Genomic DNA, 57,368 nt, shown 5'->3' with positions numbered 1-57,368 from the left:
GGCGCCGAGAGGTTGATCGCGCATCGCGGATGAGAGCGCTACGCGCACGTGAGTGGAAACTCGTAGCAGGCACCGTGTTCAGTCTGGGGACATATGAGACACGAGATGTCCACGGACATGTGACACACGGGCTGTGATGATGCTGCGGGGCACTGTGACCGGCTATGGAGTAATCCATGGCCAGATCGGATGCCCGGATGCATCCGGGCATCCGATCTGGCCATGGATTACTCCATAGCCGGTCACAGTGCCCCGCAGCATCATCACAGCCCGTGTGTCACATGTCCGTGGACATCTCGTGTCTCATATGTCCCCAGACTGAACACGGGCTCTGCTACGCATTTCCACTCAGTGATACTGGAGTCGTTCGTCGAGGTGGAAGGTATGACTCGTTTCCGCTCTGACGCCGATGGCTGTCTTTCATGTGATGTGTCGGCCTTCGCCTCGACGGACATCGTTCACACGCGACCGGTGGGCGGAGTGACTTGATAGGAGCCTGACCAAAGAGTCCCGTCACTGTGTTGTCCGCCGTCCCGGCCGGTGCGTGGTCACCTGTCGAAGGGATAACCAGTGTCCAGCATGACCGAAAACCCACCCGATGTCAGCCTCACCGTCATTGCAGGCATCGATACTCACAAAGACACCCACCACGCGGCGATCATCGACCACCTCGGCCGCAAAATCTGCGACCGAGAGTTCCCGGCAACCGGCGCCGGCTACCGCGCACTGCTGGCATGGTTGATCGGGACCGGCATCGTCGTCCGAGTCGGAATCGAAGGCACCGGAAGCTACGGCTCCGCGCTGACCACGGTCCTGCTCGCAGCGGGCCTCGAGGTCGTCGATGTCGACCGCACCGACCGCCGCTCGCGGCGCTTTCACGGCAAATCCGATCCGCTCGATGCCTACAGTGCTGCTCGCATCGCTGCGGCCGGGCTCGCTCGCACGATCCCGAAGACCCACGACGGGGACGTCGAGGCAATTCGGTTCCTGCACAACGCTCGTCGCTCCGCGGTGAAAGCTCGCGCCGAGGCGATCACAGGTCTCAAATCTGCCGTCGTCAACGCACCCGAACCGATTCGAGAACAGCTCCGGGGTCTGACAACAGTCGCATTGATCGACGCATGCGCAGCACTGCGCCCGACCGCCGTCACTCCAGGTGCACTGACCGCGGCGATCAAGACTGCACTGCGGTCGGTGGCGCGACGGATCCAGCTCCTCGACACCGACATCAAGGCACTGGACAAGAACCTCGCAGTGCTCATCGACGATGCCGCCGGAGACCTCGTCGGCCGGTTCGGGGTGGGCTACGAAACTGCAGCACAGTTGCTGATCACCGTCGGTGACAACCCCCACCGCGTCAGCTCCGAAGCAGCATTCGCCAGCCTCTGCGGCGTCGCACCCATACCCGCATCGTCGGGCAAAACCACCCGCCACCGACTCAACCGCGGCGGCAACCGGCAGGCCAACCGAGCGTTACACGTCATCGTCATGGCCCGCCTCAAATACGACACCCGCACCCAGCAATACCGCGACCGACGACTCGCTGAAGGCAAGAGCAAACGCGACATCATCCGCTGCCTCAAGCGAGCCGTCGCCCGCGAAATGTTCCAACATCTCACCCAGAAAACTGCCACTTGACACTCATAGGAGCATCACATGGGGTCAGCGCAGCGAGGCAGGAACCTGGAAGCGCTCGCCGTACTTCTTGGCCAATTCGTCCGCGCGAGCGACGAATCCGGCCTGACCACCCGGGTAGCCGACGACGTACTGGTGCACGCCACCCGTCCATGCCGGGAAGCCGATACCGAAGATCGAACCGATGTTGGCGTCGGCGGTGGTGTTCAGGACACCCTCGTCGAAGCACTTCTGCGTCTCGATGGCCTCGATGAACAGCATGCGTTCCTTGAGGTCCTCGAACGGGATGTCCGCCGAACCCGACTTGAACGCATCACGCAGTCCAGGCCACAGGCCGGCGCGCTTACCGTCTTCGTACTCGTAGAAGCCCGCACCCTTGGCCTTCGACGGACGCTCGAACTCGTCGACCATCTTGTCGATGACCTCGCCGGCCGGATCCTCGGGAGGTGTTCCACCGGCAGCCTTGATGGCGTCGTAGGTTTCCTTGCGGATCTTCTGCATCAGGTTGAGCGTGAGCTCGTCCGAAAGCTGCAGCGGCGCAGCCGGGTAACCGGCCTGCAGACCGGCCTGCTCGATGGTCGACGGCTCGACGCCCTCGCCCAACATCGCGATGGCCTCGTTGATGAACGTACCGATCACGCGAGAGGTGAAGAATCCACGACTGTCGTTGACGACGATCGGGGTCTTCTTGATGAGCTGCACGAGGTCGAAGGCCTTGGCCAAGGCCGCATCCGACGTCTTCTCGCCGCGAATGATCTCCACCAGCGGCATCTTGTCGACGGGTGAGAAGAAGTGGATGCCGATGAAGTCTTCCTGACGCTTGATGCCCTGAGCGAGGCTCGTGATGGGCAGCGTCGAGGTGTTGGAACCGAGCAGCGCCGTCGGATCGACGAGGTCCTCGATCTCCTGGAAGACCTTCTGCTTCAACTCTTCCGACTCGAAGACGGCCTCGATGACGAGGTCGGCACCTTCGACGTCCTTGGCATCGGCGGTCGGGTGGATGCGTGCGAGCAGAGCGTCCGACTTCTCCTGGGTGGTCTTGCCACGCGAGAGTGCCTTGGCCTCGATGGCCTCGGAGTACGCCTTGCCCTTCTGCGCCGACTCGAGGGCAACGTCCTTGAGCACCACGTCGATTCCGGCCTTGGCACACACGTACGCGATGCCCGCGCCCATCATGCCTGCGCCGAGAACCGCGACCTTGGTGAAGGTGGTCTTCTCGATGCCGTCGGGACGAGACTTGCCGGCGTTGATCGCCTGCAGGTCGAAGAAGAACGCCTGAATCATGTTCTTGGACACCAGACCGGTGACCAACTCGGTGAAGTACCGCGACTCGATGGTGCACGCATTGTCGAAGTCGACCTGTGCACCCTCCACTGCCGCAGCGAGAATCGCGCGCGGAGCCGGCATCGGTGCGCCCTTGATCTGCTTGCGCAGGTTGGACGGGAAAGCAGGCAGGATCTGTGCGAGCTTCGGATTCGACGGCGTGCCGCCGGGGATCTTGTATCCCTTGACGTCCCACGGTGCGACGCCACCCTCGGGGTTGGCCTTGATCCATGCCTTGGCGGTGGGCACCAATTCGTCGATACTGCCGACCAATTCGTGCACCAGACCGATTTCGAGAGCCTTGGCCGGACGGAACCGAGTGCCCTGCGCGAGGACCGTCATGAAGCCGGTCTGGATGCCGAGCAGCCGGGTGATGCGGGCAACGCCGCCGCCGCCGGGCAGGAGACCGAGCGAGACCTCGGGCAGACCGATCTGCACGCCGGGAACGTCGGCCGCGATGCGGTGATGCGTCGCGAGCGCGATCTCGAGTCCGCCGCCGAGTGCCGCGCCGTTGATGGCGGACACGACCGGCTTACCGAGCTTCTCGAGCCGACGCAGCTGTCCCTTGACTTCCTGGACCTCGTCGAACACCCGTTGGGCGTCCTCGGGCTTGGCTTCGATGAGGGTGTGCAGATCGCCGCCGGCGAAGAACGTCTTCTTGGCGGAGGTCAGCACGACTCCGGTGATGCTGTCCTTCTCGGCCTCGAGGCGGTCGACCGTCGCGCCCATCGAGTCCTTGTACAGCTGGTTCATCGTGTTTGCACCCTGGTTGGGGTCGTCCATCGTCAGAACGACGATGCCGTCGGCGTCCTGGTCCCACTGAATCATGTTGTCAGACATCGTTCTACCTCAGACTCGCTCGATGATGGTGGCAACGCCCATGCCGCCGCCGATGCACAGGGTGATCAAGGCGTACCGGCCGCCGCGGCGCTCGAGCTCGTCGAGCACGGTGCCGGTGATCATGGCTCCGGTGGCACCGAGCGGGTGGCCCATGGCGATGGCGCCGCCGTTGACGTTCAGCTTCTCGTTCGGGATCTTCAGATCCTTCTGGAAACGCAGCACGACGGAAGCGAACGCCTCGTTGAGCTCGAACAGATCGATGTCGTCGACGGTCAGTCCCGCGGTGGCGAGAACCTTCTTCGACGCCGGGGTCGGTCCGGTGAGCATGATGGTCGTGTCGGCACCACTGGTGGCCGTCGCGACGATGCGGGCGCGCGGGACCATGTTCAGGTCCCTGCCCGCCTGCTCGCTGCCGACGAGGACGAGGGCTGCGCCGTCGACGATGCCGGAGCTGTTTCCGCCGGTGTGGACGTGATCGATCTTCTCGATCCAGTGGTACTTCTGCAGCGCCACGTCGTCGAACCCGCCCATGGCCGCGATACCGGTGAATGCCGGGTTCAGCTTGCCGAGCGACTCGACGGTGCTGCCCGGACGCATGTGCTCGTCCTGATCGAGGATCAGCAGACCGTTCTGGTCGGTGACCGGAACGACGGACTTGGCGAAGTAGCCACCGGACCACGCCGCAGCGGCGCGCTCCTGGGACTGGACGGCATACGCGTCGACGTCCTCGCGGGTGAATCCTTCGATGGTGGCGATCAGGTCGGCACCGATGCCCTGCGGGGCGAAGTAGGTGTCGTAGTTGGTGGCCGGGTCCATGGCCCATGCGCCGCCGTCACTGCCCATCGGCACGCGAGACATCGACTCCACGCCGCCGGCGACAACCAGTTCGTCCCAGCCCGAGCGCACCTTCTGCGCGGCCAGGTTGACGGCCTCGAGGCCCGACGCGCAGAAGCGGTTGAGCTGGAAGCCGCCGACGGTGTCGGGCATCTTGGCTGCGAGCACGGCCGTGCGGGCGATGTCGGCACCCTGATCTCCGACGGGCGAGACCACGCCCAGGATGAGGTCGGAGATTCGGTTCTCGTCCATGTCGGGGAAACGTCGACGAAGCTCGTCGATCAGCCCGGTCACCAAGGAAATCGGCTTCACCGAATGCAGGGAGCCGTTCTTTCCTTTACCTCGGGGAGTCCTGATGGCCTCGTAAATGAATGCCTCTGTAGTCACAGCGCGCAGTTCCTTCCACATACTCGATCTTGTCGCGATCGCCGTGCCGGCCGATCGCGTCGGTGCGAGGCCATGACAGACCTCAGCTCATGCCACAGTAAGTTGGCATACCGATCCGACATAAGGACCGAAACGAGCGTTTCGCATGACCCACGATGCGGTTCAGGTTTGAACGACCCCGTCATGGGAAATTACGATGCGTCAGATCGACCGAAGGCGAAAGAAGACCGACCATGGAAACCGACAACGAACCGACCGTGGGCGCTCGCGTCAAGGTACGCACTCGCAACGACGACAAGTCCGAAGCCGACAGTTCTGGATCCGACGCCTACGAGACCGGCGCAATCGTCGACGACTTCGGAGTCCAAGCGACCGACAGCACCTCGCGGAACTGGGCTGTCGCCAAGCGTTGGGCCGTCGCTCTCGACAGCGGCCGATTGGTATTCGTCGACACCGACGATCTCACGCTCGCCTGAGCCTCAGATCTCCTTGAGCGGTACCGCTCCGAGTTCGCTCACCAGCAGCTCCATGGCGACCGTTTCCGGGTCCCGACGAACCGACGGGTCCGCGGGTTCGGCCGCGGCCTTGAGCAGTTCTTCCTCGTCCTCCGGTGTCTCCGGAGGCGGCGGACCTACCGGCTCGGGATCATCGGGATAGTCCGGGGCCTCGGGCATCGGAATATCTGCGTCCGATCCATCGCCCGCTGAACCGAAACCGTCCGACGTCGGACGGGGAGCCCCTGCCTGGCTCGGCCTCGAGAACTTCGGCAGCGACGCGGGTTTCGCTGCCGGTTCATCTTTTTTTGCTGATGACGGTTCCGGTGTTGCCGCAGCACCCACCAGACAGACCACCGACCATTCGACGCCGAACACGTCACGCAACGCGTCCCGAATGACATCGGCGTTGCGGGGTTCTTCGAGACGCTTCGCCAGCGGTGCCGAATCGTGGCCGAGAGTGATGGTGCCGTTCTCGACGGTCCGTACCGACGCACCGGACAACATCACCTCGACGGTCCTGCTTCGCTCTCGTACCTTGGTTCGCACCTCGGACCACACCGCGCGGACGGCCGCCGCATCCGGCTCGTTGGAGGCCACCGCGGGTGCCGCGACAGGCTCGGGTTCGGATTCGTACACCGGCTCGGGCTCCGGGCCGTACTCGTCCTCGGGCTCCGGCGGAAAATCCTCATGGGACAGCGAAGGTTCCGAATGCTGTTGCGCTGCAGCGGGAGTCGTGACCGGTGCCGATTCGGGGGTCGGTTCCGACGCGGGTGCCGGTTCGGGCGTGGGTGCCGGTTCGGGCGTGGGAGCCGGTTCGGGTGTCGGGACCGGTTCGGGTGTCGGGACCGGTTCGGGTGTCGGAGCCGGTTCGGGTGTCGGAGCCGGCTCGGGTGCGGGAGCCGGTTCGGGGGCTGCAGGCTCGGGTTTGGGAGCTGCAGGCTCGGGCACCGGAGACGGTTCCGGGACCGCCATGGGTTCGGGTGCCGCGACAGGCGCAGGCGCTGGTGTCGGAGCGGGGGCTGGTGGTGCAGCGGGTGCGGACTCGGCGGCCGGCTGTCGCTGGGACGGCCGCTGGAACTTGTTCACCGGGGGCGGGCCGGAGGGCGCAGGCTCGTCGGTCGCGGGCAGCTGTGGTCGTGTCGGGTCTGCGGCTGCCTGTGCCACTGCCGCTTGCTCACCGGCAGGGAGCGTGACGTCCAGGCGACGTTCGACGCGTTCGAGCCTTTGCAGTACGGCCGATTCCGCATCGGAGGCCGAGGGCAGCAGCATCCGTGCGCACATCACTTCGAGCAGCAGACGCGGCGCGGTGGCCCCTCGCATTTCGCCGAGGCCCGAGTGGACGATCTCGGCGTAGCGAGTCAGCGTCGCCGAGCCGAGCAGGTCCGCCTCGTCGCGGAGTCGTTCGAGGACGTCGCCCGGCACGTCGACCAGGCCACGTTCACCGGCGTCGGGTACGGCCTTCATGAGGATCAGGTCTCGCATGCGGTCGAGAAGGTCGATGGCGAAGCGACGTGGGTCGTGGCCCGCGTCCATCACCTTGTCGACGGTGCCGAACAGTGCGCCGCCGTCTCCCGCGGCCAGGGCGTCGACGGCCTCGTCGATGAGCGCGACGTCGGTGACGCCGAGCAGCGACAGAGCTCGCGGATAGGTGACGCCTTCCGGTCCGGCTCCGGCCAGCAACTGGTCCATGACCGACAGCGAGTCACGCGGCGAGCCGCCACCCGCGCGGATGACGAGTGGATAGACCGCGTCCTCGACCGGGACCTGTTCCTGACCACAGATCTTTTCGAGCAGGCCCCGCATCGTCGACGGCGCGAGCAGTCGGAACGGGTAGTGGTGGGTTCGCGAGCGGATGGTGGGGAGCACCTTCTCGGGCTCGGTGGTCGCGAAGATGAAGACCAGGTGCTCCGGCGGTTCCTCGACGACCTTGAGCAGCGCGTTGAATCCGGCCGGGGTGACCATGTGCGCCTCGTCGATGATGAAGATGACGTAGCGCGACTCGGCCGGGGCGTACACGGCTTTGTCTCGAAGGTCGCGGGCATCGTCGACGCCACCGTGGCTGGCTGCGTCCATCTCGACGACGTCGAAGTTGCCGGGCCCGCCCGGTGCCAGTGCGACGCAGGAGTTGCACACACCGCAGGGGGTGGAGGTCGGTCCTTCGGCACAGTTCAGCGATCGGGCGAGGATGCGCGCCGAGGACGTCTTTCCGCAGCCACGAGGGCCTGAGAAGAGATAGGCGTGGTTGATTCTGTTGGAATCGAGCGCCACGCTGATCGGTTCGGTGACGTGCTCCTGACCGACGACTTCGGCGAACGTCGCAGGACGGTACTTCCGGTAGAGGGCCACGCCCGAAAGGGTACCGGCGACCGACGACACAGTTGCATCGTGCATCAGTGCGGACCGGCGGACACCGCTCTGATGTTCATGATCGCGAAGCTTTCCCGAGTGCCGGTGGACGTCGACAGCGCGAGTAGCCAGTTGCCGTCCTGCAGCGCGTCCGAGATCGCGTGCCGCACGATTGCGCCTTTGGAGTTCTGATAGTCGATCGAGACGGGCGCGCCGCGCGCTGCGGCGTCGGTCAGCGCGTCGAGCTCCCGTGGCAGCAGTCTGCTGTGCCTGCTGAGTGCGGAGCGCACCCGCGCGTCGTCGACGGTGTCGGGGTCGCCTGTCTGCAGCAGCTGTGCCAGCTCGCGTGATTCGCGTCGAGCCGGTGCTGCGGGTGCGCTCGGGTGCGGGGTGCGGGTGGTGTTGGCGCGGACCTTGGTCGCGCTGTCCAGCTCGAGCCGGCCGGTGTCGGAATGTCGCACCGGGGAGTATCCGTGCCTGCGCAGCACCGCGAGAGTGTCGATGGGTGTGGCAGAACTGATCAGGACTGTCGGCGCGAGCCGCTGAAACTTCAGCACCGCCAATGCCTCGTCCGTCTCGATGTTCGTCAGCAGTACGACGTCCTCGGAGACGATGGCGCACGGGATCTTGCGCACGGCCAGTGCGCCGTAGGTGCGCCAACAGTCTCGGATCGTGTAGGCCAGGGCTTGGGGAACGTCGGTGTCGGCCATCTCGGCGAGGGCGTCGATCAACTCCTCCCCTGTACCACCGGTGTCGAAGAAGCTGCGGATCGTCGCCGGGGTGAACCGCCAGACCGACGCCACTTCCCGCGACTCGGGTTGCGCGGCCGCACCGAGTATCGACGCCACCTCGGTGCTCGGCGGCCCGGTGACCACTGCGGTCGAATCGGGCAGCAGGCGCACCGAGAACGGCACCCAGTCGGCCAGATCCTGTAGCTGCGTTGCCAGCGCGGAGGCGATCTGACGCGGATCGCCGTCTCGGCCCACTCGGAAGTCCGTCAGGGTGGCGCACAGATCGGTCGGTGCGCCGTCGACCAGAACTCCGAGGCGGGTGGCCTCGGCCCAGAGTGCGCGCACGTGGCCGGGCCCGGCGCTCGTCGAGACGACCGGGATATGCCACTCGAGGTAGCGGGCGAATTCGTCGGGATCGGACAACACCGGCGTCGGGCTGTCGGATCCACCGAGGCGCAGAAGAGCCGTCAAGGCAGTCGAACGCACGTCTGCGGCTGCGGGATCGTCGAGCATCTTCTTGAGCACCGGCGCGGTCTTCTGGGAGGATCGTGGCACCCGATGGGTCGGAGTGAAGGGCGAGCACCACCACGCGGCCAGCAATGCTGCCGCCTGCTCGGATCGCGAGCTCGTCGACCATGTTTCGTAGGTCGAGGTCAATGCGATACCGGTCTTTCCCCGGTCGGCGAGCAAACCGGCTTCGCGCGCCAGCATCAGCATCAGCGCGGTGTGATGCTCGTCGGCGAATCCCAGACGAGCAGTCAGCGCACGGAGCTCTTTGGCGCTGAGGCCACCGGTCTTCATCATTGCCAGGCCATCGGTGTCGATTGCCGTCAACAACGCCTGCGTGTGCTCACAGAACTGCAGCAAGGCGATGGAGCGGGCGCGCTGCGAGTCATCCTGCGAGAGAGCATGAGTGCCAAATTCTGGAAGCCTGAGCTCGATGGGCAATCGCCACCCGTCTCCTCGCAGCGCGATGCTCACTTCCAACGGCACCCCGACGCTATGCCCGTCCAATCGATACAGCAGCCCGCGCTCGAAGGCGGCCGTACCTGCGGTCGGCGGCACATCGAAGATCAATGACGCCGGTTGTCCATCGACGAAGCGAGACAACATCTCTCGCATCTCGGGCGGGCCGTCGTCGTACAAAGCTCGGATACGTTCGGGGGTCATCGCGGCCGCGACGGCGTCGGCGCGTTCGGCTCGATCGAGCGAGGAGTCGACTCCGAGGCGGGTCAGCAAAGCAAGTCGGTCCTGCTCGACGGCGCAGTGCAAGAACAACTTTCGCTGCCTGCGAGCAAGCCCAAATGGGTGCGAGAACACGCCGGACAGATCGACGGGGCGGTACTCGACCGCGTCCGAGCCCCCTGCCGTGTGCGGCCAGATCAGGCCGTAGGCCATCAGCGTGTTCAGGGCCGTATCGATATGCGCCGTCTCGTTCGAGATTCCCTCGCCCGTCCAGTGGCCGATCTCGGCGCGGCTGAGATCTTCCATGAGCGCGAACAACTCGAGCAGGTCGAGCGCACCTCTGTCGAGTTTCCGCGGTAAGGCCGCCACCCGCCAGGGCGAGCCGAGGAGTTGCGCGAGCAACCCGAACGAGCGGGGTGGCGGGTCGGTTGCCACGTCCGGTCGACGTCGCAACAGATCCGTCAGTGCGTCCTCGTCGAGCGAGGCCAGCCACCCCTCGTACGTCCCGATCTTCTCGGTCATCTCGTCCCCCCCGGCGCAAGTTCTGCCACAACGTACCGACGGGCACCGACAGACTTATTTGTTCTTGGCTGCCGCTTTCGCTGCCTTCTTGAATTCGCGTACCTCGAGCAGGGACTTCTCGTCGACGACATCGGCGATGGATCGACGTGCACCCTCGTCGCCGTACGCTCCGGCGGCCTTTCGCCACCCGTCGGGCGTCACGCCCATCTGTTTGCCGAGCAGCGCGAGGAAGATGCGCGCCTTCTGATCGCCGTAGCCGGGAAGTGCTTTGAGACGCTTCAGAACCTCGGCGCCGTCGGGGTCGTCGCGGGTCCAGATCTCCTGCGGCTTACCGTCGTAGTTCTCGACCAGAAATGCGGCGAGTCCCTGGATGCGCTTGGCCATCGAGCCGGGAAAACGATGCACGGCCGGGGTCTGCGCGCACAATGCGGCGAAGTCGTCCGGATCGGCGTCGGCGACGGTATCCACCTTCAGATCACCGAGACGGTCGACGAGCTTCTTCGGCCCGGCGAAGGCGGATTCCATCGGCACCTGCTGATCGAGAAGCATGCCGATCAAGAGCGCGAACGGATCCTCGGCGAGCAATGCATCGGCCTCCGGATCGCCGACGAGGTTCAGAGTGCGAGACATGGCCTCGATCCTGCCACGCGCCATCTACAGCGGATGACGATTGCTCCCACAAGCCGGTTCAGTGGCGCGCGAGGCGGCAGTGACAAGCCCGCGGATTCTCTCGAGAACCCGCCCGATCAAACCAATACAGTTCGCCGTGCAGGCCGGCGGACACGTCAGGAGCTCACGACCGCGCACGGCCGGCGCGTCGCCCGAGAGCAGACAGTCTTACTACGACGACAGCCAGTGCGACCACCGCACAGGTCAAGGCTGGGTACACGATCATCGTTGTTACCCAGCCAGTGTGCTCGACGATCACGGTGCCGGTATCGGAGTCGCGGCCGACGCATTCTCGACCGAGAGGCCACCACGTCTGCCGGTCCTCGACGGGAAACGGCTCCACCTCGTAATCCGGCGGCCGGTACCCGAAATACTCGGGAAAGGCTTCGCGACAACCTGATTGGTTTGCCCACCGATAGCTGAACGCACAAATGGTCAGGAAAGCAATGCCGAGGGGGAGCCACACCAGCGTGACGGCGGCCATGCACAAGCCGTCACGTGAACGAACAGCCGCAATCGATACCACCACCACGATCATGAATCCGGCAATGAAGATCACGATTCTCAGTCGACCGAACCGGCTACCACCAACGCGATAGCCTGCAGAAGCGGCCGGTCCACGTCGGTTTCCGATGCCGCGATCTGCACGTCCACTCGGGTGCCCGACGGTTTGACCAACGTGACGTCCTCGATCGGATCACCGTCGAGAGTCATTGCACTCGCGCCGGGGTTGTCGTCGCGAAATTCCGAACCGTCCGGCAATGTCACCGCACCCCATGGATTCTCGGCGGGCACGTAGTCCGCGTCGATCACCCTGATCATCAGGGTGCCGTCGTCGGCCAGCACGGCTCCGCACGCGCCGGCCGATCCAGAAGGGGCAGTTCGCATCGAGCCCAGCGGTCTGTCGAGTTCCACTGGCATCTCGGCCGCTCGCCAGAACTCGTCCAGGGAGGCATTGAGGCGATCGACGGCCTCCGGCGAGAACTGCCCTGCACCCTTGGAATTGGTGTCGCACGAAATTGGAAGTGGGAGAGTTCCCTCCGGAACCGGTGCAGACCAGAGCAACTCCGGCCGCAGCGCTATCGTGCGCAACTCCTCGATCGACAGTGGCACGGAACCGGTGGACACGTAATTAGCGTTCCGGTCCGATGATGACGCAACGACGACGGAATTATCGGGTGCGTACACGCGCACGATATTCGAATGGGTGCGATCCCCGTCGAATTCATCCCAGGTGTCCCTGGTGTCGACGACGGTTCCGTCGGAGAGAATCTCGCGAGCGTCCAGCCACCCGGCCTGGCATGGCTTGGGACCGTCGTCGACGCGGGTCACATTGACCATCAGCGAACCTTCGACACCGTCGCGAGACACTATGCCGTCCGCGGAGGTGCCGGGGTCATACGCTCCGTCCGCGCTGGCAACCGGCTGAAAAATCAGCGGATCACCGCCGGACCAGAACGTCGAACCAGCAACGACGTCGACCTGAGAGGGAAGGGCTTTGCGCACTGCGATCGACATCGAGTTCGCCTTTTTCGACGTCAACCACGGGTAGGAGGGGTCGTCGTAGTCACGGCCCACGATCACTTCGTAGAACTGATCTTCCTCGGGCGGCTCTACCGATGCGCACCCTGGGATGTCCACGGGGTATTCGACAGGCTCACTGCCATAACCCATTTCCGACTGCCCCATCGGCTGGTGAGTAAGCCCTGCGAACACGACACCGACGACAACCACAGCGCCGACGACGATCACATCGGGCCACACACCACCACGCCGCAACGACATTCGCACGGGCCGCAGCCTAACGCGCCTCGCCGCGACAGGGTCAGGTGATCGACACCAATTGGGTGATGTCGTCGAAGGGCAGCGGCCCATCCACGACGGCTCCGACGACGGCGCTGTTGAGGATGATCGATCCGCCGTGATTGTCGAGGAATGCGGTGTCGGCTGCGTCGCGTCCGGTTGCGATGCGCACCAGGGTCGATCGCGGCGCGAGGCAGGTGGCGTCGACCACTCGCCATTGTCCTTCGACGAAGGCTTCGGCGACAGCGTGGAAGTCCATCGGATCGCAGCCCGGCGCGTACACGGCCACGAGTCGAGCGGGCACGTTCACTGCGCGGAGCAGTGCGACGACGAGGTGGGTGTAGTCGCGGCACACCCCGGCACCGGCGAGGAGGGTGTCGACGGCGCCGTCGATGGGGTCGCTGCTTCCGGGAACGTAGCTCAGCCGGGCTCCGACCCAGGACGACACCTCGGCGAGCAGCTTCTCCGACGGCGGGTACGAGCCGAATTCCGTTGCCGCGAAACCGAAGAACTTGTCTGCCTCGGCGTAGCGGCTCGGCCGCAGATACAGCGACAGGTCGTAATCGGACACCGGTGCCGGGTCGGTGTTGCCGTAGATCGTCGCCGAGTACGACGCTTCGAGCTTGCCGACGTCGGCGTGCAGCTTGTGGATGCGAGTGCCGTGTGCGCCGCTGATCTCCTGCGCTTCGACGGGCTGGCCGTCGAGTGTGAACGAGAGTGCCTCCCACACTTCGGTTCCTGGGTGCGGCGCGATCGCGATCTGGAACTCGAGGGTGCTGGCCTCGGTCACATCGACATCGAGGTACGCGGAGACGTCACGTTTCATCGTGCCGATCCTGCCATCTCCGAGCGGTTCTCGCAGACTAAGACTCGTCGGTGGGGCGCGCTCCGGTCACCAGGAAGATGACCCGTTTCGCGACCTCGACGGTGTGGTCGGAATAACGCTCGTAGAAGCGGCCGAGCAACGTGATGTCGACGGCGGCCGGTACACCGTGCGGCCAGTCGGGCGCGGAGGTCAACATGAACAGGCTGCGGTGAAGAGCGTCCATCTCCTCGTCCTGCGTTCGCAGACTCGCGGCGAGTTCGGCGTCCCGCGTCTCGAGCACCCGTTGGGTCGCCTCCGCTTGAGCGATGGCTACCCGACCCATCTCGGTGAACACGCCCTCGACCTCGGGCGGCAGCACATGCGCGGGGTGACGGCGGCGGGCCAGCTCGGCGATGTGCACCGCGAGTCCACCCATGCGCTGGAGGTCGGCCACGATGTTGATCCCGGATACGACACGGCGCAGATCGTGAGCAACCGGCGACTGTCGAGCGAGGAAAGCGAAGGCCTCGTGTTCCCATTCGACGGCGAGAGTGTCGATCTCTTCGCGGTACTCGATCGTCTGCTCGGCGAGCACGATGTCGGCGGTGAGCAGCGCGCGCGTGGCGTCAGCCATCGCTCGTTCCGCGATTCTCGACATTTCGGACAGCTCCGACGCCAACGTGTCGAGCGCCTCCGTGTAACTGTCCCGCATGTTCACTCACCCCAACCGCTCGACAGCCCAACCTCAGGGCATTGCAGGGCAGTACCCTGCTGCGCATCCTTCTACACCCTCACACCGCTGTGGGCTCGTTGGAGAACTCGACGGTGTGACGTCGGTCATTCCTGCTGACACGAATCGATGGTCGACATGGGAGGGAACGCCGAACGGCCCGCGCTCGGTGAGCGCGGGCCGTTCGATCATCGGTTGCCGATCAGCAATTCGACGGGGCGGGCACTCCGTAGAAGCGATCCTTGATCCAGCTCTGAGCTTCGCCGAGACCGAGGATGTCCGGGATCAGATGCCCGGCACCGGAACCCGGCACGATAGCCGGGACCTGCGCGGAACTGAGCTGCACTGTTGCACCCTTGCCGCACCAGTCGCCGGCCAGTTCGACGGCCTGACCGTGGGGCACGATGTCGTCGGAGGTACCGGACTGGATCAGTACCGGGGCATTCGGCGTACGCTCACCGATCTTGTTCTTGGCCAGGATTTCCTGCGCGACGGGCAACCTGTCCAGCACGACCGACAACGGCTCGCCGGTCTTGGTGTACTCGTTGGTGCGGTGCAGCCCGACGTTCAGAATCGTCTCTCCGACACACTGATTCGCGACCAGGTTCAGCATGGCCTTTCCTGCGTCGTTGATGTTCTCGTCGACGATCGGCTGCAGACCGGGGTCGGAATTGAGCAGGCCGTTGAGGGTGTAGCCGATCACGCCCGTGAGGATGGTGCCGTCGACCTGTTCGAGGGTCGCCTTCAGATCCGCGGGAGGTGCTCCTGCGTAGGTGCCGACCAGGTCGAGTTCCGGGGCGTATTCATCGGCGATCTCGGCCGCCGCTGCGGCAGCTCCGCCACCCTGCGAGTAGCCGTAGGCCGCGACCGGGCCGTCGCCGGAGATCTTGGTGCCCTGCAACTGCCGAGCTGCGCGGGCCGCGTCGAGCACGGCATGGGCCTCGGACGCGCGGTTCACATAGGTGTGCGCGCCCGGCGTGCCGAGACCCTCGTAATCGGTGATCACGACGCCATAGCCTTGGGAGAGAAGCGAATACGCGGCCAGTACCTCGTACTCGACCATGAATCCGAGCGGCGGGGTGTAGGTGATGACGTTGTTGAGCATCTTCGACGGCGCGCACTGATCGCCCTGCCCCTGCGTTCCCGGTGCCAACACCACGAGCGGGCGCGGCCCCGGACCGGTCCACGGCGCGGCCGGGTCGATGTAGGTACCCGTGACGGCGTTGGCGTCGTCGTTGGAATCGGTGCTGCGGTACATGATTCGGGTTGCCTCACCCGGCAGGGTGCCGCCGATGCCCGGCACCGACAGCGCGAGATGCGAAGGCTCGGAACGAATCACGTCGCCCGGCGCGCCGGCGGGCAGCGGGCTCGGCGGAATGTAGAAGTCGGATTCGACGGTCGAACCCGTCGACGGTGCTGCCGACACGGCCGGCGCAGTCACCCCCATGAACACTGCCATCACTGCCACGGCCGAACCGAAGACACGCGTCGAACGCAAATCGAACCCCCAACGTCTGAACACCTGCTGCCAGGTGTGCGCTACCCCGCGTAGCACTTACCGTGACGCACCTTACGTGACGGCGCACACAACGTACAGACCGAAGTTGGACGAATCACCAGTCAGCGGCGGCGACCGTGCATGGCCGCCTTCGCCGTATCCACTTCGTCGTCGGTGAAGGGACGTCCGGGGAGCTCCGATCGGGGTACCGAATCACCGCGCAGGCCGTCGAGCAGCACCGTGAAGTACCGACGCCAGTTCGCGGGATCGACATGACTGGAGAATTCGACGGTCGAGCCGATCATCCCCAGCACCGGATAGAAGTCGGTGACGGCCACATCGGGACGCAGCTGACCGGATTCGAGGGCGCGATCGACGATTTTCGCGAAGAACGGATCGATCCGTCGGCGCATCTCCGCGATGCCGCGGCACCCCTCGTCCGACCCGAGGACCACATCACCGAGCCCGCGGTCGGAGGCCATTTCCTCGCATACGTCCGAGAGAAAGCCCACCAACCCACTCCAGGGATCTTCCGCTTCGAGGGCGCGTTCGGCACTGGCGAGCATTCCCTCGAGGCGCTGCTCGAAGACGCCGTCGATGAGCTCTTCCTTGCACGAGAAGCGGCGATAGACGGTGCCGACGCCCACCTTGGCGTGTGCGGCGACGTCGTCGAGCGTGATGTCGATACCGCGGGAAGCGAACAACTCGCGAGCCGCGTCCACGATGCGGCGTCGGTTGCGTTCGGCATCCGCCCGTAGGGGCTTCGATGCCGCTGTGTCCGCTCTCACACTCATTCGATGTCCGTTTCACCCGATAAGCGGAGGACATTCCTCCACTTAGCTGCTACCTTTGCCCTACAACCGGAGGATACACCTCCGCATAGTCGAACCGAGGACACCATGACCACCCTTTCATCGGAGAACGTGGACGGCGCAACGTCGACCACGACGCCGGCGGACGAGCGTGCGCACCGGAATCGCTGGTTGATTCTCGCCACTCTCGGACTGGCCCAGCTCATGGTCGTGCTCGACGCGACCATCGTGAACATCGCACTCCCCGCCGCCCAGCTCGATCTGGGCTTCGACAACGCCGACCGCTCCTGGGTCGTCACCGCCTACGCACTCGCGTTCGGCAGCCTGTTGCTCCTCGGTGGACGCTTGAGCGACCTCTTCGGTCGACGTAACACCTTCCTCATCGGCCTCGTCGGCTTCGCGTTGATGTCGGCAGTGGGCGGCGCGGCCGTCAACTTCGGCATGCTCGTCGCTGCCCGCGCCGGTCAGGGCGTCTTCGGTGCGCTGCTGGCACCCGCGGCCCTGTCACTGCTGGCCACCACCTTCACCGACACCAAAGAACGCGCCAAGGCCTTCGGCATCTTCGGTGCCATCGCCGGCGGCGGAGGCGCACTGGGTCTACTGCTCGGCGGCATGCTCACCGAGTGGGCCAACTGGCGCTGGAGCCTGTACGTCAACCTGATCTTCGCTGCGCTCGCCTTCGTCGGAGCCTTCCTGTTCTTGGCCAAGCACAAGGTCGACGTCCGACCCAAGCTCGACATCCCCGGAACGATCGCCGTCTCCGCTGCGCTGTTCTCGATCGTCTACGGCTTCGCCCACGCCGAGTCCGACGGCTGGAGCAACCCCGTCACCCTCGGCTTCCTTGCGGCAGGTGTCGTTCTTCTCGCCGTCTTCGTAACCATCCAGAATCGCGTCGAACACCCTCTGCTGCCGCTGCGCATCGTTCTGGATCGCACCCGGGCCGGATCATTCCTCGCGGTGTTCGTCACCGGCGCAGGCATGTTCGCGGTGTTCCTGTTCTTGACCTACTACCTGCAGAGCACGCTGAAGTACACCCCGATCACCACCGGGTTCGCGTTCATGCCGATGATCGCGTCGCTGATCCTCACCGCGACACTGTCGACGGCACTGATCCTCCCCCGGTTCGGACCGCGCATCCTCATGACGACCGGCCTGGTCGTCGCGTCGATCGGTATGGGACTGCTCACCCAGATCGATCTGGACAGCAGCTACGTCACGCACATCCTGCCCGGCCTGATCATCATGGGTCTCGGACTCGGTGCCACCATGGCACCGGCCATGCAGGGCGCAATCTCGGGCGTCGCCCCGGACGACTCCGGCGTCGCGTCGGCAACGGTGAACACCATGCAGCAGGTGGGCGGCTCGATCGGCACCGCACTCCTGAGCACCGTGGCAGCCAACGCCGCTACCAGCTACGTCAGCTCCAACATGGCGACGGCAACCGATGCGGCTCTGCTGCAGGCCAACGCCGAAATTGCCAGCTACACGACCACCTTCTGGTGGGCGTCGGGCATCTTCCTACTGGGCGCGGTGCTCTCGGCCACGCTCCTGAAGAAGGGGCCGCTGCCCTCCGCTCCCGAGGGTGCGGTCGTCGTCGGGCACTGAGAGCGGCTTCGCCGCATGTGAGTGGAAACGCGTAGCCTGCTACGAGTTTCCACTCACATGCGTTCAGCCTTCGAGCAGTTTCTCCGTCGCGGCCAGCAGAACGCAGGTTGCGACGCCGTCCATCGACTTCTCCAGCTCACCGAGCGACGGGAAGCTCGGGGCGAGGCGAATGTTCTTGTCTTCCGGATCTTTTCCGTACGGGAAGGCCGAGCCGGCGGCCGTCAGAGCAATTCCGGCGTCCTTGGCCAGCGCGATCGACCGAGCTGCCGTGCCCTCGAGCACGTCGAGGCTGATGAAGTAACCACCCTTGGGCTCGGTCCACGACGCGATCTTCGACGCACCGAGCCGGTCCTCGAGGATCTGCTGCACCAGCGCGAACTTGGGCTTGAGAATCTCGCGATGCTTGGCCATGTGAGCCCGCACCCCCTCCGCGTCACCGAAGAAACGCAGGTGCCGCAGCTGGTTGAGCTTGTCCGGGCCGATGCTCTTCTTACCGAGGTGCTTCTGATACCAGGCGAGGTTCTCCTCGGAACTGCCGAAGAAGCTGACGCCCGCACCGGCGAACGTGACCTTCGACGTCGAGGCGAACACGAACGCGCGATTGGGGAAACCGGCCTCCGCCGCCATCCCGATGACGTCGTAGGACGGCGCGAACTCCTCGGTCAGCGGATGCACCGCGTAGGCGTTGTCCCAGAACAGACGGAAATCAGGCGCAGCAGCCGGCATCGTGGCCAGTGCGCGAACGACTTCCTTCGAGTAGACGGCTCCGGTGGGGTTTGCGTAGTTCGGCACCACCCACATGCCCTTGATCTGCGGATCCGACGCCACCAAGTTGGCGATCTCGTGCACATCGGGTCCGTCGGGACCCATCGGCACCGTAATCATCTCGATGCCGAAGCTCTCGGTGATCGCGAAGTGACGGTCGTAGCCGGGGGCCGGGCACAGGAAGCGAACGTTCGGCTCCGCCGACCACGGGCGCGGCGAATCCGACAGCCCGTGCAGCAGAGCCCAGACCATCAGGTCCTGCATGATCTCAAGGCTGGCGTTGTTACCGGCCACCAGGTTCTTCACCGGGATGCCGAGCAGTTCACCGAAGATGGCACGCAATTCCGGCAGACCCGCAAGGCCACCGTAGTTGCGGCAATCGGTGCCGTTGCCGTCCTTGTAGTCCGCGCCGGGGAGCGTCAGCAGCTCGGCAGCGAGATCGAGCTGCTCGGGCGACGGCTTGCCGCGGGTGAGATCCAGCTTCAGATTCTCGGCTTTGAGCTGCGTGTACTTCGCGCTCTGCCGCTCGTGCTCGGAGGCGAGCTCCTCATGGTTCATCAGACCCAACTGGGTTTGCGCTGGCATGCGGAGCGGCCTCTCGGTGACTGGGTTCCCCGGACAGTGTCTATGTCACTGAAATAAAGGGGACCCCGCGCACCCGGCAGAGCCCATTGACCCTTGCTGCCTTCCGGCCCTGGGGGAGTTCACAGGATGCGCGCCGCGCGGGATCCGTTAGGAAGTGTAGCCGCCTCCCGTCGAGCAACGCATCACCACCCTTCGCGCCTCCCGATTTGGGAGATGGTGGGGGTAACCGGGTAAGCTCCCCCACGGAGGATTCGCCTAGTGGCCTATGGCGCTCGCCTGGAACGCGGGTTGGGTTAACGCCCTCAGGGGTTCAAATCCCCTATCCTCCGCCAGAGAAGCCCCCGTGACACGTCACGGGGGCTTCTTGCTGTTCGGGGAGGGGTGCTCCGGCTCGCGCCCACCCGTCTCCCGATCAGCCCACCCGTCTCCGGATCAATGGGCGTTCGAGTCCGTCTGAGTGCAACAAAGCCGCATTCATCCGGTGGGGTGCGGCGACCCGATCCGGATGAATGCGACTTTGTTGTGCACTGGACCCCGTGGGTTGGACCGGTTAATGGAAATCCTAGGCTGCGAGGGCCTGGGCTCGGTATTGCACCGGGCTCAGGCCGTCGAGTCGTAGCGAGATGCGGTCGTTGTTGAACCAGTCGATGACACCATCCTCGAACAACGCTACCGCCGCGACCCGCTGATCCTCGGTAAGTGAACTTCGTGCACGCATACAAAACTCCCCGGTAGTCGGAACTGAATTACTCAGTCCAACTTCCGGGGAGCTGTGCATTGCAATCTGAGCGACTGAAACCCACATTGATCCCAAAGTGGGGGCGCAGCAGACCGGCGTCACCAATCTAACGAGCCGACCAACCACCGTCCATGATGTACGACGCCCCGGTGACCATTCCTGCGTTCTTGGACGTCAGCCATCCCACCAGTGAAGCGACTTCGTCCGGTTCGACAAGTCTCTTGATGGCGGCTTCGGTCAGCAGCACCTTCTCCAGCACCTCGTTCTCGGGAATCCCGTGCGCCTTGGCCTGATCGGCGATCTGTTTTTCCACCAGCGGTGTGCGGACGTATCCCGGGTTGACGCAGTTGCTCGTCACGCCATGCGCTGCACCTTCGAGGGCTGTCACTTTCGACAGTCCTTCGAGTGCGTGTTTGGCGGTGACGTAGGCGACCTTGAATTCCGACGCCCGCAGTCCGTGCACCGACGACAGATTGATGACTCGGCCGAACCGGCGGGCATACATCCCAGGCAACGCCGCACGAATCAGCAGGAACGGTGCCTCGACCATCAGCGTCTGTATTCGACGGAATGCGCCGGGGTCGAAATCGACGATCGGTGCGACGGTTTGGATACCCGCATTGTTGACGAGGATGTCGACGTCCAACCGAAGGTCGTCCAGCGCGGTGGTGTCGAGCAGATCGACCGACCACACCTCGCCGTCGAGCTCGGCCGCCAATTCCTTTGCTGCGACGTCGTTCACGTCGGCGATGGTGACGCGGGCACCGCGGCCGGCGAGCTCACGCGCGCACGCGGCCCCGATGCCGGACGCTCCCCCGGTGACGAGGGCGGAGCGTCCGGTCAGGTCGGTCACCGCTTTACACTCGGATCGAGCAGACCGGCCTTCGCCAGCTCGGCTTCGGTGGCCAGGTTCTTGGCGTCGGCAATGTCGATGCTTTCGAGCGCCAATCCCTTTGTCTCCCTGGCTACGACGACGGCAACCACGGTGATCGCGCAGGCCACGGCCAGGTACACCGCGATGGGCACGGACGAGCCGTAGATGTCGAGCAGCTTCACGGCGATGATCGGGGCCAGCGAGCCGGCGACGATCGAGGTGACCTGATAGCCGAGGGACACACCGGAATACCGCATCCGCGTCGGGAACATCTCGGCCATGATGGCCGGCTGCGTGGCGTACATGAAGGCGTGGAACATCAGGCCGATGATGATGGCCAGCAGGATGACGACGCTGTGGCCGCTGTTCATCATCGGGAAGGCGAAGAAGCCCCACGTTGCCGCGGTGAGGGCACCGGCGAAGTACACCGGACGGCGGCCGATGCGGTCGGCGAGCCTGCCCACCAACGGAATCGTGCAGAAGTGGATCGCGTGGGCGATGAGCATCCACCACAGGATCGTGCTGGTGTCGGTGCCGACCTCCACCTTGAGGTAGGTGATGGAGAAGGTGACGACGAGGTAGTACATGACGTTCTCACCGAAGCGCAGACCCATCGCGGTGAATACGCCACGCGGGTAACGCTTCACGACCTCGAAGACGCCGTACGACGCGGCCTTGATGACCTCGGCCTGCTTGTGTGCCTCGAGGAAGATCGGGGCGTCGGAGACCTTGGTACGGATGTAGTAGCCGACGAAAACGATGACGGCAGAGAGCCAGAACGCGACGCGCCAGCCCCAGCTGAGGAAGGCTTCGTCGGACAGGGTTGTCGTCAGGACGAGCAGTGCGACGGTGGCGAGGAGGTTACCGGCGGGGACGCCTGCCTGCGGCCAGCTGGCCCAGAATCCGCGGCTCTTGTTCGGGCTGTGTTCTGCGACAAGGAGAACCGCGCCACCCCATTCGCCGCCGACGGCGAAGCCCTGAATGAATCGCAGGGTCACCAGCAGTGCCGGGGCCCAGTAGCCGATGGCCTCGAATGTCGGTAGGCAACCCATGAGGAACGTGGCTCCGCCGACGAGGACGAGGCTGAACTGCAGCAGCTTCTTTCGGCCGTACTTGTCTCCGTAGTGTCCGAAGACGATGCCGCCCAGGGGTCGTGCGACGAAGCCGACGGCGTAGGTGACGAAGGCCGCGAGGATGGCGTCGAGTTCACTGGTTCCGGCCGCGAAGAAGATCTTGCTGAACACCAGTGTGGCGGCGGTTCCGTAGAGAAAGAACTCGTACCATTCGACGATGGTGCCGGCCATCGATGCTCCGACGACCTTCTTCAGGCCGGTGGGGGTGGCATCGGGGTCCGGCTCGGACCTTTCTGCCAGCGGTTGGTCGACGCTCATAGCTTCTCCTGTGTTGCTCGGCACTGCGTGCTCGTGTTTGTGACAGACCACACATGTAGCGGGGTTGGTCTGAGTATTGGTGCAGATCTTTTTCTGCGCAAGAGGCATGGACGCAGGTTCGATCTGCAAAACTGCACACATGACACGCGGTGACGGGAAGGTTCCCAGTGCCGACGATCTGCTGGTCCTGCTCGCCGTCAGTCGAACCGGACGCTACAGCTCCGCTGCCGACGACCTCGGCATCAACCACACGACCATCTCCCGACGCATCGCCGCACTCGAGGACACCCTCGGCGGACGAGTGCTCACCCGTGCCGGCGGAGGTTGGGAACTGACTCAACTGGGGCACGGCGCACTGGCCGCTGCCGAGGCCGTCGAAAACGCGCTGCAGACGCTGGTCTCGAGCGACGCGGGTGCGCTGAAGGGCGTCGTACGCATCTCGGCCACGGACGGTTTCAGTGCTTACATCGCAGCCCCTGCGGCTGCTCGCGTGCAACGCACTCATCCGCTGGTGTCGGTGGAGATCGTCGCGACCACCAGACGTGCGTCGAGGCAACGGTCCGGACTGGACATCGAGATCGTCGTCGGACAACCGCAGGTGCATCGCGCGGAGGCCATCAGGCTCGGCGACTACGTGCTGGGTCTGTACGCGTCGCAGACCTACGTGGACGAGCACGGCACACCGCAGGTGCCGGCCGACCTCGCCGCCCATCCGTTCATCTACTTCATCGACTCGATGCTGCACGTCGACGATCTGGATCTGGCCCCCAACTTTACTCCGACGATGCGCGAATCGGTGACGTCGACCAACGTCTTCGTCCATGTCGAGGCCACACGAGCCTCGGCAGGCATCGGATTGTTGCCGTGTTTCATGGCCGACCGACACCCCGACCTGCAACGAATCCTGCCCGACGCCATCGCGGTGACCCTGACCTACTGGCTCGTCACCCGCACCGAAACCCTCAGACGACCCGAAGTGTCCGCAGTGATCGACGCGATTCGTGCGGTGGTCACCGAACAACACTCGGCTCTACTGGGTGAGAAATGAACGCACGGAACCTACGCCCCACAAGGAGAGTCCCCTGATGTCCGATATCGATTTCTATTTCGATCCGGTATGCCCGTTCGCGTGGGTGACCAGCAAATGGGTTCGCAAGGTTCAGGCCCAACGCGACTACACCGTCGACTGGCGGTTCATCTCGCTTCGCCTGCTCAACTCCCACATCGACTACGACGCCCATTTCCCACCCGAGTACGAGGCCGGCCACACCGCGGGTCTGCGATTACTGCGGGCCGCTGCCTCTGTTCGTCGTGAGCATGGGTCGGACGCTGTCGGGCCGCTGTATCAGGCCCTCGGAACGCACATCTTCGATACCGAGATCGTGCCCGACGACGCAGCGAGCCACGGACATCGCGGCACCGCGGCATTCCTCGGGCCGATCCTCGAGGAAGTCGGGCTGCCCACCCATCACACTGCAGCACTCGATGATTCGACGATCGACGACGAGATCCGGGCCGAAACCGATCATGCGCTGTCGCTGACCGGCAAGGACGTCGGAACTCCCATCATCGCCTTCGAGCCGCCGGACGGTGTGGCGTTCTTCGGTCCGGTGATCAGCCGACTACCCAGCGACGAAGAAGCAGTACCGCTGTGGGACAACGTGATCGGACTCGCACGATTCCCTGGATTTGCCGAGATGAAGCGCAGCATGCGTGAACTCCCCCAGTTGAAGGCACTGGGGGTGACGGAGGACGAGGTTGGCGTGCAACAGGATTGGCACGGCGGGAGCCGACGGCAGAAGAAGTGAATTGCCCTCCGATCTAGTCGGTCAGTACGTCGTCCATGTTGCCGACGTCCGGGGTCCCGGTGTCGAGGCCGTACCGCAGGTAGACGGTGCCCTTGCCGTCGACGGCCGGTGGCTCGAGCAGCGTCAGATTGCTGGGCACGGTGCCGTCGGCGAACACCTTCTTTCCCACTCCGAGAAGGATGGGATGCACCCACAGATCGAGTCGATCGAAGAGCTTCTCGCGCAACAGGGTCTGCACCAGATCGAGACTTCCGACCACCTTGATATTGTCGTGTCGATCTCGGATCTCACGCACGGCTCCGGCCAGGTCCGGTCCGAGCTGGGTCGAACCGTTCCACAGCAGATCGGGTGTGCCGCGGGAGGCCACGTATTTCGGGATCGTGTTGAACAACGTTGCGAACGAATCGTGTTGGTGCGGCCAGTACGCGGCGAAGATGTCGTAGGTGCGCCGCCCGAGCAGGAGCGCATCCGTGCCCTCGTAAGCGGCGGCGACCTGCGCCCCCGAAACCTGGTCGAGCAGAGGAGCCTGCCAGCCGCCGAAGGGAAAGTTCTCGGGGTCTTCCTCTGGGCTTCCGGGTGATTGCGCGACGAGGTCGAGGGTGGCGAACAGCTCCAACGTGATGAGGCCCATGATTGCTCCTGGTTCTGTAAGACGAAAGCTTCTTCAGCTCAATACTTTCCGAAGTGTTTCGGCAAATTCGGTCGGCTTTCCCATCTGACCGAATTCACCGCCGAGGAAGCCCGAGTGGCCACCGGGAAAGACGATCGGCTCCGATCCGAGGGTCGATGCAGTGGAATATGCTGCGCGAGCGGCGATGTGACCGTCCTCGGGACCGCCGGATTCTTCGCCGACTCCGATCACGACCGTGGTGGGAGCAGCACGCACCGCGTCGACGTCGGGCGCGAAATCGACTCCGCCGCCTCGCATGTTGGACATCAGGGCGTCGTCGCGGGTTCCGTCGTCCTTGGCCGAGAGGCCGAACTGCGCCGGGTCCAGTGCCGGGCGATCGAAGAACGTGTTGTCGATGGGGCCTGCGTGCATGAGCAACGCCATGAACTGGGCCATGGCCGGACCGCGGCCGTGAGCGTCGTATGCGGCCACCATGTTTGCGCACACGGTCGCGATGTTCTCGCGGTCCGGCAAGGTGCCTCCGGCGGGTGGTTCGTGGGCCACCAACGTCCGCACATCGGACGGGTATCTGCTGACGAGTACCAGCGCATTGACCGCACCCCCGCTCGAGGCGAACACATCCACAGGCCCATGGCCGACGGCGGTGAGCACTGCATGCAGGTCGTCGGCATGTTGGCCGAAGGTGACCGCGGCCGTCGTGTCGTCTCGTCGACTGCGTCCCACATTTCTCGGGTCGTACGTGACGACCACGCGGCCACGGAAATGCGATGCCAACGTCCCGAACCCGCTCGCATCCATCGGTGAGCCGATGAGCACCAAGGGAGTAACCCCGGGCTCGAGTTCGCCGACCACGTCGTACGTCAGGGTCGCACCGGGCACGGAAACTGTGTGTGTCGTCATGCTGGTGTGGACCTCGGTACGAGCGAAAACTCACCGGCTAGTCGTAGAGAATCGCAGTTCCCGTCTGTCGCAACTTCTCCAAACCTTCACGAAACCGGCTCAGGTATTCGGGCGAATGCCCGACCCACTCGGACGTCTCCTCGACGATGCGTACCGGTTCCGCGCTGCGGTAGGAATGAGTCGGATTGCCGGGGAACTTCTTGTCGGTGACGTTCGGATCGTCCTCGACGCTGCCGGTCGGCTGCACGATGTAGACCCGAGGACGCCCCTCGCCGACGGCCATCTCGGCCGCGAGCACGGCACCGTCCAGCACCTTGGTCATGTAGATGTAGTTCGAGATGTGCTCGGGACGGTAATTCGAGCGATAGCCGGGAGACAAGTAATCGCCGGCCTTCAGATCGGCCTTCGTGCCATGAAAATAACTTTGGTCGCTCCGCAGGCTGCGCTCCTGGGAGGCACCGGACTCGTGCACGCGAAATCGCTCCAGTGTGTCGGCCATGTCTGCCATAGAAATTCCTCCGTGTCGGTAGCCGGAAGAGTGTGCACCACCGACTGGGTCTTGCCGCAAGCCCCCAACTCAGCGATAAACTGAAGGCAACGCAGGCGAGCACCGCTCAGGATTTCCGCTCCCCGGGGCGGGCACCGACAGTCCCGACGCGAATCTGGATATGGCCTCCGCGGACAGCGCGGGCCGAAAGATCCTGCAGCAGTGGCGTCATCGCCGTCCACGGATGCGCGTCGATATCCGACCCTCCGAGTCGACACGCAAGCTTGGCAAGCGGGGCCCAAGCAGCAGCTCGTCCGACGGGCCGCTGCATGTCGACGACGGCCACCACTCCGCCCTCGCCAGTGTTCGCGATCATCGATTCGAGCGCCGCCTGCCATGGCGTCATCAACGACAGCGCGTAGGTGCTCAACGCCGCATCGAACGGGACCTGCTCCCCCAGATCGGCGGACGTCAGGGCGGTGGCGTCGGCGGGGATCAATGTGACATTCATCCACCCCGCGCGGGCAGCTCGAAGTCGCGCCTGTTCGAGCATCTGTGGGCTGGCGTCGATTCCGGTGATCGAGCCGGTCGGGCCGATCATCCGCTGCAACCCGGCGAAGTTCAGCCCCGTCCCGCAGCCGAGGTCCAGAACATGGCTCCCCACAGGCAGATTCATCAGCTCGAACGCCGCGTCCCGCCCGGCTCGATACACCGGCCATTCGGCGGAGATCACGTCATACAGGCGCGCCGAGAAGGTGTACTTGGTCGGTCGTCTCATCTCGGGTCTCTCCAAAGCGCGGGCATAGTGGGAGGTATGGGAATTCGTCGTTCGTCTTCGAGTGTGCCCGAGAGCCGCGCCGACGTGGTCGTGGTGGGCGGCGGTACCGCCGGCATCGTGGCGGCGAAGACCGCGGCCGGCTTCGGCGTTCGCGTCGTGTTGATCGAACGGGACCGCACCGGCGGCGACTGCCTCTGGACCGGATGCGTGCCGTCGAAGGCCCTGCTCGCGGCGGCCTCGGTGGCTGAGACGGTTCGATCCGCGTCCCGGTTCGGCATCAACACCGAGCCACCGCGCGTGGATTTTGCACGCGTGATGCAGCACGTGCACGGGTCGATCGCCGAGATCGCGCCGATCGATTCACCGGAGGCACTCACTGCGGCCGGGGTCGACGTCATCAGCGGTGACGCCGTGTTCACCGGTCCGAACACGGTGAATGTCGGCACGCGGATGCTGCATTTCGGTCAGGCGATCGTGACCACCGGCGCGCATCCCACAGTGCCGGCGATCGACGGCATCGAGCACGTGGACTACCTGACCAGCGACACCCTGTGGGAACTGACGGACTTACCGCAGCGACTGCTGATCGTCGGTGCCGGATCGGTGGGTTGCGAAATGGCGCAAGCATTCTCGCGTCTCGGATCCGACGTTACCCTTGTCGGACGGTCAGCGACTATCCTTCCCCGCGAGCACCCTGAGGCCTCGTCGATACTGACGCAAGCACTGGCGGACGAGGGCGTACGCGTGCTGACCTCTACCGCAGTCGTGCGCATCGGCGACGGTTCCGCAGTTACCGACTCGGGCGTAGACATCGCTTTCGACCGGGTCCTGATCGCCACCGGGCGGACTCCGCGCACCGCGTCCCTCGGCTTGGACACGGCCGGTGTGGAAGTGGACGACAACGGATTCGTTCAGGTCGACGAGCATCTGCGGACCACCAATCCCCGCATCTGGGCGGCGGGAGATCTCACCGGCCATCCGCAGTTCACGCACACTGCCGGTGTGCACGGCAGTCTGGCCGCGAGCAATGCTGCACTCGGCCTGAACCGAAAGGTGAGTACGACCGGAACTCCACGGGTGACGTTCACCGATCCCGAGATCGCCTCGGCCGGAATCGATGTGCGAACTGCAAGGGAGCGTGGTTTGCGGCTGCAGATCCTCGACCACCACCACGTCGATCGCGCCGTCACCGAAAGAGCAACGAACGGGTCGACGACGCTGATGCTCGACGCCAAGCGTCGCATCGTCGGGGCCTGCGTTGTGGGACCGCGGGCGGGCGAGACGATCGGGGAGCTGATCATCGCCATCGAGCAGGGTTTGCGTACTCGCGATCTCGCCGGAGCCACGCACCCGTATCCGACCTACAACGACGGACCGTGGAACGCGGCGATAGCGGACGTAAAGGCGCAGTTAGCTTCTCCGGTGATTTCTCGAGCAACGGCCGCACTGGCGAAGGTGCGCGGCGCGTGGATCAGGAAAGCGCGCGATACCCGGCAATGATCCGCTGGGTGGAGCTCACCGCGACCACCGCCGCCCACACCACGGCGATCTGCCAGGAGATACCCGGCAGCAGCAACCAGAGACTGTGCACCGCAATGGTTTCAGCACCCTCGGCCAATCCCCCGAGGAACGACAGCGAGCGGCCGTCGTCGATGGTGCGACCGGTGCGTTCGGCAATCGAGGAGAACGCAAGAAATGCGGTGCCGTTGATGTAGTACGCCAACAGCACCAGCAGGAACGGCCACCAGGGGGCGTCGTACGCGGCCGAGGCACCGACCGCAACGCCCACCACGGTCGTTCCGTAGACCACGAAATCGGCGGTGATGTCGAAGAATCCGCCGGCACCGCCCGTAGTGGAACGCCTACGCGCGAGAGGCCCGTCCAGCCCGTCGGCGATTCGGGAGACGATCCACAATGCCAACGCGAGCAGCCAGAATTGCAGGCCCGCGGCCAGTGCACTACCGAGGCCCAGTACGAGTCCGGCAGCGGTGATCCGATCCGGGGTGATCGAGGAACGGTCGAGCGCGCAGGCACAGCGATCCAGCGGGCGTTCGAGGTGGCGGCGCAGAAAGCTGTCTATCATTCGGTGGCTCCGGTCAATCCGAGACGTCGGGCCAACAGAGCCGAGCCGGCCGCGATCGCCAGCACGGCAAGCAATGCGATGGCAAACGGCCATGACAGCGGCGACGTCCCGTAGGCACCGAGCGCGGTGTAGGCGACGGTCGCGGGCACGATCCCGATCATGGTGCCCACCACGTAGTCACGTTGCCCTACGGCACTGACTCCGGCCGCGTAGTTGACCAGGGAGAACGGCAGCGGCACCAGGCGCACGAGCAGTACCGACAGCAATCCTCGTCGTCCGAGCATGGCGTCGAGCCGGCGGAGCCTGTCCCATTCGGTGCGGGCCACCTGTCCACGGCCGAGCGCCCGCGCTCCCCAGTACCCGAGATATGCCCCCGCGGTGGCAGCGAACACCACGACGGTCGCGCCCACCGCCAACCCGAACAGCAGTCCCGACGCGATGGTCAACGTGCTGGCGGGGAACGGGGTAGCCGACAGGACGGCATAGAGCACGACGAACAACGCGATGCCCCAGGGCCCGGCCGACGCCACGCGATCGCGGATGAACGACGGATCGGGAAGATCGACGGTGCTCAGCACGATCACCACAGCGATGACGATCACGGCAGCCGCGAGCAATTTCAGGGTCGTGCCGCGGCGACTACGCGTCGGGCGGTCCTGCGTCACGGTGTGTGCCTCTCGTCCGACGGTTCACGATCCATTGTGCACACGGCCGGTCTGCCCGCGTGTTCAGCGGTTGTCGCATTCGACCGATTACGGTGGTGAGGGCAGCGTCGACGACGGCTGCTTCGGTTGATCTGGAGGGCCCACGGTGATTCGTTCAGTACGGCGCGCAGTGACGATTGCCGCGAGCGCAGGGCTGCTGCTCACCGCATGCGCGGCACCATCATCGGAGGCTCCGCGCGCCGAGAACTTGTCCTGGAGCGAGATCCAGGAGCAGGCGCAAGGACAGACGGTATCGCTGTGGATGTACGGCGGCGACGAGCAGGGCAATGCTTATGTCGACGACGTGCTGACGCCCGCGGCGGCCGAGGAAGGCGTCACGCTGCGCCGGGTGCCGGTGGAATCGACGACCGATGCCGTCAACCGCATCCTGTCCGAGCGGCAGGCCGGGGTCACCGACGGCGAAGTGGATCTGGTGTGGGTCAACGGCGCGAACTTCGGCACCGGTAAGCAGGCCGGGGCGTGGCTGTGCGGTTGGACGCAGAATCTACCGAACATGGAATTCACCGATCCCGAGGATCCGCTGTTACTCGACGACTTCGGCACTTCGGTCGAGAACTGCGAATCACCCTGGCACAAGGCTCAATTCACGTTGGTTTACAACGCGGCTGCCATCCCCGATCCGCCGACGACATTCGACGGCGTGCTCGACTGGGCTCGCGCGAACCCGGGCCGCTTCACCTACCCCGCTCCCCCGGACTTCACCGGCTCGGTGTTCGTGCGTGAAGCGTTGACCAATATATCCGGAGGCGTCGACGAGGTTCCCGCTCAGTTCGATCAGGCCTCCTACGATCGCCTCGCCCCGGCATTGTTCGACCGATTGAACGAGCTCGCCCCGTCGCTGTGGCGCGAGGGAACGACGTATCCGCAGTCCTCCTCCGAGCTCGACGCCCTCTACGCCGGTGGCCAGGTGGACATGACGATGACGTACGGCCCCGCGACCCTCCCGAAACTTGTCGCCGACGGCACCTTCCCGCCGGAGACCCGCGTCCTGACTCTCGACGAGGGAACCGTCGGGAATGCGAGTTTCCTTGCCATTCCGTCGACGTCGGGGAAGTCGGCCGCGGCGCAGGTGGTTGCCAATCTCGCGTTGTCGCCCGAGCAACAACTCGCAAAGGCGACGCCGGAAGTGTGGGGCCAGTTCACCGTGCTCGATATCGACCGATTGCCCGATGACGCCCGCGCCAGGTTCGAGGCGTTGCCGAGTTCGACGGTTCTGCCGTCCTACGAAGAGCTGTCGGCCAACGCGCATCCAGAACTGTCAGCCGACTGGGTCTCGCCGGTCGACGAGGGTTGGCGTCGAAGCGTGCTCGCCGGTCAGTGAGCGCGTCCACGAGGAGCTTTCGCGGCACAGCGGCGGTACTCCCCGCCGTCGTCTTGGTCGTTGTCGTCGTCGGCGGCGGTCTCGGAACCGTGGTGCTGCAGAGCCTGGGTCTGATGCCTTTCGTCGGAACCCCCGAACTATCGGTCGACGCGTACTCCGCTCTGGGCGGTGACCTATGGCGCTCGGTGGTGCTGACGCTGTCGATTGCCGTCGTCTCGACGGCATTGGCCACGGTGATCGGGCTTGCCGCGGCACTGACGGCCTTGTCAGGTGGACGCACCCCGCTGGTCGCTGCCGGGTTGACCGTCACGGTTCCCCACCTGATCGGTGCCGCGGCGATGGCATTGCTGTTGGCAGATTCAGGGATGCTGCCTCGTATTCTCGGCATGACCGACGGCGGCTGGCCGGAGTTGGTCGGTGGGAAGTGGTGGATCGCCGTCGTCGCCGAATATGCCTGGAAAGAATCGGCTTTCGTGGCCGTTGTCGTGGCCGGGACTCTCGCCACCCGAGTAGCTGCATTCGACGAGACGGCCGCGACCTTGGGTGCCGGACGGTGGGCTCGGCTCCGTTTGGTCACGCTGCCGTTGGCTCGGCCCGCGCTGATCGCATCGGCGGCCATCGCGTTCGCCTACACGGTCGGCTCGTACGAGGTAGCCCACATTCTGGGTCGCCCGTATCCGGAGCCGTTGTCGGTGATGGCGATTCGTCTGTTCACGTCGATCGATCTTCAGACGCGTCCGCAGGCAGCTGCTGCCGCGACGATCGCCACCGCTCTGACGGTGGCCGTAGCCGCGGTGGCGCTGCACTATCTGCGCAGATCGGCGGCGTGGAAATGAACAGGGTGGAAGTGAACAGGGTTCTTCCCGCTGTCGGCAGGTCCGTACTGGTCCTGTGGTTCCTGTTGCCGCTGATCCCGGTTGTCTTGTGGACCATCAGCAATCGCTGGTCTTTTCCCGGCTCGGTTCCGCAAGAATGGGGATTCGACGGCGTCCGTAGCGCCCTCGATGCCGGGGGCGTCGATGCTTTTGTGCGGTCTACCCTGCTCGCTCTCGCCGTCGCAGTCATCGCAACGCCATTGGGCGCGTTGGCCGCTCGCGCACTCGTGAACGGTTCCGTGCGTTTCCCCGCTTTCGTGGCCGGGGTTCTCTTCGCTCCGTTGGCCCTGCCCCCGTTTGCCGTGGCGTTGGGACTCGATGTTCTGGTGCTGCGCTCGCGCATTCCGAGCACGGTGGCGGTGATCGCGTTGCTGACGGTCGCGGCGATTCCGTACACGACGTACCTGATGCGAGTGGCGTTCGGCGCGTACGACATCGGCTACGAGGAAGAAGCTCGGACGCTCGGTGCGTCGAGTGCCATGGTGCTGCGACGGATTCGCATTCCCCTGTTGGCTCCGGCATCGGCGGGGGCGGCGTTACTCGCGTTCCTCGTGGCGTGGAGCGACTACGTGATCACTCTGCTGATCGGTGGAGGCAGACTGGTCACCGTGCCCATTCTCGTTGCCTCGTTCGCTGCCGGGACCGGTAACGACTCGGTGGTGGCGGCGCTGTCGGTTGCCGCCCTCATACCGCCGTTGTTGCTGGTGCTCATGCTCGCTCGGCTGCGCCGTAGGAGTGCACGATGAGCGTCGAACTGTCCGTTCACGGGCTCACGAAAGTGCATGCCGGTCAATCGGTTGCGGCTCTGAATTCGTTGGATCTCACCGTGCCACCGGGATCCTGCACGGCGATTCTGGGGCCGTCGGGTTCGGGCAAGAGCACTGCACTGCGGATCATCGTGGGACTGGATTCACCCACTGCCGGCACGGTGCAGATCGACGGACGCGAGGTGAACGGCGTTGCGGCAGAGAACCGCGGCGTCGGGATGGTGTTCCAGCGTCCGATGTTGTTCCCGCACATGTCGGTACTCGACAACATCGGCTTCGCCTACCGCGCTGCCGGGGAGAGTCGCAAGCGTTCGCGCGAGCGGGCCCGGGAGTACCTCGAACTGGTGCATCTCGGCGACATCGGGGGCCGAGCGGTGTCCGAGGTGTCGGGCGGGCAGGCCCAGCGGGTGGCGTTGGCGCGCTCACTCGCCGGTTCACCGCGAGTGTTGTTGCTGGACGAGCCCTTCAGTGCGCTGGACCCGGTGTTGCGCACCGAGATGCACGACCTGGTGCGCGAATTGCGTTCGACGTTGGATCAGACTCTGCTGCTCGTCACCCACGATCAGCAGGAAGCGGCGGTGCTCGCCGATTCGGTGGCGGTGCTCATCGACGGTCGATTGGAGCATCACTCCGATATCGCAACGGCCTACACGCGTCCGAGCACGTTGGCAGTGTCGCGACTGATGGGTGGGATGAACGAAATCGGGGGGCAGTGGGACGGGGTTGGGGTGCATCGCTCCGAGCTCGGGGAGCTGGAGGTCGAAGGAGTCTCTTTGCCGGCTGGGCCTGCCGTGCTACTGCTTCGACATGAGTTGATCACTTTGAATGACAACGGGATTCGTGGGGTCGTGTCGGGCATACGGCCCACCGGTTTTCGCAGCATTGCGGACGTCACCGTGGGCGCGACGACCGTGAAAGTGGAGTTGGCAGCGGGATCTGATGTGCGGGTCGGGGACGCCGTGGGATTGCAGATTCCGGGTGGGGCGAGGTTTGTCACGGGTTGAGGTCGAAGATGTGGCTGTTCGCAGTTCTCGCACTCCGGAGCCGGCCGAAGTCCCCATACCGCTGAGATGGTCGGCAGATCGGGCGTACCGGTCGCCGTGAGGTGAAATAGCTACCCTTGTGGTGTTCGATCCGACGTGTCGCAGGCCGGGTCTTCGAACTCGGTCGTCAAGGCTCGCGATCGAGGTCTGACCGTTCTCGCAGCCGTCTTTCCGCCTGTCCGATCCTCAACGGCTGTTCGAGTGGAGTTGTGAGCTGACGGCTCGTAGCGAGGACAGGTACGCGAACAGGGCGTTGGCCGCAATGACGCCGACTGCCAGCGACAGCGTTGCGGGCAGGCCGATCGGACCCACGAGGGCTCCGGCGAGGCCGGCACCGATGGGTTGTCCGCCCCACGCCAGCATGCGGGCCGTGGTGTTGACGCGGCCCTGAAGTTCGTCCGGGGTCACCAAGTGGCGGACGGTGATGCCGTTGATGATCACCGTCGATGCTGCTGTTTGGAAGACGACCAACGCACACACTCCCAGCACCGGTACGGTGGCCAGAATCCACACGCTGATCGCGCCTGCTTGTACGAGCAAACCGGCGATGGCGATCGTCCCAGCTGTGAACTTTCGGGACAGGCGCGGCAGTAATGCTGTCGAGATCAGGGTTCCAACCCCGAGGGCTGCGAAGAACAGACCCAGCTCGCCGCCGTCCTCGTCGACACCGTACCGCTCGACGGCGGTGACGACGAGGAGGCCGGTCATGATGCCGCCGGCAACACTGTTGCCGGTCCCGATCAGGGTGAGCAGGCGGACAAGTGGGTGACCGTAGATGAAGCGCACCCCGTTGCCGATATCGCGCCACAAATGGGGTTGTTCCGTCCGCGGCGCGGATGTGGGTTCACGTACCCACAGCAGTAGGATCGCGGTCACTGCGAACGTGGCCGCGTTGAGGGCCAGCGCGGCGAACGGCGAGGATGCGGCAATAAGCACACCACCCAATGCGGGCCCGGCCATAGTGATGACCGTTGCCATCGCAGTTTGTCGCCCGACCGCGTCGGCCAGTCGAGCGCGTGGCACCAGTGAGGGCAGCAAACCGAAGCCGGCGGCGTCGAAGAACACCATAGCGGCGGCGCTGACGAACGCTGCAACGAACACGTGTGCCGTCGACAGAGTCGCCATCCAATACGCAGTCGGTATGGATGCCGTTGCAGCGCATGCGGCGAGCGCGGTGACGACCATCGTCGGGCGACGCCGCCAGCGGTCGGCAACGGCACCGGCGAACAGCCCGAACAGCAGGTACGGTGCCGATTCGACAGCGGTGAGAAGCGCAGTGGCTGCGGCACTTCCGGTGGTGCGGTAGATGACGAGCGGAAAGGCTACCAACGCGACGGCAGTTCCGAACCAGGCGACGGTGCGCGCGAGCACCATCAACCGGAACGCGGACCCCAGCGGCGTCGGAGCGTTCGTCGAGCTCACTTGCCGAACACGTTGTCCGCGGTGTTCTCGATGGCGTCGACGATGCGGACTCCGGCAGCCTGGAAGTCGGCTTCGTTCTGCGGGTACACCCGGGAGTTCCGCACCGCTGGTGAGTTCGCGAGCAGAGCCGATATATCTGTCACGGCGGTCGCGGCGTCCGCTTCCGATCCGGCGTATTGCACCAGGACGACGTCGGGTGCAGCGCTCAAGGCTGCTTCGGGGGTGATTTCGGCGAAATTGCCGTCGAAGTCGGCGAATTCGTTGGTCATGCCGAGTGCGTCGACCACTGCGCTGTAGTAAGACCCACTCAAGGCGTAGAGCTTGCCGTCGAAGCTCTGGACAACCGCTGCCGACAGCGGCGCACTGTCGGTGTTCTTCGCTCGTGCTGCGGTGACGCGATCGCGCAGCGAGGTCACGACCTCTGCTGCTTTGTCCGGGACGCCGTAGATGGTGCCGAGGTTGTCCACGTCGGTGTAGACCGCGTCGATTGTCGTGGGCGCGGGCGTGTTCTGGCAGTATTCGCCGAGGACGTAGAGGTTGCCGCCTGCAGCGGTCAGGTCATCGGAGCTTGCCGATCCTTGGCCGCCGAGTTGCCCTTGGTCGTTGGACAGGAACAGATCCGGTGAGGCCCCGATAAGGAATTCGCGTGAGGGTGCATAGTCGTCGGTGTTGGAGGTCAGGCCCGAGAATCGGTCGAGTCCGTCGAATGCGTAACTGCCGTTGGTGTATCCGATCGCGCTGTCGGCGACGCCGAGTGCATCGAGCGTGGCGATGACTCCCGGAGCTCCGAGGAGTACCCGCTCGGGTGGGGCGTCGTAGGTGTAGTCGACGCCGCAACTGGCCACGGTCACCGGGTATGCCGAGGTGCCGCTGTCGGTCTCGGTGCCTGCGGCAGTGGGTTCGGCCTGTCCGCTCGAGCAGGCGGACAGTAGGAGAATGGTTGCGGCGAAGCAAGTTCCGGTTCGTACGGCGATCTTCATGGTTGGCTGCTTTCGGTGCGGGTGTCGAAATTGGGTTGAGTAGCGGTGCAGCTCGCGGTGGATGGGCGGTGCGAGGTGGCGGGTCCGAAATGGACGCAGCGTCGGCCGGTGATCGGGTTGACGGCGATGACCGAGTCGACGCCGTAGACCTCGCGAAGCATGTCCGTTGTCAAGACGTCGGTGGGAGTTCCGTGGGCGACGAGGGCACCGGATTTCATGACGAACAGGCTGTCGCAGTAGGCGGCAGCGAGGTCGATGTCGTGTAGTGCGACAACGACGGTGGCTTCGGTTGCGGTGAGCAGTTCGAGGAGGTCGAGCTGCGCCGAGATGTCGAGGTGATTGGTGGGTTCGTCGAGGATCAGTATCGGAGCTTGTTGCGCGAGGGCCCGAGCTACGAAGACGCGTTGCCGCTCGCCACCGGACAGGGTCGAGATCTGACGGTCGACGAGGTGCGCGATCCCGGCGGCCATCACGGCGGCGTCCACTGCGGCGACATCGACCGCGCCGAAGCGTCGCAGACCGGTGTTGTGCGGGATGCGTCCGAGTTCGATGATCTCCCGTGCGGTGAACTCGAATTCCGGTGAATCGTCCTGCAGGACAACCGCAGTCCTGGTCGCCGATTCACGAGCGCTGAGGCGGCGAAGGTCGTCCTCGCCCAGTACGATCGTTCCGCCTGAGGGCATGAGGGCCCGGTAGAGCGTGCGCAGCAGCGTCGACTTTCCGCTGCCGTTCGGTCCGAGAAGTCCTACAACCGAGCCTGATTCGGCGTGTATGACCCCGTCGGTGAGAATCTTGGCACCGTCGATGGCGACGGCGACACCCTGTGCGCCGAGTTTCATCGAGCCCTCGCCGTCCGCCCGGAGGAGACCAGCAGGTACAGGAAGAACGGAGCGCCGATGGCCGAGGTGACCACCCCGATCGGAAGTTCGGCGGGGGCGCGGAGCACGCGGGCGGCGATGTCCGAGAGCGGTAGGAAGCATGCGCCGAGCAGTGTGGCGGTGACGACGACGCGGCGGTGATCGGCACCGACGAGCAGACGCGCTATGTGCGGGATGACCAGGCCGACGAACCCGATACCGCCTACTTCGGCAACGATGACGCCGGTCAGGACCGACACCACCACCATCAGCGTCATTTGGAATCGCGCGACGTCGATGCCGAGGGAGTAGCCGAGGTCGGTGCCGGAAGCCAGGGCGTTCAGGCGGGCACTGTTCCACATCAGCCACGTCGTGGCCGCCGCAATGACGACCGAGGGCAGCAGCAGGCTCGCCCACGATGCTCCGGCGATCGAACCGAGACTCCAGAACAGCACGCGCTGAGATTGATTGGGAGTGGCGATGGTTTGAAAGAAGAACGTGAACGAGGAGACGAGGTACCCGACGGCGACCCCTGCCAGCACGAGCCGGGTCGGTGTCCATTGCCCTCCGCGGCGGGCGAGGACGAACACCAGCGCGAACGCCAGGAGGCCGCCGATGAAGGCTGCCGCGGACAGCGATACGCCGCCGAGTACCCCGGTGCCGAAGACGATGACGATAACTGCGCCCAGGCTCGCGCCCGGCACGATTCCGATCAGGTAGGGGTCGCCCAACGGGTTACGTACAACGACTTGGATGACCACGCCCGCTATCGCCAGACCCGCGCCGACGACGATGGCGAGAATGGTGCGCGGGACGCGGACCTGCCAGACGATCTGATCGTTGACCGGTGTCGAGGTGTGCGTGCCCGCCATGCCGAGGTGTTGGGCGACCGAGCCCCAGATGTCTCCGAGTCCGATGGTGACAGCGCCGATGCTGACCGACGCCACCGCGATGACCACGATGGCGACGCCCGAGATCGCCAGCAACACGCGAAAGCGTTGGGGCGAGGCGAAGGGCGGTGCGCCCGTGCTGCGCACCGCAGTGGCCGGCGATCGTTTCATCAGGTCTACATCCCGGCAGCTAGTTGTTAATGACAATCAGTGTCGATACAGTAGCGAACACAGTGCGGAGACGACACCTCGGGCTGTGCGTACTGGTGAAGGAGCCGACCCTGATGCATACGGAGATCGCGTCTCTCAGGGAGATTCACGATCGGCTCAACGGCGCAGTCGATCCTGCGCCGACTCAGAGACCCATGAATCGAAACGGTGCCTCGATTCACCTCCCGAAGCCACGCACACTCGACTCGCCGTTCACAGCGCTGGTCCATGCCCGGCGTTCGCGGTACGACTTCGACCCGAGTGGCGAACTGAGCGTGGATTCGGTCGGAACCCTGCTCGGTACCGCGCTCGGACTCGGACGCCGGATCGAGGCCTACGGCGACCGCGAGTACCCGCTGAGCGTGGCACCGACCGCAGGCGGCCTCCGCACCCGCGACACGTTCCTGTTCGCAACCCGCATCGCCGGCATCCGGCCGGGGATCTACCGATACGACATGGCCGATCGTTGTTCGCACGCACATACCGAAGTCTTCGCAGCCGAAACTCGCTGCGATACCCCGATACCCCGATACCGCAATCGGTTGGTCAGTTATGAACACCCTGAAACTAAGCTGTTCCCATGCCCGCCGGACGCTTCGCCCCCAGTCCTTCGGGCGATCTGCATCTCGGCAATCTACGAACCGCACTACTGGCATGGCTCTTCGCCCGCTCCACTGAACGTCGTTTCGTGATGCGCGTCGAGGACCTCGATCGCGTGAAAGCCGGCTCAGAGCAACGTCAACTCGACGACCTCGCGGCAATCGGCATCGACTGGGACGGGCCGATCATGCGGCAATCCGAGCGTCGGGAAATCTACGACGCCACGATTCGCACGCTCACCGCCGCCGGGCTGACGTACGAATGCTTCTGCACGCGTCGGGAAATCCTGCAGGCCGCGTCGGCTCCGCATGCACCCGACGGCGCATACCCGGGGACCTGCAGAAATCTGACCGCTGACGAGAAAGCAGCCAAAGACCGACCACCTGCCATCCGATTGCGCTCGCAGACAACCGAATTCACCGTCGTCGATCAGCTGCACGGTCTCTTCCGAGGCCAGGTGGACGACTTCGTCCTGCGTCGATCCGACGGTGTACCCGCCTACAACCTCGCCGTCGTCGTCGACGATGGCGCGCAAGGCGTCGACCAGATCGTCCGCGGCGACGACCTGCTCACGTCCGCGCCGCGGCAGGGCTACCTCGCTCAACTCTTGGGCCTGACCCCCGCGACGTACGTCCACGTGCCCCTCGCTCTGAACGTCGAGGGCAAGCGCCTTGCCAAGCGCGACGGTGCCGTCACGTTGCGCGAACGGCCCGATGCGTGGGCGCTCATCACCGGCTCCCTCGGCATGCCGGACGTGAAGAACGCCGAGGAACTGCTCGAACAGTGGAAGCCGAGGCTGGTGCCGCGCGAACCGTGGGTGTTCGACCCCTCGATCGTCTGACCACGAACCGATCGAGATCACGTTGCAACGCGACAGAACCCGACTCGAGGACGAATCGGACGTACAGTGACCGCGACAAACTTATCCCGAGGGAGAAGGACACCATGACCTCAGGCGGCTACGACCCCGACAAGGATCCACAGAACCCCGGTGGTTATCCCCCGCCGCAGGGCGGCGGCTACCCACCACCCGGCAACTACCCACCACCCGCGCAAGGCAACTATCCGCCGCCTCCGTCGTTCGGTAACTCACCGATGCCGACGCAGCTGTCCGTGGGAACGGCCATCGGCTACGGCTTCGAGAAGTTCAAGCAGAACGCACTCGTCTGGGTCGGCATCGTCCTGATCGCCGCGGTCATCCAGGTCGTACTGAACTACGTGTTGAGCTCCAACAACATCGTCTTCAGCTTGATCTTCAGCGTCATCATCGGTGTCGTCTCACTCCTCATCCAGGCGGCACTCGTTCGCGGCGCTCTGCATGAGGTGGACGGGGTCAAGCCCGCGTTCGGGTCCTTCTTCCAGTTCGGCAATGTTGCCGCCGTCATCATCGCCGGCATCCTCGTCGGCATTGCAACCAGCATCGGCTTCGTTCTGCTGATCATCCCCGGCATCGTCATCACGTTCTTCACGTGGTGGACCTTCCAGTTCGTCATCGACCGCGGCGACGAGCCGATTCCCGCCATCAAGGCCAGCGCGCAGGCAATCGCGTCGAACGGCGGGACCCTCTTCGTCCTCGCGCTCGCCCTGGTCGGCATCAATATCGTCGGCGGCCTCCTCCTCGGCATCGGCCTGCTGGCGAGCATTCCGATCACGATCATCGCCGGAACCTACGCCTACCGCGTCACGGTGCGTGGCCATGTCGCCTGACCTGTAGTCCGCCTCGATGGGCGCGCATCCCACCCCGGGATTCGCGCCCATCGTCGTCTCGGTGCTTGGATTGTCAGGTGACTACTACCCAACACACCGCCCCTGACGGCGGCACCGAGTCTGGGCAGGCCACGTTCGCTCACATCAGCCGGGGCTACTACCCCACCATCGTCGCGTTGTTCGTCGCGACGCTGCTGATCTCGAATGTGGCCGCCAGCAAAGGTGTCGCCTTCTTCGCCTCGTCCGACGTCATGCTCGGACCGTTCCAAATCCTGCCGATCAATACCGACGGCGCATTTTTCCTCTTCCCCCTCGCCTACATCCTCGGCGACGTGCTCAGCGAGGTCTACGGCTTCAGAGCCACGCGCCGGGCGATCTACCTTGGCTTCGGCTCCCTGCTGCTCACGTCCGTGTGCTTCTGGATCGCCATCGAACTCCCCGCCGCCTCGTTCTACGAGAACCAGGCCGCGCTCGAAAGCGTCGTCGGCGTCGTCCCCCGACTGGTCCTCGCCGGTCTCGCCGGCTACACCGTGGGGCAGCTCCTCAACTCCGTCGTGCTGGTCAAGATCAAGGAACGCACCAAGGAAAAGCACCTGTGGGCGCGACTGATCGGCTCGACCATCGTCGGCGAATTCTTCGACACGCTGATCTTCTGCTCCATCGCCGCCGGAGTCATCGGCATCACCACGTGGACCGACTTCATCAACTACGTCATCGTCGGATTCCTGTGGAAGACACTGGCAGAGGTCATCGTCATGCCCATCACGTACCGCGTCATCTCGTACATCAAAAAGCGCGAGCCGTCGTACCAGGATCGCTAGAACGCGACCCATTCCGTACTCAGATCGAAGTAGCGCTCCCGGGCCGTCTCGAACGTGGCGACGGCCCGGGTGCCCGGCCAGTCCTCCGGTGTCATACACGGCGGAAGACCCGGGTCGACGTAGGGAATGACGCGCCATTCGTCGAGCAAAGGCACGAATGTGACAAACGCATCGCGCGGGTTCCGCGCCGGCGACCCGCCGTCGAAAGCGTCGAGAAATGCCCGATGCCGATCAGCGATGCCGGCCAGCTCCCACCACTGCTCGGCACTTTCGCGCAGCGTGCCGGGAGGCGCGACCTCGGACGCGACGAACGTCGTGACGTACTGCGACAACTCCAACGCGTCGACGATGGCAATGGCCTCCGCCGCCAGATATTCGGGCGCGATCCACAATCCTGGTGAGACTGTGCCACAGCCTATTCCGGTGAGTCGTCGCCTCAGCTGGTGGCGCGCCGCGCGTTGCGTCTCGGGAATGGTGAACGAGATCAACCGGAATGGATCGCCGTCGGCCATCCGCCGGAAGCCGAAGATCCGACCGTCTCCCCGAGCGAACATCGCATCGGCCTGCTCGGTGATCCGATAGCCGGTGCGGCCCTCTCGATTAGCTGATTCGACGACGCCCTTCTTCTTCAACCTCGTCACCGCAATGCGCGTGCTTTCCGGTGGCACTCCCAGCGTGTCCATCCAGACGACGAAATCGGCGATGGCAAACCACCCGCCGAGAGGCCGAACGTAGGCTCCGAGCACCGTGCGCACCAAAGAGGTGGCGCTACCTGGACGAGACTCGAAGTCGTCGAGGATGGCCCCGGCGGTGCTAGGCGCGGAGTTCGTCACGAATCGCCACGATACCCAGGTACACCTCGCGGTACGAGGTACTCAGTGGGCTCAACCCCAGCCGAATACCCTGTGGTGCGCGGTAATCTGGGATGACACCCTGCTCCCACAGCCGAGCAGTGATGGCCTTGAAATCTGGGTGGTCGATGGTGACGTGACCACCGCGCCGATTCGAATCCTCGGGTGAGGCGATCTCCACCCCGAGCGGTACCAGCATCTCACGCACGAGTTCGAGGGCGTATTCGGTGAGCGCAACGGACTTCGCACGGATCGCGTCCATGCCCACCTCGGCGATCATCTCGATGGTGTCCTGCATCGCGATCATCCCGAACACCGACGGCGTACCACTGATGACGCGTCGAATGCCCTGTGCCGGAACGTAACCCTGCGCCATCTCGAACGGATCGGCCCGGCCCATCCACCCCCAGATCGGCTGCACGAAGTCGGCCAGAAGATCACTGCGCACGTACGCGAAGGCCGGCGATCCCGGACCTCCGTTGAGGTACTTGTAGGTGCACCCGACGGCCAAATCGACTCCCCACGAATCGAATTCGAGCGGCACCGAACCGACGGAATGGCACACGTCCAACAGCATCAGTGCGCCGGCTTCGTGCGTGATACGCGTCGCCTCGGCCACGTCGACAAGGAAGCCTGACCGGTAGGCGACGTGGGTGATCACCACCAGGGCGGTGTTCTCCCCCACCACCTCGGCGAGTTGTTCCGGTTCGATGCCTCCGCGGCGGTCCGTCTCGATCCATCGCAGGGTCATATTCAACTCGGCCGCAATACCTTCGAGCAGGTATCGGTCGGTCGGGAAGTTGTCGCGGTCGATGATGATCTCGGTGCGGCCGGGCCGCATGGCGATCGCCGCCCGCGCCAGCTTGTACAGCAGTACCGTCGTCGAATCGCCGATGGTGGTCTGCCCGGGCGCGGCCCCGAGGGTGGCGTCGGCCAGGGCGTCGCCGATGGTGACGGGGAGGTCGAACCACTGCTCGTCCCAGCCGCGAATGAGGCGTCCGCCCCAGGCGTCGGTCATGAAGGCATTGATGCGTTCGACGCTCGCCTTGGTCGGCCGGCCCAGCGAGTTGCCGTCGAGATACGCGCTGATCGACGGGTCGTCACTGCCGAGGAACTTGTCACGATAGCTGCGGAGCGGGTCCTTGTTGTCGAGTTCGACTGCACGTTCCATCATCGGCCGATTTCCGTTCTCACAGCGAGTAATTCGGGAAAGAACGTGAGTTCGAGTGCTTTCTGCAAGAACCCGACGCCACTCGACCCTCCCGTCCCGCTCTTCATTCCGATGGTGCGCAGCACCGTGCGCATGTGGCGGAATCGCCAGAGCTGGAAGTTCTCCTCCAAGTCGACGAGCTCCTCGAATGCCTCGTACACCGCCCAATGTTCGGTGTGGTTCTCGTAGACGAACTTGATCAGCGGCATCAGGTCCTCGTTGAACGTGTATGCCGTCGCGACATCACGGTCGAGGGCCGATGCCGGTACGTCGTATCCCTGCCGTGCCAACGACCGCCAGAAGGCGTCGTACAGGCTGGGCTCGCGCAACAGAGTCGAAAGCATCTCATGCGCAGCAGGATCGGACTCGAAGACCGTCAGCATTCCCGGATTCTTGTTGCCCAGCACGAACTCCACGGCCCGGTACTGATACGACTGGAACCCCGAGGAGTTGCCGAGGAAGTCGCGGAACTGGGAGTACTCCGTCGGGGTGAGTGTCGCCAGCACCGACCACTGCTCGGTGAGCGTCTTCTGGATGTGCTTCACCCGGGCCACGCACTTGAGTGCGGTACCGATGTCGTCGGCATCGAATGCGGCTCGCGCGGCAAGGGTCTCGTGCAGCACCAGCTTGAGCCACAGCTCGGTGGTCTGGTGCTGGATGATGAACAGCAGTTCGTCGTGATGCTCGGGGGTGCTCACCGGTTTCTGAGCGCTGAGCAGCGTATCGAGGTCGAGGTAGGACCCGTAGCTCATGCGGTCACTGAAATCGGTGACGACGCTCTTCTCGATATTCCGGGTGTTCGCTTCGACGCTCATGGATCGTCCTCGAGGTGGTGGGCTGGTGAGATCAGCGTATTACATCAATGTGCCGACCGCTAGGCATCTGTAAGCTAGCGAATGCCGCGAATCCGTACGGCACCGATCAGCGCAGCGATGCTGACCAGGGACACCGCCAGGATGTAGTAGCCCGGGGACACCGCCTGACCGGTCGCGGCCACCAGAGCGGCCGCGATGGTCGGAGTGAATCCACCGAAGATCGCCGTGGTGACGTTGTATCCGAACGACAGGCCGGTGGCCCTCGAATGGACCGGGAACGCGTCGGACATCACCGACGGCAGCGCACCGAAGTACAGCGCCTTCAGCAATCCGAGCACGGTCATGACGAGCGCGAGGGTGAGGAACGACGGCACCGCAATGAGCCACATGAAGAGCGGGACGACGCTGACGCCGATCGCGATCGCCGACGGCAACATGATCTTGATGCGTCCCACCTTGTCGGACAGCTGGCCGACGAACGGTGTCACCACCGTCAGGATGACGCCGGTGATCATCAATGCTACGAACGACAGCGAATTGTTCAGTCCCAGTTGCTTGATACCGAAGGTCGGCAGGTACTGCAGAATGAAGTTCAGCGCGGTGGACACCACCAGCACACCGCCGGCGATGAGAATCCCGCCCCACTGATTCCGAAACAGATCGCGCACAGGCGATTTCGGGGTGTCCGACGCGGCGACGACGGCCGGTGATTCGTCGACGTGACGTCGGATGAACCATCCCACCGGGCCCACCATGAGCCCGAAGACGAACGGCACTCGCCAACCCCAGTCGACCATGCTGGCCTCGGACAACACCGCGGTCAATCCGGCGGTGAACGAGGCCGCCATCAGCGTAGCCAGTCCCTGGCTGGCGAACTGGAAGCTGCCGAAGAATCCGCGGCGCTTGCCGTTCTGTTCGACGAGAAAGGATGTGGCCGCGCCAAATTCGCCACCGGCCGCGAAGCCCTGAATCAGGCGCGCGACGATGATACCGATCGGAGCGAGGATGCCGATGTCGTCGTAATTGGGCATGAAGGCGATCAACGCGGTGCCGAGCACCATCAGGCGAATGCTCATCACCAGAGCCTTCTTTCGCCCTTTCCGGTCTGCGTAGGAGCCGAGGATCAGTCCGCCGAGGGGGCGAATCAGATACGAGACCCCGAAGACCGCGAACGTCTGCACCAGTTGCACGCCGGGGTCAGCCGAGGGAAAGAAGTTCTGCCCGATGTAGATGGCAAACAACGCGTAGATGGCGATGTCGAACCATTCGAGAGCGTTCCCGATGGTCGCGGCCGCGATGGCCCGGACCGGATTCTTCACGGACACAACGGCTTCACCCGCGCCGTCACGATCGGGAGTTCGATGAACGTGTGCAGTGGACATGTCGGATTCTCCGGTGGTGTTCAGGAGCGCGAGGCGCTGGCGGATTCGAGCGGTGCGTCGCGGTCGTCGTCTGTACCCGCACCGAGGTCGAAGAACAGGCCCGTGGCCATGGCGAGTCCCTCGCGCGCAACGGATGCGAGCATGTGTTCGTCGGGTGCATGTTGACGGCATCCCGGGTAGGAGTGCGGCATCCAGACCGTCGGAATTCCGAGAGTGTCGGTGAATACGTGATTGGGCAGTGACCCACCGATGTTGGGCAGCACGGTGACCGGGGACCCGACGGTGCGCTCGACCGACTGGGCGACCGTGCGAACCCAGGGGTCGTTCGGGTCCGTTCGGCTCGCAGGAAACGAGATGCCGAGTTCGACGGCGACCATCGAGTACCCGTGCGCGTCGAGGTGTCGTCGTAACCGCGCGCCGAGATCGTCGAGGTCGGTCCCGACGACGTACCGCAGCTGCAACCGCGCTCGCGCCTGGCCCGGAATCGCATTGACCGGTTCGACGATGTTGCCGGCGCTCATGGCGATCACTTCGAGAGTGTTCCACCCGAAAACCCGCTCTGCAGGCGACAATTCGGTGGCCGACCAGCCGGAGTCGACCACCGGATCGCCCGGGGTGCGTCCGACCTCGATAGCTCTGAGCGCATCGACGACGGACTCGGGAATGCGCTCGGGCACCAAGCCGTCGAGCTGGATACGGCCGTGACCGTCGACGAGCGTCCCGATGGCACCGGCCAGGGTGGTCGCGGGGTTGCGGAGCAGTCCACCCCAGTTGCCCGAGTGGTAGCCGCGCTCACGTAGGTCGACGACGAGGTCGAAGTCCACGCCCCCACGGGCACCGAGAAACAGTGTGGGCGTCTGGGCGTCGAGGCGTGGTCCGTCCGAGGCGATCAGCACGTCGGCAGCGAGTTCGCCTCGGTGATCCGACACGAATTGTTCGAGTCCGGGTGAGCCGATCTCCTCACCGGTCTCGAACAACAGCGTCAGGTTGAATCCCAACGATCCGCGGGCGTCGAGAACCGTCCGCAGTGCCGCGAGGTTCACCAGATGCTGACCCTTGTTGTCGGCCGTTCCGCGCCCGTAGAGCCGGCCGTCTCGCTCGACGAGAGTCCACGGCGACAATCCGTCCGACCAGTCCTCGGCCATGCCCAGAACCACGTCGGCGTGGCCGTAACAGAGCACGGTCGGCAGTTCGGGGGCCTCGTGACGGGTGGCGATCAGGAAGGGACCACCCTCCTCGACCGGGTTGGAATAGGTCTCGACCGCACACCCGAGCGCCTCGAGCCTCGACACGAGCAGATCCTGGAGATATGCCGACAACGCAACTCGACCAGCCGTCGACTGACTTTCCGAGGGGACCGACACGAGCTCGGAGAGTTCACGATGGAACGCACCCGAATCGTAGAAGTCCTTGGCCTGTGCGATCACATGCTCGCGGTTCATCGAATCTCCCTCGCCGTCGGCCTGGTGTTCGCCTGACAGTAGCGAGCCCGATACCGTCTACACCATTGCCGATTGACGCTCCCTGCGTTGCTTTCACGGCAACGCTGAGGCCGGGCAGAGGTTCGATGACAATCACGTGTCACCGCCGTGACAGTGCTGTGAAAGAAGGGGTGATTTCGTTGCATCTGATGCCCTCCGCGCTGACGTACTTCTGCGAAGTAGCGAGAACGGGGTCGGTCACCGAGGCGGCCGCAACACAACATCTGGCCGCGTCGGCGGTCAGCAGACAGATCGCCAAGCTCGAACGTGACATCGGCGTGCCGCTCTTCGCGCGACATGCCCGGGGAATGACACTCACCGAAGCGGGCCATCGCCTCCTCGCCCACGCGCGCAGACACGAAGTGGAATCGTCGACTCTCATCGCCGAAATACGCAGCGTCGACGCCACCGAACACGGCAGCGTCACCGTCGCCTGCACCGAAGGTTTCTCGCAGTCCGTCGTCCCACGGGCCATGGCGTCGGTCCATCGGACTCACCCGTCGGTCACCTTCACTTTGGACGTGGTGGGACCGGACGAGGCCAGCCGACGGGTGGTCGACGCCCGCGCGGACGTCGCGGTCACCTTCTCGCTCGGTCGACGCACCGACGTGACGGTCGAACATTCCGTCACCGTGCCCATCTGCGCCGTCGTCGCGCTCGGTCACCCGCTCAGCGACCGAGCCAGCGTCGATCTGGCTGACATCTGCGCCTATCCCCTCGCGCTGTCGACCACCGGCTCGAGTCAACGCGAATTGTTCGACGCCGGAATCCGTCTGGAGGGACTCTCACCCCACGTCGGTCTGCAATGCGAGCGGCTGGCGCCGATACTGGAGTTCGCTCGCTCGAGCGACGGCGTCGCACTCGTCAGCGACCTGGGTGGTGACCGCAAATCGGGCCTGACGTACATCCCCCTCGTGCATCCGGTGTTCGCTCAGCGCCGGGCCGAAATTCACACGATGCGCGGTAGGCCGCCGTCGGCCCGAATCGTGGCTCTGATCGACGCGTTGACCGACATTCTCGAGGCCGCGGGATAGTGGCGGGACCTCGAACTGGCCTATCCTCGAGGTAACCGAATCGAGTGAGGGATCGCAGTGCGAAGAGCGTCCGGACAGTTGGAGGAGTCGATCCTCGATTTGCTCGGCGAGCACACGGAACTCTCGGTGGCCCAGGCCCGCGAGCATCTGGGCTCGGATCTCGCGCACACCACCGTCATGACCGCATTGGTGCGCTTGCACGGCAAGGGGCTGGTCGATCGCGAGCGTCGAGGACGGTCGTACGTCTACACCCTCAACGCCCCGGTCGACGAGATCCCGGCGCTTCGGGCCGCGATGCGAATGCGCACCGAGCTCGGCACACGAGCCGAGCGCGCCGACGTACTGGCCAGCTTCGTGGCCGCACTCGACCCTGAGGACGAGGCGACGCTGCGAGAGTTGCTCGCCAAATCGGACGCAGCCGAGCACCATCGATGACTCTGCTCCTGATCGTCGCCGTATTGCCGTGGGCGCTGTCGCTGCTCCTTGGATTCGGAGCCGACCGCATCGACCGTCGTCTCAACCCCTCGACCGCCGTGGTGCTGCTGCCCATTCTGTCTGTGGTCACGGCGTTCTCGGCGCTCGCGTCCCTGACTGCGCTCGCCGCGGTCTTCCTGGCGACGAGTCGGGCCGTGTGGGTGACACTGGGAATCGTGATCTGCGCGTGGATGATCTGGCGGTCGGTCGAAGTGGCCCGCCATATTCGACGCGTCGTCGCCAGTACGTCCATCGCATCCGAATTCGGTGACGAGGCGCGGGCGACGGGCGGCATCGTCGTGGTCGACTCCGACGTTCCTGACGCTTTTGCCGTCCCCTCCGGCGGAGGTGCCGTCGTGATCACTACCGGCCTCGCGGAAGCGTTGTCGGACAACGAATTACGAGCAGTGATCGAGCACGAGCGCGCCCATCTGCGGCACCGTCACAGCGTGTGGATCCAGATGTGCGAAATCGCGGCCCGCGTCGATCCGGTTCTCGAACCGTTGACCGCGAAGGTACGGCACGCGGCGGAGCGTCAGGCAGACGAGAGTGCGGCAAGGCTGGGACGGCGAGAGACGTTGTCTGCCATCGCCAGAACCTCTTTGCTCCGGAATCAGCTCGACCGTGGAACTCGCACCCTCGCCAGTACCGGTGGCGACGTCGTGCGGCGGGTCCAAGCCCTCGGTGAACCACCGCAGCATCGCCCCGACCGTGGAATCCTGGCCGCCGGCGTGGTCCTCGTCCTCGCCTTCGCCGTCATCTCGGTGGCATTGTTCGACGTCGTCCAAGATGTGGTGGCACCCGAAACCGGGGAAGCTGCCACTTCGATCTTCCGCTGATCTCGGTCAGATACCGGCAACGCCCGCCAGTTGGCCGATCGCATAGGTGACGGCCATCGCGATCGCACCACCGATCACGATGCGAGTCATCGCCGGCCGACCCGGCGCACCGCCGAGACGCGCGCTGATGCTTCCGGTCAAGGCCAAAGCCAGCAGCACCACGACGAACGTCACCGGAACGCGCAGCGACGGCGGCAGCAACAGAATGGACAGCAACGGCAGCAGGGCACCGCTGACGAACGACACCGCAGACGAGCCGGCCGCCTGCCACGGATTGGTCAGCGCATCCGGGTCGATGCCCAACTCGATGTCCACGTGGGCGGCAAACGGATCGTGCTCGGTGAGTTCGCGAGCGACGGTCTGTGCCGTGTCGGCCGACAGGCCCTTGGCCTCGTACAGTGCCGCGAGCTCGGCCAATTCCTGCTCGGGTTGCTCGTCGAGTTCTCGGCGTTCCTTGATCAGCAGAGAACGCTCGGCGTCACGTTGCGTGCTCACCGAGACGTACTCCCCCAGCGCCATGGACACCGCTCCGGCGACGAGCCCCGCGACACCAGCGGTGAGCAGCGACCCTCTGTCCGTGGTGGCGGCCGCGACGCCGACGACCAGGCCGGCGGTGGAGACGATGCCATCGTTGGCACCCAACACCCCGGCCCGCAGCCAGTTCAGCCGACCGGACAGATCACCGTGCGGTTCGTGCTCGTGCAGGCTCGGCTCGGGCTCACTCATCGACGGCCGTTGCCGATACGTCGTCCCACGCGGCGCGAGCGCCGGACTCTCCGATTCTGTACACCTGGACGATTGTGGTCGCTCCGATCACTACTGCCAAGACCACGACGACAATCGACTGCCACCGCACGGGCGCGTTACCGCGACGCTCACGCAGATGCAGGAACACGAGCAGCGCAGCGACGATCACCAAGCCGACGGAGAAGTAGATCATCCAGTCACCGATCTCGGTGTGCTGCTCCACCGCCGCGGTCTCGGGTACGCGCTTCTCGAGCCACTCGCCTGCCTCGGTGGTCAGCGGAGTCAGCGCCAGCGTGAACACCGCCAGGGCTGCGATGAGCCACACCAGCCTGCTGCGCACACCGGTCCAGATACTGGCCGCAATGGCGAGCAGCGCGGTCAACGGTGCCAGCACCACGATGAAGTGAACGAGCAGAATATGGGCCGGAAGGCCGTTGAAGGTGGACATGCGTTCTCCCGCTGGATTCGAAGTCGCGTGCACCTCACGCACCGTAGATACTACACATCGTGTAGTACATAGGTGGTCGGGTTTCGCCACGCCGAGTCCGGTTCTGCGACGCCTGCCGTCAGGATCTGCTCGAATCGCCGACCGAGCTCCATCACGGTGTTCTGGTCGAACAATGCTGTGGAATAGACGATATCGACCGTAGTCTCGATAGCCTTCCCTTCGTCGTCCCGCCGTTCGGTGACGTGAAAGTGGAGATCGCACTTGGCGATGTCGATCGGCTGCGGCGTGATCTCGACGTGCACGTCCCCCATGTCGAGGGTCGCGGAGGTGAAGACATCCAACGACAGCGCAACCTGAAAGATGGGATGCCGCGCTTCCGACGACTCCGCAGCGACGGCAGTCACGACATCTTCGAACGGCACCGTCGCATGGTCGAAGGCCCGCAGTTCGCTGGCCCGGGCCGCCTTCACGACGTCTTCGACGGTTGTCGCCGCTGCGATCTCGGTCCGGATGGCAACGGTGGTGGTGAACGTTCCGACGACCTGCTCGAGGTTCGGGTCGTCGCAACCGGCAACCGGGGTTCCGATGACCAGATCAGTGGACGCTGTCATCTCGGCGAGCAGAATCAACAGCGCTGCGCGCAGCACGGTGAATCGTCCTGTCACGCAGCGTTGTGCGAGACCGGACATTCTCTGCGTGGCGTGTGCATCGAACCGTAGCGTTGTGCGTGCGCCGGAGAAATCCCAGTCCTGTGCTCGCGGCCGGTCCAGTGGCAAGTCCCTCGACCTGGGTATGTCCGCCAGCTCTGCGCGCCAGAAGTCCAGATCGGCCGATACGTCTCGTGTGCAGGCCCAGACGCTGTAATCGGCGTAGTACAAGGGTAATTCGGGCCACGACGGCGTGGTGCCGGTCATCCTGGCGTGATACGCGACGACGAAATCCGACGCCAACAGCCCCAGTGACCACCCGTCCGCGGCGATGTGGTGAATGGCGCACGCAAGCACGTGGCGATCGGGCGCTACTGCGAACAGGCGCGCTCGGATCGGAACCTCGGTGCGCACGTCGAAGGCTTGCTCGAGGATCTGCGTCACCGCGGCATCGTCGAAGTGGTGGACAACGAGATTCGGTGCGACGCCGGCAGAATCCGGTTCGACCACTTGCACCGGGACCCCGTCGACATCCGGGTAGCGCGTACGCAGCGTGCTGTGTCGATCGATCAGGTCGGTCAAGGCCTGCGCGGCTGCTACTGCGTGGAACTCCCCGGAAATCGTGACCGTGAACGGCAGGTTGTACAGCGGAAGCCGTGCGCTTCGATCGATGTGGCGTTGCTGCGGCGCGAGCGGAATTGCGACTACCCCCTCCGAAATTCCGCATTCGGGCCGCGAATTGTCCTGCCGCTCAACCAGACGACGCTCATCGATACATGCAGCCAACGCCTGGACGGACGGCGCACCGGCGAGGTCTCGCACACCGATGTCCGCCGATGTCTCGGCCCGCACCGACGCAACGACTCTGGTCGCCGCCAGCGAGTCGCCTCCGAGGTCGAAGAACGACGCGGTGCAATCGACACCGTCCCTGCCGAGCACGCGCGCGAACGCGGCCGCCACGATTTCCTCGGTGGCACCGGACGGTTCGCTTCGAGCACCGGTCGTCGACGTGGTGAGGTCCGGCGCGGGAAGTGCACCGCGATCGACCTTCCGATTGATGGTCAACGGAATCTCGTCGAGAACCGACAGGGTCGACGGCACCATGTGGGTAGGCAGTCTCTGTGCGAGATCCCGACGAATGGCCTCGGTGTCGAGCACGTGCCCGGCGCGCGCGGCCACGACGTACCCGTCGATACGCAGATCACCAGTGTCGCTGCGACGCAACGCAGACGATGCCGATACGACCTCCGGATGCGCCCGTAGCGCTGCGTCGACCTCACCCAGTTCGACGCGATTTCCCCGAATCTTGATCTGATCGTCGATGCGGCCGAGGAACTCCAGCGTGCCATCTTCGCGCCGGCGCGCCCGGTCTCCGCTACGAAACATCCGAATCCCATTGCTACTGAACGGGTTCGCGACGAACCGCGCCGATGTGTCCACGGTGCGACCGAGATATCCCCGCGCGATACCGGACGTCTCGATGTAGATCTCACCGACCGCACCCGATGGAACCGGCCGTAGGGTGCGATCGAGGAGGTGAATCACCGCACCCACCATGGCTCGTCCGATTCCGTCGGTGCTGCCCGGACGCAGCGGCGCCGTCATCGTCACACTGCAGGTCGTCTCGGTGGGGCCGTAGGCGTTGAGCAGTCGCCGACCCGTCGACCAGCGGTCGACCGTATCCTGCGGGGCTGCCTCACCGCCGATGATGATCGTCCCGACACCCACCAGCGCTGCGGGCTCCATCGTCGCCAGAACCGAGGGCGTGATCAAGAGATGGGTAATAGCCTGTTGGGCAATCACATCGGACAGTTCCGAGCCACCGTAACTACTTGTCGGTGCGATCACCACTGCCGCGCCTGCACTCGCTGCGGCCAGCATTTCGACTAGGGCGGTGTCGAATCCGGGTGAGGCGAGATGACAGACCCGCGACCTGGCGTCGAGGTCGTAGCTGCGTCGGATCTGTTGCACCAGAGCGGAGATTCCATCGTGGGTGACGACGACACCCTTGGGTGTACCGGTGGATCCCGAGGTGTAGATGACGTAGGCCGCCTGGTGCGGTGCGGTCGACGCCGTCCTATCGTTCGAGCTTCCCTTTGCGACAACGTTCTCGATGTTCAGCCACTCGATCGCGCCCGATTCGTTGCCGGCCGTGCACAGACCCAACACTGCTGCGCTGTCGTGCACGACGAACTGCGCCCGCTCGCGGGGGTGATTCGGGTCGACAGGAACGTACACCGCGCCCACTCGCGCGATTGCCCAGAACGCGACGACTCCCTCCACCGACCGGCCGATGCGCACGGCCACCCGGTCCTCGATGCCGATTCCTCGGGCAGTCAGAACAGATGCGAGGGCAGCAACTCTCGTGGCCAACTCTGCGTAGGTGACCGACACATGCGCATCGTGAATCGCAATTCGATTGCTGCAGTTCATGATTGCCTCGGTCAACGTCTCGTTCAGAGAACCGTGCTCGGTCACGGCCGCGCCGACCGAAGCGGACGCCACATCACGCTCGTCGGGGAGGAACAGGTCGAGGTCGGCCACTGCCGTGTCGCCGTAGCCGGATGCGGCGAAACGGTCGAGGAAGTGCAGGAACCGTTCGTGGTGGCGAGCGAGGTCGCTCGGGGTGTACGCGGCAGGGTTGGCCTCGAAGTCGATGCGCGGACGAGCTCCGCCTCGACCGGGATAGATGTTGACCGCAAGGTCCGGCACCGGACCCGTGGCCAGAATGTTGATCTCGCCGTCGACATCGCCGAGGGACACCGTGTTCGCGAACATCATCACGTTGATCGTCGGCCCGAAACGGCCGGCGCGCAGTGCACGTCCACTCTCCGACGCCGGGGGCCTGCTGCGTTGATGTCGCAGCACGGCTGCGATGGCGACCTCGGTCGATTTGACCACGCTGTTCACTGTCGCCGACCCGATGCCCGGCAGCCGCAACGGAACCACATTCGACAACGACCATCCGGCTCGGCGCAGAAGTGCTGTGGGCCGTGCAGATACGGGCAAGGACAGATCGACGTCGTCGGTGTCGTTCATGCGCGCGAGATAGGCGGCGAATGCTGCGATGACCACCGTCGACGTGGGTTGACCGCAGTCGGCCCGAGAAATGGTTCGATCTTCGCCCACGACGATGGGCACGAATGCAGGCGTGGCGGCCGGGCTTAGGGGCGCGGTGTACCCCATCTCGGTGGATTCCCAGTACTCCCGATCCCGCCGTGCGCGAGTGGATGCGTGATAGCGCTCGTCCTCGGCGAGAAGTGCCGCGGGAGTCGTCGGCTCGATCAGCGGTGGCTCCACTCCGTCCTGTACTGCGGCATATAGAGCCGCCGCCCGCTCGAGAACCTTCATCGAGGCATAGCCGTCGAGCGCGATGTGGTGGGCTCTGGTGTACCAGAACACGCGATCGTCCCCGACGCGGAGGACACGCAACCGTACGAGCTGACCGTCCGTCGACAGCGGTGTTCGACAATCGTCGTTCATCCACTGTCGGGCCGCGTCTGCCGGAGAGTCGTGCTCACGGAAGTCGAGGATCTGCACTGCGTCGGTCTCCGCCGCCTCGAACCGCTGCGTCGGGAGGCCGTCGATCTCGACGATGCGCATCGTCGACGACGAGTACTCTCGATGCGCCGCGCTTCCGCTGTTAACCAGGGTATCCAGGTCCACAGCACCGACGAGATCGACGTAGTACGCGATGGCGAAGGGCGCGTCCGGCATGAATTGCTGAGCCATCCAGATATCGGCCTGCGCCGAAGTCAGAGGCAAGGCGTCGAACATTGTGGTCCCCCCACGGCGGTTCCAGCTACTACATGATCTGTAGTAACAATGTACGCCGCTGCCAGAGTCGAACACTGGCGAGATCTCGACAGCCGTGCTGGCCTGGGGTGTCGTATGGTCGGTGCGTGCCGCCGAACAACCACTATCACCACCTGATGTTCGGCCCTGCCGCGATTGCGCGGCAGCAGGTCGACGGCAGTTACACCGCCTACGGCTCACAGACCGAGCGACCCGACGACGGCCCGATGCCACTCGACGATCGCGAGAAGGCGATGATCCGCGCCCTGGATCAGTTCCAGATCGCCACCGTCACCGAGTCCGGGTGGCCCTACATCCAGTACCGCAGTGGACCGAAGGGATTTCTCCAGGTTCTCGACAACCACACTCTGGGTTTCGCCGATTTCGCCGGCAACCATCAGTACGTGACGGCGGCCAATCTCGATCACGACGATCGCGTCGCGATCTTCCTCGTGAATTACCCTCTGCGGCAACGACTCAAGCTCTACGGACGGGCACGTACGATCGAGGCCGCGGACGATCCCGAACTACTGGAGCGACTCAAAAAGATCGGTGACCTGACCGTCGCGGCCACCTGCGAACGCAGCGTCGTCATCCACGTCGAGGCATTCGACTGGAACTGCACGCGCAGCATCATCCCGCGCTACGACGCGGCGTACCTCGCGGACCTGTCCGAGGTATACCAGCGCAAAGCTGCCGAACGGGAAACCGAACTACTGCAGCGTATTTCGGAGCTGGAAGATCAGCTCAGGCAGTCTTCGACGCATAGAACCGGCCCAGATACTCCGTCTTGAACTCGGTGAATCGCTGCTGCTCGATCGAAGCGCGGATGTCGTCGACCAGCTTGACCGTGAATCGCTCGTTGTGAATCGTGCACAGCGTCGAGGCAAGCATCTCCTTCGCCTTGAACAGGTGATGGATGTAGGCCTTGGTGTAGTGCGCGCAGGTGTAGCAGTCGCAGTTCTCGTCGATCGGGGTGAAATCGCGCCGATGCTTCGCGGTGTTGATGTTGAAGCGGCCCGTGGGCACATAGATCGCCGCATTGCGCGCCACCCGTGAGGGATTGACGCAGTCGAAGGTGTCGGCACCGTTCTCGATTGCGACGAAGAAGTCGTCCGGCTCGCTGATCCCGAGCATGTGGCGCGGCTTGTGTTCGGGCAGTTCCTCGTTCACCCACCGAGTGATGGTGCCCAGGTTCTGCTTCTCGAGTGCGCCGCCGATTCCGTAGCCGTCGAAGCCGCGGCCGGTCTCACCGGTGATCGTCTCGAGGTCGTGCGCGGCCTTGCGTCGCAGGTCCTCGTACTGCGCTCCCTGGACCACTCCGAACAGCGCCTGGTACGGCTTGTCGGCACGCTCGACGGTGAGGCGTTCGTGTTCGAGGACGCATCGCTTCGCCCATGCCTGGGTGCGGTCGACCGACTTCTCCTGATACCCGCGGGTATTCATCAGCGTGGTCAGCTCGTCGAACGCGAACATGATGTCGGCTCCGAGCCGATGCTGAATCTGCATCGACACCTCGGGAGTGAATCGATGCTTCGAGCCGTCGAGATGGGACTTGAATGTGACTCCGTCGTCGTCGACGTGGGCCAATCGTTCCTTGCCCTCGGCGATGACGTCGTCGGACTCCACCCGTGAGGCATCCATCGAGATGACCTTCTTGAACCCGACACCGAGGGACATCACCTGGAAGCCGCCGCTGTCGGTGAACGTGGGCCCGTCCCAGTTCATGAATTTGCCCAGGCCGCCTGCCTCGTCGACGATGTCCGAGCCCGGCTGCAGGTACAGGTGATACGCGTTGGCGAGTACCGCCTGTGCGCCGAGTTCCTTCATCGCCTCCGGCAGCACCGCTTTGACGGTCGCCTTCGTCCCCACCGCAATGAACGCGGGGGTGGCGATATCGCCGTGCGGGGTGTGGATGGTGCCGGTGCGTCCGAGCTCACCGTCGAGCCGGGTGCCGATATCGAAGCCGAAATTGGAAGAACTCACCGCGTCAGTATGCGGCTTCGCCGCTTGTGAGTGGAAATTCGTAGCCCACTACGTGTTCAGTCTGGGGACATATGAGACACGAGATGTCCACGGACATGTGACACACGGGCTGTGATGATGCTGCGGGGCACTGTGACCGGCTATGGAGTAATCCATGGCCAGATCGGATGCCCGGATG

General features: G+C 64.5%; 52 protein-coding genes, 1 tRNA gene and 1 other RNA gene (1 of these 54 running past the window's edge). 19 read left to right on the top strand and 35 right to left on the bottom strand.

The genetic code is table 11. From position 1 onward, the window contains the following. Positions 1–33, top strand: partial view of a GntR family transcriptional regulator gene (locus J1M81_RS23025; RefSeq protein ID WP_052068700.1) — the end only. It extends 624 nt beyond the left edge of the window; 33 of the gene's 657 nt are visible here — the last part of the coding sequence; the start codon falls outside the window, past its left edge; it ends in the stop codon at positions 31–33. Between the two features lie 546 nt (positions 34–579). After that, entirely contained in the window at positions 580–1,638 is a 1,059-nt protein-coding gene (locus tag J1M81_RS23020; protein ID WP_206498918.1) for an IS110 family transposase, read from the top strand. Positions 1,639–1,662: 24 nt separating this feature from the next. On the opposite strand, the gene J1M81_RS23015 is transcribed toward J1M81_RS23020, so the two are convergent. Beyond that, complete coding sequence (locus tag J1M81_RS23015; protein ID WP_204878975.1) at positions 1,663–3,798, bottom strand: 3-hydroxyacyl-CoA dehydrogenase NAD-binding domain-containing protein; 2,136 nt, start codon at positions 3,796–3,798, stop codon at positions 1,663–1,665. 9 nt (positions 3,799–3,807) lie between these two features. Then, the gene (locus J1M81_RS23010) at positions 3,808–5,019 is read right to left on the bottom strand and encodes an acetyl-CoA C-acetyltransferase (protein WP_206498917.1); all 1,212 of its coding nucleotides are present in this window, start codon (positions 5,017–5,019) and stop codon (positions 3,808–3,810) included. A gap of 233 nt (positions 5,020–5,252) precedes the next feature. Between J1M81_RS23010 and J1M81_RS23005 the strand changes: the two genes are divergently transcribed. After that, complete coding sequence (locus J1M81_RS23005) at positions 5,253–5,495, top strand: hypothetical protein (protein WP_094663969.1); 243 nt, start codon at positions 5,253–5,255, stop codon at positions 5,493–5,495. Between the two features lie 3 nt (positions 5,496–5,498). Here the strand turns inward: J1M81_RS23005 and J1M81_RS23000 are convergent, their stop codons facing one another. The 9 genes from J1M81_RS23000 to J1M81_RS22960 all read right to left on the bottom strand — a co-directional run bounded on the left by J1M81_RS23000 (position 5,499) and on the right by J1M81_RS22960 (position 16,599). Continuing rightward, positions 5,499–7,862: a DNA polymerase III subunit gamma and tau gene (locus tag J1M81_RS23000; RefSeq protein ID WP_206498916.1), complete on the bottom strand. Its 2,364-nt coding sequence runs from the start codon at positions 7,860–7,862 to the stop codon at positions 5,499–5,501. A 44-nt stretch (positions 7,863–7,906) separates the two neighbouring features. Continuing rightward, a complete protein-coding gene (locus J1M81_RS22995) occupies positions 7,907–10,300 on the bottom strand; it encodes a helicase-associated domain-containing protein (protein ID WP_206498915.1) in 2,394 nt (797 codons plus the stop codon). Positions 10,301–10,354: 54 nt separating this feature from the next. After that, a complete protein-coding gene (locus J1M81_RS22990; RefSeq protein ID WP_027494555.1) occupies positions 10,355–10,930 on the bottom strand; it encodes an HhH-GPD-type base excision DNA repair protein in 576 nt (191 codons plus the stop codon). 163 nt (positions 10,931–11,093) lie between these two features. Beyond that, a complete protein-coding gene (locus tag J1M81_RS22985; protein WP_032399303.1) occupies positions 11,094–11,528 on the bottom strand; it encodes a hypothetical protein in 435 nt (144 codons plus the stop codon). A gap of 5 nt (positions 11,529–11,533) precedes the next feature. Next, entirely contained in the window at positions 11,534–12,760 is a 1,227-nt protein-coding gene (locus tag J1M81_RS22980) for a hypothetical protein (RefSeq protein WP_155288572.1), read from the bottom strand. A gap of 34 nt (positions 12,761–12,794) precedes the next feature. Beyond that, complete coding sequence (locus J1M81_RS22975; protein WP_045841454.1) at positions 12,795–13,598, bottom strand: transglutaminase family protein; 804 nt, start codon at positions 13,596–13,598, stop codon at positions 12,795–12,797. 37 nt (positions 13,599–13,635) lie between these two features. Next, a complete protein-coding gene (gene phoU / locus J1M81_RS22970; RefSeq protein WP_027494559.1) occupies positions 13,636–14,289 on the bottom strand; it encodes a phosphate signaling complex protein PhoU in 654 nt (217 codons plus the stop codon). A gap of 220 nt (positions 14,290–14,509) precedes the next feature. Continuing rightward, positions 14,510–15,766 (bottom strand): lipase family protein, encoded by a 1,257-nt coding sequence (locus tag J1M81_RS22965; RefSeq protein WP_045841657.1) that lies wholly within the window; start codon positions 15,764–15,766, stop codon positions 14,510–14,512. 161 nt (positions 15,767–15,927) lie between these two features. Further along, positions 15,928–16,599 carry a TetR/AcrR family transcriptional regulator gene (locus J1M81_RS22960; RefSeq protein WP_032369276.1) on the bottom strand — a complete coding sequence of 224 codons (672 nt, stop codon included), beginning with the start codon at positions 16,597–16,599 and terminating at the stop codon, positions 15,928–15,930. 105 nt (positions 16,600–16,704) lie between these two features. On the opposite strand from J1M81_RS22960, the gene J1M81_RS22955 reads away from it, so the two are divergent. Next, positions 16,705–18,222 carry a DHA2 family efflux MFS transporter permease subunit gene (locus J1M81_RS22955; protein WP_032364593.1) on the top strand — a complete coding sequence of 506 codons (1,518 nt, stop codon included), beginning with the start codon at positions 16,705–16,707 and terminating at the stop codon, positions 18,220–18,222. A gap of 63 nt (positions 18,223–18,285) precedes the next feature. Here J1M81_RS22955 and J1M81_RS22950 read toward each other — a convergent pair whose 3' ends face one another. Together J1M81_RS22950 and ffs are read right to left on the bottom strand one after the other, a co-directional pair. Further along, positions 18,286–19,572 (bottom strand): aminotransferase class I/II-fold pyridoxal phosphate-dependent enzyme, encoded by a 1,287-nt coding sequence (locus J1M81_RS22950; protein WP_032373957.1) that lies wholly within the window; start codon positions 19,570–19,572, stop codon positions 18,286–18,288. Positions 19,573–19,626: 54 nt separating this feature from the next. Then, positions 19,627–19,721, bottom strand: an RNA gene (ffs, locus tag J1M81_RS22945) — signal recognition particle sRNA small type. Between the two features lie 95 nt (positions 19,722–19,816). Here ffs and J1M81_RS22940 point away from each other — a divergent pair. Continuing rightward, positions 19,817–19,904, top strand: a tRNA-Ser gene (locus J1M81_RS22940). A gap of 230 nt (positions 19,905–20,134) precedes the next feature. On the opposite strand, the gene J1M81_RS22935 is transcribed toward J1M81_RS22940, so the two are convergent. The 3 genes from J1M81_RS22935 to J1M81_RS22925 all read right to left on the bottom strand — a co-directional run bounded on the left by J1M81_RS22935 (position 20,135) and on the right by J1M81_RS22925 (position 22,576). Then, entirely contained in the window at positions 20,135–20,290 is a 156-nt protein-coding gene (locus J1M81_RS22935; RefSeq protein WP_206497673.1) for an IS3 family transposase, read from the bottom strand. A gap of 127 nt (positions 20,291–20,417) precedes the next feature. Next, the gene (locus tag J1M81_RS22930) at positions 20,418–21,164 is read right to left on the bottom strand and encodes a 3-hydroxybutyrate dehydrogenase (protein ID WP_206498914.1); all 747 of its coding nucleotides are present in this window, start codon (positions 21,162–21,164) and stop codon (positions 20,418–20,420) included. Further along, positions 21,161–22,576, bottom strand: coding sequence for an MFS transporter (locus tag J1M81_RS22925; RefSeq protein WP_206498913.1), 1,416 nt, complete (start codon positions 22,574–22,576; stop codon positions 21,161–21,163). Before J1M81_RS22925 ends, J1M81_RS22930 begins: the two co-directional genes overlap by 4 nt. A 139-nt stretch (positions 22,577–22,715) precedes the next feature. On the opposite strand from J1M81_RS22925, the gene J1M81_RS22920 reads away from it, so the two are divergent. Both J1M81_RS22920 and J1M81_RS22915 read left to right on the top strand, forming a co-directional pair. Next, positions 22,716–23,624, top strand: coding sequence for a LysR family transcriptional regulator (locus J1M81_RS22920; protein WP_155288574.1), 909 nt, complete (start codon positions 22,716–22,718; stop codon positions 23,622–23,624). Positions 23,625–23,661: 37 nt separating this feature from the next. Beyond that, on the top strand, positions 23,662–24,384 hold the full coding sequence (locus J1M81_RS22915; RefSeq protein WP_206498912.1) for a hypothetical protein: 723 nt from the start codon (positions 23,662–23,664) through the stop codon (positions 24,382–24,384). A gap of 13 nt (positions 24,385–24,397) precedes the next feature. Here the strand turns inward: J1M81_RS22915 and J1M81_RS22910 are convergent, their stop codons facing one another. The 4 genes from J1M81_RS22910 to J1M81_RS22895 form a co-directional block, all read right to left on the bottom strand. Then, the gene (locus J1M81_RS22910) at positions 24,398–25,015 is read right to left on the bottom strand and encodes a dihydrofolate reductase family protein (RefSeq protein WP_032384115.1); all 618 of its coding nucleotides are present in this window, start codon (positions 25,013–25,015) and stop codon (positions 24,398–24,400) included. A 33-nt stretch (positions 25,016–25,048) separates the two neighbouring features. Next, a complete protein-coding gene (locus tag J1M81_RS22905) occupies positions 25,049–25,915 on the bottom strand; it encodes an alpha/beta fold hydrolase (RefSeq protein WP_206498911.1) in 867 nt (288 codons plus the stop codon). Between the two features lie 37 nt (positions 25,916–25,952). Further along, on the bottom strand, positions 25,953–26,414 hold the full coding sequence (gene arr, locus J1M81_RS22900) for an NAD(+)--rifampin ADP-ribosyltransferase (RefSeq protein WP_206498910.1): 462 nt from the start codon (positions 26,412–26,414) through the stop codon (positions 25,953–25,955). A 115-nt stretch (positions 26,415–26,529) separates the two neighbouring features. Then, the gene (locus J1M81_RS22895; protein WP_206498909.1) at positions 26,530–27,180 is read right to left on the bottom strand and encodes a class I SAM-dependent methyltransferase; all 651 of its coding nucleotides are present in this window, start codon (positions 27,178–27,180) and stop codon (positions 26,530–26,532) included. Positions 27,181–27,216: 36 nt separating this feature from the next. On the opposite strand from J1M81_RS22895, the gene J1M81_RS22890 reads away from it, so the two are divergent. Beyond that, the gene (locus tag J1M81_RS22890) at positions 27,217–28,680 is read left to right on the top strand and encodes an NAD(P)/FAD-dependent oxidoreductase (protein WP_206498908.1); all 1,464 of its coding nucleotides are present in this window, start codon (positions 27,217–27,219) and stop codon (positions 28,678–28,680) included. Here the strand turns inward: J1M81_RS22890 and J1M81_RS22885 are convergent. Together J1M81_RS22885 and J1M81_RS22880 are read right to left on the bottom strand one after the other, a co-directional pair. Continuing rightward, complete coding sequence (locus J1M81_RS22885; protein ID WP_206498907.1) at positions 28,652–29,263, bottom strand: CDP-alcohol phosphatidyltransferase family protein; 612 nt, start codon at positions 29,261–29,263, stop codon at positions 28,652–28,654. The genes J1M81_RS22890 and J1M81_RS22885 overlap by 29 nt on opposite strands. Further along, positions 29,260–29,928, bottom strand: coding sequence for a TVP38/TMEM64 family protein (locus tag J1M81_RS22880; protein WP_283348102.1), 669 nt, complete (start codon positions 29,926–29,928; stop codon positions 29,260–29,262). Before J1M81_RS22880 ends, J1M81_RS22885 begins: the two co-directional genes overlap by 4 nt. Positions 29,929–30,073: 145 nt before the next feature. Between J1M81_RS22880 and J1M81_RS22875 the strand changes: the two genes are divergently transcribed. From J1M81_RS22875 to J1M81_RS22860, 4 genes are read left to right on the top strand one after another with little or no spacing between them, the layout of a single operon-like run. Then, positions 30,074–31,309: an ABC transporter substrate-binding protein gene (locus J1M81_RS22875; RefSeq protein WP_206498906.1), complete on the top strand. Its 1,236-nt coding sequence runs from the start codon at positions 30,074–30,076 to the stop codon at positions 31,307–31,309. Beyond that, positions 31,306–32,145, top strand: coding sequence for an ABC transporter permease (locus tag J1M81_RS22870; RefSeq protein ID WP_206498905.1), 840 nt, complete (start codon positions 31,306–31,308; stop codon positions 32,143–32,145). The genes J1M81_RS22875 and J1M81_RS22870 overlap by 4 nt, the downstream gene beginning before the upstream one ends. After that, positions 32,142–32,930 (top strand): ABC transporter permease, encoded by a 789-nt coding sequence (locus J1M81_RS22865; RefSeq protein WP_241258399.1) that lies wholly within the window; start codon positions 32,142–32,144, stop codon positions 32,928–32,930. The genes J1M81_RS22870 and J1M81_RS22865 overlap by 4 nt, the downstream gene beginning before the upstream one ends. Continuing rightward, on the top strand, positions 32,927–33,955 hold the full coding sequence (locus J1M81_RS22860) for an ABC transporter ATP-binding protein (RefSeq protein ID WP_206498903.1): 1,029 nt from the start codon (positions 32,927–32,929) through the stop codon (positions 33,953–33,955). The genes J1M81_RS22865 and J1M81_RS22860 overlap by 4 nt, the downstream gene beginning before the upstream one ends. A gap of 225 nt (positions 33,956–34,180) precedes the next feature. On the opposite strand, the gene J1M81_RS22855 is transcribed toward J1M81_RS22860, so the two are convergent. The 4 genes from J1M81_RS22855 to J1M81_RS22840 are packed head-to-tail and all read right to left on the bottom strand — an operon-like array spanning position 34,181 to position 38,314. Beyond that, positions 34,181–35,416, bottom strand: coding sequence for an MFS transporter (locus tag J1M81_RS22855; protein WP_052061285.1), 1,236 nt, complete (start codon positions 35,414–35,416; stop codon positions 34,181–34,183). Then, on the bottom strand, positions 35,413–36,396 hold the full coding sequence (locus J1M81_RS22850) for an ABC transporter substrate-binding protein (RefSeq protein WP_032399314.1): 984 nt from the start codon (positions 36,394–36,396) through the stop codon (positions 35,413–35,415). The genes J1M81_RS22855 and J1M81_RS22850 overlap by 4 nt, the downstream gene beginning before the upstream one ends. After that, on the bottom strand, positions 36,393–37,235 hold the full coding sequence (locus tag J1M81_RS22845) for an ABC transporter ATP-binding protein (RefSeq protein ID WP_080736359.1): 843 nt from the start codon (positions 37,233–37,235) through the stop codon (positions 36,393–36,395). The genes J1M81_RS22850 and J1M81_RS22845 overlap by 4 nt, the downstream gene beginning before the upstream one ends. Beyond that, positions 37,232–38,314 carry an iron ABC transporter permease gene (locus J1M81_RS22840; RefSeq protein WP_080736360.1) on the bottom strand — a complete coding sequence of 361 codons (1,083 nt, stop codon included), beginning with the start codon at positions 38,312–38,314 and terminating at the stop codon, positions 37,232–37,234. Before J1M81_RS22840 ends, J1M81_RS22845 begins: the two co-directional genes overlap by 4 nt. Positions 38,315–38,933: 619 nt before the next feature. Here J1M81_RS22840 and gluQRS point away from each other — a divergent pair. The 3 genes from gluQRS (at position 38,934) to J1M81_RS22825 (ending at position 41,481) form a co-directional block, all read left to right on the top strand. Further along, the gene (gene gluQRS / locus J1M81_RS22835; protein WP_032399315.1) at positions 38,934–39,794 is read left to right on the top strand and encodes a tRNA glutamyl-Q(34) synthetase GluQRS; all 861 of its coding nucleotides are present in this window, start codon (positions 38,934–38,936) and stop codon (positions 39,792–39,794) included. 104 nt (positions 39,795–39,898) lie between these two features. Continuing rightward, positions 39,899–40,660 carry a hypothetical protein gene (locus J1M81_RS22830; RefSeq protein ID WP_206498902.1) on the top strand — a complete coding sequence of 254 codons (762 nt, stop codon included), beginning with the start codon at positions 39,899–39,901 and terminating at the stop codon, positions 40,658–40,660. A 77-nt stretch (positions 40,661–40,737) separates the two neighbouring features. Further along, the gene (locus J1M81_RS22825; protein WP_032373944.1) at positions 40,738–41,481 is read left to right on the top strand and encodes a queuosine precursor transporter; all 744 of its coding nucleotides are present in this window, start codon (positions 40,738–40,740) and stop codon (positions 41,479–41,481) included. On the opposite strand, the gene J1M81_RS22820 is transcribed toward J1M81_RS22825, so the two are convergent. The 5 genes from J1M81_RS22820 to J1M81_RS22800 all read right to left on the bottom strand — a co-directional run bounded on the left by J1M81_RS22820 (position 41,478) and on the right by J1M81_RS22800 (position 47,181). Next, positions 41,478–42,314, bottom strand: coding sequence for a PaaX family transcriptional regulator C-terminal domain-containing protein (locus tag J1M81_RS22820; protein ID WP_032373943.1), 837 nt, complete (start codon positions 42,312–42,314; stop codon positions 41,478–41,480). The two genes, J1M81_RS22825 and J1M81_RS22820, sit on opposite strands and share 4 nt — an antisense overlap. Then, on the bottom strand, positions 42,295–43,503 hold the full coding sequence (locus J1M81_RS22815; protein ID WP_032373942.1) for a kynureninase: 1,209 nt from the start codon (positions 43,501–43,503) through the stop codon (positions 42,295–42,297). Before J1M81_RS22815 ends, J1M81_RS22820 begins: the two co-directional genes overlap by 20 nt. Further along, the gene (locus J1M81_RS22810) at positions 43,503–44,357 is read right to left on the bottom strand and encodes a tryptophan 2,3-dioxygenase (RefSeq protein ID WP_032399316.1); all 855 of its coding nucleotides are present in this window, start codon (positions 44,355–44,357) and stop codon (positions 43,503–43,505) included. The genes J1M81_RS22815 and J1M81_RS22810 overlap by 1 nt, the downstream gene beginning before the upstream one ends. Positions 44,358–44,431: 74 nt before the next feature. Then, positions 44,432–45,739, bottom strand: a complete 1,308-nt coding sequence (locus tag J1M81_RS22805) for an MFS transporter (protein WP_045841462.1) — start codon at positions 45,737–45,739, stop codon at positions 44,432–44,434. 20 nt (positions 45,740–45,759) lie between these two features. Then, positions 45,760–47,181 carry a M20 family metallopeptidase gene (locus tag J1M81_RS22800; protein WP_032399317.1) on the bottom strand — a complete coding sequence of 474 codons (1,422 nt, stop codon included), beginning with the start codon at positions 47,179–47,181 and terminating at the stop codon, positions 45,760–45,762. Positions 47,182–47,306: 125 nt separating this feature from the next. Between J1M81_RS22800 and J1M81_RS22795 the strand changes: the two genes are divergently transcribed. From J1M81_RS22795 to J1M81_RS22785, 3 genes are read left to right on the top strand one after another with little or no spacing between them, the layout of a single operon-like run. Further along, positions 47,307–48,254 carry a LysR family transcriptional regulator gene (locus tag J1M81_RS22795; RefSeq protein ID WP_206498901.1) on the top strand — a complete coding sequence of 316 codons (948 nt, stop codon included), beginning with the start codon at positions 47,307–47,309 and terminating at the stop codon, positions 48,252–48,254. 57 nt (positions 48,255–48,311) lie between these two features. Continuing rightward, positions 48,312–48,689 (top strand): BlaI/MecI/CopY family transcriptional regulator, encoded by a 378-nt coding sequence (locus J1M81_RS22790; RefSeq protein WP_032367790.1) that lies wholly within the window; start codon positions 48,312–48,314, stop codon positions 48,687–48,689. Next, entirely contained in the window at positions 48,686–49,567 is an 882-nt protein-coding gene (locus J1M81_RS22785) for a M56 family metallopeptidase (RefSeq protein ID WP_032399318.1), read from the top strand. The genes J1M81_RS22790 and J1M81_RS22785 overlap by 4 nt, the downstream gene beginning before the upstream one ends. 6 nt (positions 49,568–49,573) lie before the next feature. On the opposite strand, the gene J1M81_RS22780 is transcribed toward J1M81_RS22785, so the two are convergent. From J1M81_RS22780 to J1M81_RS22770, 3 genes are read right to left on the bottom strand one after another with little or no spacing between them, the layout of a single operon-like run. Continuing rightward, positions 49,574–50,293, bottom strand: a complete 720-nt coding sequence (locus J1M81_RS22780; protein WP_032373937.1) for a VIT family protein — start codon at positions 50,291–50,293, stop codon at positions 49,574–49,576. Then, the gene (locus J1M81_RS22775) at positions 50,286–50,762 is read right to left on the bottom strand and encodes a DUF2231 domain-containing protein (RefSeq protein ID WP_032392836.1); all 477 of its coding nucleotides are present in this window, start codon (positions 50,760–50,762) and stop codon (positions 50,286–50,288) included. Before J1M81_RS22775 ends, J1M81_RS22780 begins: the two co-directional genes overlap by 8 nt. A 50-nt stretch (positions 50,763–50,812) precedes the next feature. Then, positions 50,813–55,174, bottom strand: a complete 4,362-nt coding sequence (locus tag J1M81_RS22770; protein WP_230593348.1) for a non-ribosomal peptide synthetase — start codon at positions 55,172–55,174, stop codon at positions 50,813–50,815. A 167-nt stretch (positions 55,175–55,341) separates the two neighbouring features. Here J1M81_RS22770 and J1M81_RS22765 point away from each other — a divergent pair, with 167 nt between their 5' ends. Continuing rightward, complete coding sequence (locus J1M81_RS22765; protein ID WP_052061290.1) at positions 55,342–55,998, top strand: pyridoxamine 5'-phosphate oxidase family protein; 657 nt, start codon at positions 55,342–55,344, stop codon at positions 55,996–55,998. Here J1M81_RS22765 and tgt read toward each other — a convergent pair. Beyond that, entirely contained in the window at positions 55,952–57,190 is a 1,239-nt protein-coding gene (gene tgt, locus J1M81_RS22760; RefSeq protein ID WP_032399321.1) for a tRNA guanosine(34) transglycosylase Tgt, read from the bottom strand. The genes J1M81_RS22765 and tgt overlap by 47 nt on opposite strands. Positions 57,191–57,368: the final 178 nt, after the last annotated feature.

This window comes from Rhodococcus sp. KRD175, assembly GCF_017168275.1.
Classification (GTDB): domain Bacteria; phylum Actinomycetota; class Actinomycetes; order Mycobacteriales; family Mycobacteriaceae; genus Rhodococcoides; species Rhodococcoides fascians.
The sequence above is the reverse complement of the archived record's forward strand: the minus strand, read 5'-3'. Positions and strand labels throughout refer to the sequence as shown.

Excerpts from the sequence above, each read along its gene's own strand:
- J1M81_RS22995 (WP_206498915.1), bottom strand. The coding sequence starts at position 10,300 with ATGACCGAGAAGATCGGGACGTACGAGGGGTGGCTGGCCTCGCTCGAC.
- J1M81_RS22960 (WP_032369276.1), bottom strand. The coding sequence starts at position 16,599 with ATGAGTGTGAGAGCGGACACAGCGGCATCGAAGCCCCTACGGGCGGAT.
- J1M81_RS22915 (WP_206498912.1), top strand. The coding sequence starts at position 23,662 with ATGTCCGATATCGATTTCTATTTCGATCCGGTATGCCCGTTCGCGTGG.
- J1M81_RS22905 (WP_206498911.1), bottom strand. The coding sequence starts at position 25,915 with ATGACGACACACACAGTTTCCGTGCCCGGTGCGACCCTGACGTACGAC.
- gluQRS (WP_032399315.1), top strand. The coding sequence starts at position 38,934 with ATGCCCGCCGGACGCTTCGCCCCCAGTCCTTCGGGCGATCTGCATCTC.
- J1M81_RS22765 (WP_052061290.1), top strand. The coding sequence starts at position 55,342 with ATGTTCGGCCCTGCCGCGATTGCGCGGCAGCAGGTCGACGGCAGTTAC.
- J1M81_RS22775 (WP_032392836.1), bottom strand. The coding sequence starts at position 50,762 with ATGTCCACCTTCAACGGCCTTCCGGCCCATATTCTGCTCGTTCACTTC.
- J1M81_RS22920 (WP_155288574.1), top strand. The coding sequence starts at position 22,716 with ATGACACGCGGTGACGGGAAGGTTCCCAGTGCCGACGATCTGCTGGTC.
- J1M81_RS22860 (WP_206498903.1), top strand. The coding sequence starts at position 32,927 with ATGAGCGTCGAACTGTCCGTTCACGGGCTCACGAAAGTGCATGCCGGT.
- J1M81_RS22865 (WP_241258399.1), top strand. The coding sequence starts at position 32,142 with ATGAACAGGGTGGAAGTGAACAGGGTTCTTCCCGCTGTCGGCAGGTCC.
- J1M81_RS22990 (WP_027494555.1), bottom strand. The coding sequence starts at position 10,930 with ATGTCTCGCACTCTGAACCTCGTCGGCGATCCGGAGGCCGATGCATTG.
- J1M81_RS22925 (WP_206498913.1), bottom strand. The coding sequence starts at position 22,576 with ATGAGCGTCGACCAACCGCTGGCAGAAAGGTCCGAGCCGGACCCCGAT.
- phoU (WP_027494559.1), bottom strand. The coding sequence starts at position 14,289 with ATGCGGGACAGTTACACGGAGGCGCTCGACACGTTGGCGTCGGAGCTG.
- J1M81_RS22785 (WP_032399318.1), top strand. The coding sequence starts at position 48,686 with ATGACTCTGCTCCTGATCGTCGCCGTATTGCCGTGGGCGCTGTCGCTG.
- J1M81_RS22955 (WP_032364593.1), top strand. The coding sequence starts at position 16,705 with ATGACCACCCTTTCATCGGAGAACGTGGACGGCGCAACGTCGACCACG.
- J1M81_RS22885 (WP_206498907.1), bottom strand. The coding sequence starts at position 29,263 with ATGATAGACAGCTTTCTGCGCCGCCACCTCGAACGCCCGCTGGATCGC.
- J1M81_RS22840 (WP_080736360.1), bottom strand. The coding sequence starts at position 38,314 with ATGAAACGATCGCCGGCCACTGCGGTGCGCAGCACGGGCGCACCGCCC.
- J1M81_RS22830 (WP_206498902.1), top strand. The coding sequence starts at position 39,899 with ATGACCTCAGGCGGCTACGACCCCGACAAGGATCCACAGAACCCCGGT.
- J1M81_RS22810 (WP_032399316.1), bottom strand. The coding sequence starts at position 44,357 with ATGAGCGTCGAAGCGAACACCCGGAATATCGAGAAGAGCGTCGTCACC.
- J1M81_RS22890 (WP_206498908.1), top strand. The coding sequence starts at position 27,217 with ATGGGAATTCGTCGTTCGTCTTCGAGTGTGCCCGAGAGCCGCGCCGAC.
- J1M81_RS22965 (WP_045841657.1), bottom strand. The coding sequence starts at position 15,766 with ATGGCAGTGTTCATGGGGGTGACTGCGCCGGCCGTGTCGGCAGCACCG.
- arr (WP_206498910.1), bottom strand. The coding sequence starts at position 26,414 with ATGGCCGACACACTGGAGCGATTTCGCGTGCACGAGTCCGGTGCCTCC.
- J1M81_RS22815 (WP_032373942.1), bottom strand. The coding sequence starts at position 43,503 with ATGGAACGTGCAGTCGAACTCGACAACAAGGACCCGCTCCGCAGCTAT.
- J1M81_RS22910 (WP_032384115.1), bottom strand. The coding sequence starts at position 25,015 with ATGGGCCTCATCACGTTGGAGCTGTTCGCCACCCTCGACCTCGTCGCG.
- J1M81_RS22975 (WP_045841454.1), bottom strand. The coding sequence starts at position 13,598 with ATGAAACGTGACGTCTCCGCGTACCTCGATGTCGATGTGACCGAGGCC.
- J1M81_RS22800 (WP_032399317.1), bottom strand. The coding sequence starts at position 47,181 with ATGAACCGCGAGCATGTGATCGCACAGGCCAAGGACTTCTACGATTCG.
- J1M81_RS23020 (WP_206498918.1), top strand. The coding sequence starts at position 580 with ATGACCGAAAACCCACCCGATGTCAGCCTCACCGTCATTGCAGGCATC.
- J1M81_RS22805 (WP_045841462.1), bottom strand. The coding sequence starts at position 45,739 with ATGTCCACTGCACACGTTCATCGAACTCCCGATCGTGACGGCGCGGGT.
- J1M81_RS22780 (WP_032373937.1), bottom strand. The coding sequence starts at position 50,293 with ATGAGTGAGCCCGAGCCGAGCCTGCACGAGCACGAACCGCACGGTGAT.
- J1M81_RS23005 (WP_094663969.1), top strand. The coding sequence starts at position 5,253 with ATGGAAACCGACAACGAACCGACCGTGGGCGCTCGCGTCAAGGTACGC.
- J1M81_RS22895 (WP_206498909.1), bottom strand. The coding sequence starts at position 27,180 with ATGAGACGACCGACCAAGTACACCTTCTCGGCGCGCCTGTATGACGTG.
- J1M81_RS22950 (WP_032373957.1), bottom strand. The coding sequence starts at position 19,572 with ATGCCAGCGCAAACCCAGTTGGGTCTGATGAACCATGAGGAGCTCGCC.
- J1M81_RS23015 (WP_204878975.1), bottom strand. The coding sequence starts at position 3,798 with ATGTCTGACAACATGATTCAGTGGGACCAGGACGCCGACGGCATCGTC.
- J1M81_RS22795 (WP_206498901.1), top strand. The coding sequence starts at position 47,307 with ATGACAATCACGTGTCACCGCCGTGACAGTGCTGTGAAAGAAGGGGTG.
- J1M81_RS22850 (WP_032399314.1), bottom strand. The coding sequence starts at position 36,396 with ATGAAGATCGCCGTACGAACCGGAACTTGCTTCGCCGCAACCATTCTC.
- J1M81_RS22845 (WP_080736359.1), bottom strand. The coding sequence starts at position 37,235 with ATGAAACTCGGCGCACAGGGTGTCGCCGTCGCCATCGACGGTGCCAAG.
- J1M81_RS22935 (WP_206497673.1), bottom strand. The coding sequence starts at position 20,290 with ATGCGTGCACGAAGTTCACTTACCGAGGATCAGCGGGTCGCGGCGGTA.